Below are 56,101 nucleotides of genomic sequence, written 5' to 3'. Positions count from 1 at the left end.
TCGGGGTCGGGGCTCTGCTTCCCTACGTCATGCGGTTCAACTTGCCGGTGCGGGTCGCGGAATTCGCGGAGATCGGGCGGATCTTCGGCGTTGCCGACCCCTCGTCGCCAGAGCCGGAGCAGGCCCGGGCCGCCATACTGAGGGTCGAGGAGATCCTCTCGGCGCTGGGCGTACCGCTGAACATTGCCGCCCTCGGCTTCGATCCCCAGGACTTCCAGTACGTCGCCGAACAGGCCATGCTCGCCACCCGTCTCACTGCCAACAACCCGCGCCCGCTCAGCGTCGACGCGGTGGTCGCCATCCTCAAACACAGCCACGAAGACGACCGCACGTGGTGGGAAGCCTGAGGGGCGGGACATCATGGACCGAACCGTCACTGTCGTCGGTGCAGGCTCGATCGGCGTCGCCTTCTCCGTACTGTTCGCCAAGGCCGGATTCAATGTCCGGCTGTGGGATGCGTTCCCTGATGCCCTACCCCGGGCACGCCGGGAGCTTACCGAGCGGCTGAATGTCTTGGAGGACAACGGGCTGCTTGATGAGCAAATCGCCACCATCACCGAACGGGTCAGCTGCCACACAATCCTCCTGGAGGCCCTGCGCGGGGCCGAGCTAGCGCAGGAATGCGCTCCTGAGAGGCTCGAGGTCAAGAAGGAGCTCTTCCAGCAGCTAGGCGCCTACAGCGATCCCGGCACTGTCCTCGCGAGCTCCTCCTCGGCGATCGTCTCCAGCCGATTCGCCCGGTCCACACCTGCCAGCGACCGGGTCCTGATCGCCCATCCCGGCAACCCGCCCTACCTGCTTCCGGTCATCGAACTTGTACCCTCCGAGTTCACGTCCGAGGCCACACTTGAGCAGGCCCACCGTATCTACAGCGAGGTCGGCCTCAAGCCGGTCACCGTGCAGAAGGAGGTGGAGGGCTTCATCTTCAACCGTCTGCAGGGCGCACTGCTGAGGGAAGCCTATTGCCTGCTCCGCGACGGCGTTGGATCCGTCGAGGCAATCGACGGAGTCGTCCGGGACGGCCTCGGACGCCGATGGGCCTTCATGGGACCGTTCGAGACCGTGGACCTTAACACGCGGGGCGGCATCGCTTCCCATGCAGAGAAGATGGGGCCCGCCTACGCGCGCATGGGCGCCGAACGGGGGCAGCACGATCCTTGGACTGCCGACCTCGTCGCAAGTGCGGACGCCCAGCTACGCGGCCGGCTCCCCTTGGATGAGTGGGCGGAACGCGTGCAATGGCGAGACGAGCAGCTCATGCGGCTGTCTCAGCTGCTCGACCGGACCGACGAACGCACGGCGAGTCCGATGGTGCCGCCGGCCGCCACCTCTCGCAACCTGGCAGGAGGAACTGCGTCGCGCTGAACGTCCCGAGGGCGTCCCATCGCGGCTGGGACAACGCCGGGGCGATCCTGCACGCGTGGGGACGGGCACTACGCCTGAACCTGATCGAGCACCCGAGCCTACCGATGATCTTCCTCTCCCGGGCGGTAATCGGGTCCGGCATCCTCCACGGGCTCGAGGCTCTCCTCGGACCCCTGGCCAGGGCCGGGATGCCCCCGGCTCAGGGCGTCCACGCGGTCTACGCCGTCCTCACCTACGCCACAGGATTCGCGGCCTGGGAAATACCGCGCACACACCGGCAGCCACCAGCGACCTACGCGGCGAGTTGGCGGCGGGAAGTTGCCAAACTGCCTCCAGCCGAGGTTCCATTTCTCGCCGGCATCCCCGACGAGCTGCCAGAGGTCGCCGGCGAGAAGCAGTTCGAGCTCGGGCTGGCCGCCCTGACCGCCGGCCTGGCCATCACCCCCGGCAAGTGACCCCGGCCGCGCCACCCGCGATCTTTGCATCGGGCCGGTCGCGGCGGCCATGGCCATTTCACCGGATTCCCTCGATTGTCGGAGGCTCCTTCGTACCCGTCTTCACCCGCATCGGGGCCCTGGACCGGGCCTCCGTGAGGTCCTTCTCCAGGCGCCCGCTGTCCGCTTCCGGAACCAGGACCATCCGGTGGTGTGAGCTCCGAGCCCGCACGTGCATCGAGGGCACATACGTCGAAGACTCAGGGGCGGACCGCCATAGGCACCTCCATAAAGCAGACGTAAGTGTGGACACTGTCCACACCCCCATTGGCAGGACAAACGGACAGGCACAGCTCCCCCATATGACCAGGAGCAGCTTTCCGAAGAAACCTCCGCGCCAGAGCCGGTTTCATCATGTCGTCCCCCGGACCCTGAACCATGGAATGGTGTTGGCCATCCACGACAAACCAACAGAACCGGAACGAGGAACCGCATAACCCCAACCCAGAGCAGGCAGAAGGCCCACCAGCCAGGACCCTGAACCCGCCACCCACACACCTGAATAGGCCACCGCGGCGGCCAGGCACCAGCCCGCGCCCCTAGCGTCAGAGGGACGCCACCACGCTTTGTACACACGTTAAAGCAAAAACCCCCTCTGACGAGGAGGAATGCTGTGCCCGAGGTGGGACTCGAACCCACACACCTTTCGATACCGCATTTTGAGTGCGGCGCGTCTGCCAATTCCGCCACTCGGGCGCGGAAACACCGAAACAAGACTAACCGACGTCGAGCTCTTCACAGAACTCAACGCTCCCTGTTGCAGTGCGCGAAACTACTCTACATGCAGATAGGCTAATTTCCAGAACCGGCTCGGCCGAGCAATAAATCATACGCAGGGACCGGGTGCAACTAAGATGGTTGAGAACCCGCCGTACGTCTTGAAGGAGATCCCGTGTCAGAACAGACGGAGTCCAAGCCCGCATCCCAGCCGGCACGCCGAGTAGTTGTCGCAGAGGATGAGACCCTCATCCGCCTGGACATCATCGAGATCTTGAAGGGCGAAGGCTACGACGTTGTCGGCGAGGCCGACAACGGTGAGAAGGCCGTTCAGCTGGCCGAGGAACTGAAGCCGGATCTGGTCCTCATGGACGTCAAGATGCCTGTCATGGACGGCATCTCAGCAGCCGAGAAGATCGTCAAGGCGAGGATCGCCCCCGTGGTCCTGCTGACGGCGTTCAGCCAGAAGGAGCTCGTGGAGCGCGCCCGCGACGCCGGGGCCATGGCCTACGTCGTCAAGCCTTTCACTCCGGCAGACTTGATCCCGGCTATCGAAATCGCGCTTTCCCGCCATGAAGAGATCAGGGCGCTCGAAAACGAGGTGACCGACCTTCAGGAGCAGTTCGCCACGCGCAAGCTTGTAGAGCGCGCCAAGAGCCTCCTGACCACGAAGATGGGCCTCACGGAGCCGGAAGCATTCCGTTGGATCCAGAAGACCTCCATGGACCGTCGCCTCAGCATGCGCGAGGTCGCCGAGACCATCATCAACCAGGTCAACTAGCACTCCCCCCGCGAAGGGCGCCGCTTCCACGGGAAGCGGCGCCCTTCGTCGTCCCCGGAAATGATACGACCCAAAACAAGACAAAGGAGGCCCCGCCAAACGGCGGGGCCTCCCCTAAACGAGCGAAGAAAGATCAGGCCTTGGACTTGGCCTTCTTCTTCTTTTCCGGCCACGGTCCGAGCTTTTCCTTGCGGGCTGCGGCTTCTTCCACGTGGGAAGTATCCGCGAGGTCGCCCACCTTGTGGACCTTGAGCGAGTTCGTGGAACCAGCTTGTCCGGGAGGCGAACCGGCAGCGATGACCACGAGGTCGCCGTTCTCCACGATCTTCATCTCGAGCAGGCTGCGGTCAACCTGGGCCGTCATGGCGTCAGTGTGGCCCACCATGGGGACCAGGACGGGCTGGATGCCCCAGGTCAGCGCCAGCTGGTTCCAGACGTGCTCCACGGGGGTGAAGGCGAACACCGGCTTGACGGGCCGCAGGCGGGACAGGCGGCGCGCCGAGTCACCGGACTGGGTGAACGTACAGATGTACTTTGCGTCCAGCTGGTCGGCGATTTCGACGGCGGCACGGGTGATGGCGCCACCGCGGGTCTTGGGCTTGGTACCCAGCGGAGGAACGCGCTCAAGACCGTGCTCTTCGGTGGACTCGATGATCCGGGCCATGACCTTGACCGTCTCGATCGGGAACTTGCCCACGCTGGTCTCGCCTGAGAGCATGACTGCGTCGGCGCCGTCGAGCACGGCGTTGGCGCAGTCCGAAGCCTCAGCACGGGTCGGGCGCGGGTTGTCGATCATGGATTCAAGAACCTGGGTGGCCACGATGACCGGCTTTGCCCAGCGGCGTGCCAGTTCGATGGCGCGCTTCTGGACGATCGGCACTTCCTCGAGCGGGAGTTCCACGCCGAGGTCGCCACGGGCAACCATGATGGCGTCGAAGGCGTCGATGATTTCGTGGAGCTGCTCCACTGCCTGCGGCTTCTCGATCTTGGCGATCACCGGCACGCGGCGGCCTTCTTCGTCCATGATTTCGTGGACGCGGGTGATGTCGGAGGCATCACGGACGAAGGACAGCGCCACAAGGTCAACACCACGCTTCATGGCCCAGCGGAGATCGTCCTCGTCCTTTTCGCTCAGTGCGGGGACGTTGACTGCAACGCCGGGCAGGTTGATGCCCTTGTTGTTGGAGACCCAGCCGCCGACGGTCACCGTGGCGACCACCTTGACGTCGTCAACTTCGATGGCGCGCAGTGCAACCTTGCCGTCGTCGATCAGCAGTGCGTCGCCGACGTTGACGTCTTCGGTAAGGCTCTTGAGGGTGGTGGAGCAAATGTCCTTGGTGCCCGGGACGTCCTCGGTGGTGATGGTGAAAGTGTCACCGACGGCGAGTTCGTGGGGGCCGTCGACAAATCGACCCAGGCGGATCTTGGGGCCCTGCAGGTCAGCCATGATGGCAACCGGCTTGTGGAGCTGGGCGGCGGCTTTGCGGACGTTCTCGTACGTGATGTCGTGTACCGAGTAGTCGCCATGGCTCATGTTCATGCGGGCGACGTCGACGCCGGCTTCCAGCACCGCGAGGGTGTTGTCAAAACTGGAAATTGCCGGTCCGAACGTTGCCACGATTTTTGCGCGTCTCATATACCTACCCTAGTAGTGTGCTGCGGTTGGAGTTGGGAAAGCGTCGTGCGCCGGTCCTTAGAGGACCGATATAGCCCGGTCGGTGGGAGCCACCGGCGCGGGAAGAATAGTGCTGCCCATGAGGTACTTGTCGACGGCGGCAGCGCAGGCGCGGCCTTCGGCGATAGCCCAGACAATCAAGGACTGCCCGCGGCCGGCATCGCCTGCCACGAAGACGCCCTCGGTGTTGGTCATGTAGTACCCATCCCGGGCCACGTTGCCGCGGCCGTCGAATTCTGCGCTGACCTGTTCGGTAATACCGGCAGGTTCCGCACCCGTGAAGCCGAGCGAGAGGAGTACCAGATCGGCCGGAATGATGCGTTCCGTGCCGGCCTTCGGGAGCCGCTTGCCGTCCACGAACTCGGTCTCGGCAACCTTGACTCCGGTGAGCTTGCCGTTTTCGCCGACAAACTCAACGGTCGAGGCAAGGTAGGTGCGTTCGCCGCCCTCTTCGTGTGCGCTGGCAACCTCGAAGAGGGTGGGGAACGTCGGCCACGGCTGGTGCGAGGCGCGCTCAAGCGGTGGCTGCTTGCCGATCGCGAGGGTGGTGACGGACGCGGCACCATGCCGGTGGGATGTGCCGATGCAGTCTGCACCGGTATCGCCACCGCCAAGGATGACAACGTGCTTGCCGCGGGCGTCAATGTGGTTCTCAGGGGTTTCACCGGCAACCACGCGGTTGGCGGGCACCAGGTAATCCATGGCGAAATGGATGCCTTCGAGTTCGCGGCCCGGGATGGGAAGGTCGCGCGGAACGGTAGCGCCAGTGGCGATCACCACGGAGTCGTAACGGCGGCGCAACTGCTCCCACGTCACGTCGCTTCCGACCGCCACACCCGTGCGGAAGCGGGTGCCCTCGGCCTTCATCTGCTCGACGCGGCGGTCGACCTGTTCCTTCTCCATCTTGAAGTCGGGGATGCCGTAGCGCAGCAATCCCCCGATTTTGTCGTCGCGTTCGTAGACGGCCACTGTGTGTCCAACGCGCGTCAGCTGCTGTGCGACCGCAAGCCCTGCGGGGCCCGAGCCGACGACGGCGACTGTCTTACCGGAGAGACGCGTCGGCGGAAGCGGTTGTACCCAGCCGTTTTCGAAGGCGTCGTCGATGATCGAAACTTCAACCTGCTTGATTGTCACAGCGGGCTGGTTGATGCCCAGGACACAGGATGCTTCACACGGCGCGGGACACAAGCGGCCCGTGAACTCCGGGAAGTTGTTAGTGGCGTGCAAGCGTTCAATCGCTTCCTCGCCCTTTCCGCGCCAGGTAAGGTCGTTCCACTCGGGGATGAGGTTCCCCAGCGGGCAGCCCTGGTGGCAGAACGGAACGCCGCAGTCCATGCAGCGGCCCGCCTGGCTCTTGAGCACGCCCTTGTCCTGGGCTTCGTAGACTTCCTTCCAGTCCATGATGCGGACCGGAACAGGACGGCGTGGCTGCGTCTCGCGCTGCCGGACTTTCAGAAATCCGCGTGGATCAGCCACCGGTTACCTCCAGGATTCGAGACCATACTTCTTCACCATCGGGATCAAGGCCCTCTTCAATGGCGTCGAGACGGGTTTGCAGGACTGCGGCGTAGTCGCGCGGCAGCACTTTGGTGATGCGGGCGGCTGTGTCATCGAAGTTTTCGAGCAAGCGGCCTGCGAGGACGGATTCGGTTTCTTCCAGGTGCTTGACCAGGAGGCCCTGGACGATGGTGCGGTCCTCGTCGTCAAGCTCAAGTAGCTGCAGCTCGCCGGAATCCAAGGCCTGCTTGTTGACCCGGGCATGCTGGAGGTCCAGCACGTAGGCGGTACCACCGGACATGCCGGCACCGAAGTTGCGGCCGGTACGGCCGATGATCAGCGTCTGGCCGCCGGTCATGTACTCGCAACCATGGTCACCGATGCCTTCGACGACGGCGGTGGCACCCGAGTTGCGTACCAGGAAGCGTTCGCCCACCTGGCCACGCAGGAACATTTCGCCGCTCGTGGCGCCGTAGCCGATCACGTTGCCGGCGATGACGTTGCGTTCCGCCTGGAAAACGTTGGTGCGGTCCGGGCGGACGATGATGCGTCCACCAGAGAGGCCCTTGCCGACGTAGTCGTTGGAGTCGCCGAACATGCGAAGGGTGATGCCGGCCGGAAGGAAGGCGCCCAGCGACTGCCCGGCGGTCCCCTTCAGCGTGATGTCGATCGTGTCGGTGGCGAGCACGTCGATGCCGAACGTCTTGGTCACGACGTGCCCCAGCATGGTGCCCACGGAACGGTCCGTGTTGATGACGTCGACGGCGATCTTCACCGGCGTGCGGTCGCTCAAAGCCTCGGCGGCCATGCCGATGAGGCGCTGGTCGAAGTGCTTGTCGAGCTCGTGGTTCTGGCCGGTGAGGTTCCGCAGGGGAACGTCGTCGTCGAACTCGAGGCCGTGCAGGATCGGGTCGAGGTCGAGTCCCTCGGCCTTCCAGTGGTCGATCGCTTCGCGGGTGTCAAGGGCCTCAGAGTGGCCGATGGCCTCTTCGAGGCTGCGGAAACCAAGCTCGGCAAGCAGTTCACGGACTTCCTCGGCAAGGAATTCGAAGAAGTTGACCACGAATTCGGGCTTGCCGTTGAAGCGCGAACGAAGCTCCGGGTTCTGGGTTGCGACGCCCACCGGGCAGGTATCGAGGTGGCAGACGCGCATCATGATGCAGCCGGAAACCACGAGGGGCGCGGTTGCGAAGCCGTACTCCTCGGCACCCAGCAGCGCAGCGATGACGACGTCGCGGCCCGTCTTGAGCTGGCCGTCCACCTGGACCACGACGCGGTCGCGGAGCCCGTTGAGCATGAGCGTCTGCTGGGTCTCGGCGAGGCCGAGCTCCCACGGGACACCCGCATGCTTGAGCGAGTTCAGCGGCGAGGCGCCGGTTCCGCCGTCGTGCCCTGAGACGAGCACGACGTCGGCCTTCGCCTTAGTGACGCCGGACGCCACCGTGCCGATCCCGACTTCGGAAACAAGCTTCACGTGCACGCGTGCCGAGGGGTTGGCCCGCTTGGCGTCGTAGATGAGCTGCGCGAGGTCCTCGATCGAGTAGATGTCGTGGTGCGGGGGCGGGGAAATGAGCCCTACGCCGGGGGTTGAGTGCCGGGTCCGGGCTACCCAGGGGTAGACCTTCTGCGCCATCAACTGGCCGCCTTCACCGGGCTTGGCGCCCTGGGCCATCTTGATCTGGATGTCTTCGGCGTTGGTCAGGTAGAGGCTGGTCACGCCGAAACGACCGGAGGCAATCTGCTTGATGGCGGAGCGGCGCTCCGGGTCCAGCAGGCGGTCCACGTCTTCGCCGCCTTCACCGGTGTTGGACTTGGCGCCCAGCCGGTTCATGGCGATTGCGAGCGTTTCGTGGGCTTCCTTGGAGATGGAGCCGTAGCTCATCGCTCCGGTGGAGAAGCGCTTCACGATGCTGGAAACCGGTTCGACTTCTTCAAGCGCCACTGCCGGGCGCAGGCTGTCCTTGAACTTCAAGAGCCCGCGGAGGGTCATGAGGTTCTCGGACTGGTCGTCAATTCCCTTGGTGTAGGACTTGAAGATGTCATAGCGGCGTTCCCGCGTGGCGTGCTGCAGGCGGAAGACAGTCTCCGGGTTGAACAAGTGCGGTTCACCGTCGCGGCGCCACTGGTATTCGCCGCCACCGAGCAGCGGACGGTGCGGCAGCTCGATGCCGCCTTCCGGGTACGCCATCTGGTGGCGTGCGGAAACTTCGGCGGCGATGACGTCCAGGCCGACGCCACCCAACTGGGAGTGGGTACCGGAGAAGAATTCGTCCACGAGGTCCTGGGACAGGCCCAGCGCTTCGAAAGTCTGGGCGCCGGTGTACGAGGCCACCGTGGAAATACCCATCTTGGACATGATCTTCAAGACACCCTTGCCGAGGCCCTTGATGAGGTTGTAGACGCCGTCTTCCGGAGTCACACCAACTACCTCGCCCGTGCTGATGAGCTGTTCCACGGATTCCATGGCCAGGTACGGGTTCACGGCGGAAGCGCCGAAGCCCACCAGGACTGCCACGTGGTGCGTTTCGCGGACGTCGCCGGCCTCGACCACCAGGGCGGTCTTGGTGCGGTTGGCGCTGCGGAGCAAGTGGTGGTGTACCGCGCTGACGAGCAGCAGCGACGGGATCGGGGCCCACTGCGCGTTGGAGTCGCGGTCGGACAGCACGATGTACTGCACACCGCGGTTGATCGCGCCGGAAACCTGCTCGCAGATTTCGGTCAGGCGGCTCCGAAGCGCCGCTTCGCCACCCTCCGGACGGTAGAGTCCGCGAACCTTCATGGCGACCTTGTCGCCGTCGGCGTTCTCGATGTTGGCGATCTTGGCGAGCTGATCGTTGTTGATCACCGGGAACGGCAGGGAGATCTGCGGCTGGCGGACCTGCCCGACGTCGAGAAGGTTGCCGTTGGGACCGATGGCGCACTTCAGCGAGGTGACCAGCTCTTCGCGGATCGCGTCCAGGGGCGGGTTGGTGACCTGGGCGAAAGACTGCACGAAGTAGTCGAACAGCAAGCGCGGGCGCTTGGACAGCACGGCAACCGGGGTGTCGGAGCCCATGGCGCCGAGCGGTTCGGCCCCGGTGCGGGCCATCGGCCCCAGGAGGATCTTCAATTCCTCGGTGGTGTAGCCGAAAGTCCGCTGGCGGATGTTCACGGACGCAGCCGTGTGCAGCACGTGCTCGCGCTCGGGAAGCTCATTGAGGTCGATCAGGTTGTCCTTGACCCATTCAGCCCAGGGGTTGGCTGCGGCCACCTCGGCCTTGACCTCGGCGTCGTCGATGATGCGGCCGGCTTCGGTGTCCACCAGGAACATCTTGCCCGGCGAAACACGGCCCTTCTTGACTACCTTGGCTGGCTCGACCTCGATCACACCGACTTCGGAGGCGAAGATGATCAGGCCGTCTTCGGTGATCCAGTAACGGCCAGGGCGCAGGCCATTGCGGTCAAGGGTCGCACCAACAAGGTTGCCGTCGGTGAAGGACACTGCCGCGGGACCGTCCCACGGCTCCATGAGCAGTGAGTGGTACTCGTAGAAGGCGCGGCGGGCCGGATCCATCGTGGCGTGGTTTTCCCACGCCTCGGGGATCATCATCATGATGGAGTGCGTGATGGGCCGCCCGGAAAGCCAGAGCAGCTCGGCAACCTCATCGAAGGACGCGGAGTCCGAGGCACCCGGCGTGCAGATGGGGTACAACTCCTCCGGGGAATCGCCCAGCAGCGGGTTCGCGAGCTGCGACTGGCGCGCCCGCATCCAGTTCCGGTTGCCCTTGACGGTGTTGATTTCACCGTTGTGGGCGATGGTGCGGAACGGCTGGGCGAGCGGCCACGACGGGAACGTGTTCGTGGAGAAGCGCGAGTGCACGATCGCCAGCTTGGTCTTGAAGCGCTTGTCCGAGAGATCCGGGTAGAACGGCTCCAGCTGGGCGGTGGTCAGCATGCCCTTGTACACGATGGTGCGCGAGGACAGAGACGGGAAGTACACGCCGAACTTGTTCTGGGCACGCTTGCGGACACGCCAGGCCCGGGAGTCCAGCTCGTTCCGGTCCAGCACCTCCCCCGTGGCGGACGCGAGGAAAGGCTGTGCGAAGTAAGGCATGCAGGCACGGGCCATGGCGCCGACCAGGTCCCCGACCACCGGCACTTCACGCCAGCCAAGAACCGTCAGGCCCTCATCTGTTGCAAGCGCCTCGATGCCGGCCTTTGCGGTCTCGGCTTCGCGGGTTTCGGCCGGCAGGAAGGCAGTACCCACCACGTACTGGCCGGGTGCGGGGAGTTCGAACTCAGTGACAGCCCGGAAGAACTCGTCCGGAACCTGCATGAGGAGCCCGGCGCCGTCGCCCGTGCCTTCGTCGGCGCCCACGGCGCCCCGGTGTTCAAGGTTGCGCAGGGCAGTCAGGGCCGCTTCCACGATGTCATAGCCGGGTTCACCACGCAGTGTGGCGATAATGGCCAGGCCGCAAGCGTCCTTCTCCTGCTCAGGGTTGTAGAGTCCCTGGGCTTCCGGGAGCGCAGCGAAACGCTTGAAGGGCGAGATGGCACCCTGCGGTTCGACTGTTTCGGACCAGCTTGGGTTATGAAGATGGGTCATTGAAGACGTCCTTCCTCGAGATCGTGCGAATGGAAGGGACAACGTTGGCCCCACCTTGCCTGCCGTGTGACGGGCATAACAAAGCGCTAGTTACTTGAAATTGTAGGTCAGCAGGCAACACGCAACGAACAGTTACGCATGTCCCTGACCCAAGCTTGACCGCGGAGCCTCTGTGTGCTGCCGGGCGACTGCCAAGTGTGCCACGACGCTGTGGCCGGGGGCCTCTGGGCGGTAGCCCGGTTCCCCTGTGCCGTAGCGCTGGCTACTTGGTGCTGCCAGCTTCCGGCCCGGATCCGGGGGCGCTGCTGGCGGAGGTTTCGGTGGACGCGGAGCCGGAATCCGACGTGACGCCGGCATGTGACTCCTCGGCCGTTTCCGTTGGCTCAGCAGTATGGCCCAGATCGCTTTGGTTATTCCGGAGATTACCACGAGCACCGGTATCTGAGACAGATCCGTCCGTATCTTGGCCCTTCGTATCGGTCACAATTGTGCTGTTCGTCTCATCAGCAGCAGCCGTCTCATCGTCCCCGGCACTTGGGTCAACGGCGGCGGGCTCATCCGTTTCGGCGGTCACCGCAGCGGGTTCCCTGCCAGGAAGGTACGCCGTGTCCGGCTCCGGCCTGCCGCGCAGGCTCAGGGCGATGAAGATGATGAGGGCCGCGACGAAGACGAAGATGCTGGTCCATACGTTGAGCCGTGTGGTGATGCCGAAGAGGTTGATCTGTTCCGCGTCGTCAATCCGCAACGCTTCGATCCAGACGCGACCAAGCGTGTAGTAGATGGCGTACAGCCAGAAGAGCCTGCCGCGGCGGAAATGGAAGCGGCGGTCCAGCACAATGAGGACCACGACGCCGATGATGTTCCAGAGGGATTCGTAAAGGAACGTCGGGTGGAACAGCGTGTCACTAGGCATTCCGGCCGGAAAATTGGGGCTGTTGGGGTCAATTTGGAGGCCCCACGGCAACGTGGTGGGTCCGCCGAAGAGTTCCTGGTTGAACCAGTTTCCCCAACGTCCGATCGCTTGTGCCAGCAGCAGCCCGGGGGCTGCAGCGTCGAGGAAGGCTGTGAGCTTGACGCCGGAGCGGCGGCAGCCAAGCCAAGCACCGACAACGCCGAGAACCACGGCACCCCAGATGCCCAGGCCACCCCGCCAGATCTGCGGGATCAGGGAGAGGTCGCCGGTGCCGTTGAAGCCCGGGCCGAAGTACGCGTCCGGTGAGGAGATCACGTGGTAAAGGCGGCCGCCCACAATGCCGAAGGGGATCGCCCAGATGGCGATGTCCCACAGGCTGCCTTCGGGGGTGCCGCGACGCTTCCAGCGCACGGCGGTGAGCCACAGGCCCACGATGATGCCCAGGAGAATGCACAGGGCGTACGCGTGAATGCGGAGAGTCCCCCACGGCAGCGGAATATCAAATCCGGACCATGAGGGGCTCGGAATGCTCATGGGAGCCATTGCCGCAACGTGGAGGAGACTCTGCATTGTCTACGCTTTTCCTTTTCTAGGCCTGCGCTGTGTTTTGGGCTGGTGCCGTGTTTTGGGCTGGCGCTGCTGCGCGGCCGAGGCCCGCACTGAGGTTCTTGGTGAGTTGAGCGACGGCGTCAACGCCGCCGTCGCGGATGGCTGCAACCAACGCGGTACCGACGATCACACCGTCGGCGTATGCCGCAATCTCGCGGACATGGTCCGCGGTGGAGACTCCGAGCCCGACGCACACTCGTTCGGCGCCGGCCGCATGGGTGTCGGCCACGACCTTCTCCGCGGCGCTGCTGACGGACTGCCGGGCGCCGGTGACGCCCATGATGGAGACGGCGTAGACGAAGCCGCGGCTCGCCTCCACTGTCATGGCCAGGCGTTCCGGCGTGGACGAGGGTGCCACGAGGAAGACCCGGTCGAGCCCGTACTTGTCGGATGCCGCAAACCATTCGGCGGCCTCGTCAGGAATGAGGTCCGGCGTAATGAGTCCGGCTCCCCCGGCCTCGGCCAGCCTGCGTGAGAACTCGTCGACGCCCATACGCATGACAGGGTTCCAGTAGGTCATGACCAGCACGGCGGCGTCGGTGGCCGCGGTGATGCCCGCTACTACGTCGAAGACGCTGGCGACGCGGAAACCGTTGGCGATTGCCTCCGTGGTCGCAGCCTGGATGACAGCGCCGTCCATGACGGGGTCCGAATACGGGATGCCGATTTCAATGAGGTCCGCGCCATTGCGGGCCATGGCGATACCGGCGTCGATGCTCGACTGAACGTCGGGGTAGCCTGCCGGCAGGTATCCGATCAACGCGGCCCGGCCTTGGGCCTTCGCACGGTCGATCGCGGCCGCGGACTTGCTGGTCATCTGCTCAGTCATCAGTTCTGGTCCTCGCTTGCGTCTTCAGTGCTGATCTCAAGGTTGCTGCGTTCGGACGGGCCCTTGGGCTTGCGCGTGGAGAGCGTGGTGCCCTTGACGTTGCCGTCTTCATCCAACATGTCGAACCATGCCGCGGCCGTTTCCACGTCCTTGTCACCGCGCCCGGACAGGTTCACGATGATGATCGTGTCGGCCGGGTTTTCCTTGCCCGCGGTGAGCTGCTTGCCCACCTTGATGGCACCGGCGAGGGCGTGCGAGGACTCGATGGCCGGGATGATGCCCTCCGTCCGGCAAAGCAAGCGGAACGCGTCCATGGCCTCGGTGTCCGTGATCGGCTCATACGTGACGCGGCCGATGTCCGCGAGGTAGGAGTGCTCCGGACCGACGCTCGGGTAGTCCAAGCCTGCGGAAATCGAGTGTGACTCGATGGTCTGGCCGTCTTCGTCCTGCATGAGGTAGGACCGGGCACCATGAAGCACTCCGGGACGTCCGAGCGTGATGGCAGCCGCGTGACGCCCGGTTTCGACGCCGTCGCCGCCGGCTTCAAAGCCGTAGATCTTCACGGACGCATCGTCCAGGAAGCTGTGGAAAAGGCCGATGGCATTGGAACCGCCGCCGATGCAGGCACAGATAGCGTCCGGAAGTTTGCCGGTCTGCTCCAGGATCTGGGCGCGGGCTTCCTCACCGATAACCTCGTGGAAGAAGCGCACCATCGCCGGGAACGGGTGTGCCCCAGCCGCGGTGCCCAACAGGTAGTGGGTGTTGTCCACGTTGGAAACCCAGTCGCGGAGGGCGTCGTTGATAGCGTCCTTGAGCGTCTGTGATCCGTTGGTCACGGGAACTACGGTGGCACCCAGGAGCTGCATGCGGGCCACGTTGAGTGCTTGGCGGCGGCAATCCTCGGCGCCCATGTAGACGACGCACTCGAGTCCAAGCAGGGCTGCGGCGGTGGCGCTGGCAACGCCGTGCTGGCCGGCGCCGGTTTCGGCGATGACACGGGTCTTGCCCATGCGCTTCGCGAGCAAAGCCTGGCCGAGGACGTTGTTGATCTTGTGGGATCCGGTGTGGTTCAGGTCTTCGCGCTTGAGGAAGATGCGCGCCCCGCCGGCGTGCTCAGAGAAACGCTTGGCCTCCGTGAGCAGCGACGGACGGCCCGAGTAGTTCTTGTTGAGGTCCTTCAGTTGGGCAAGGAACCCGGGATCGGCTTTGGCTTTCTCGAACGTGTCCTCGACTTCATCCAGGGCGGCGATGAGGGACTCAGGCATCCAGCGTCCACCGTATGAGCCGAAGTACGGTCCTGCGGCGTTGCGGAGCGAGGCTCCACCTTGTAGGAATGCGTCGGCCACATTCTCTTGCGAGTTGGCTGTTGATGCGTCCACCATCAGTCTCACCGTCCTGTTCAGTTGGTAGTTGAGTTTTTCCAGGAGTCACATGACAGCAAGCAGCCGCGTTGTCTGCCGCCGTCCGGGTCCACGCCGCGAATCAGGCCCGTCTCAGGTCCTGACGGCGATGGCGGCAGCTCCGGCCGCCTTGAATTCACTGATCCGCTCGCGCGGGGTGGAGTCGCTCACAAGGGCTTCGCCCACAAGGATTGCGTGGGCACCGTTACCGGCGTAGTGCGCGACGTCGTCGGCGTTCCGCACACCGGACTCGGCCACCACAACCGCTCCCGCTGGAATGCTTCCGGCGAGCGAGGCAAACAGAGAGCGGTCGACGTCGAGCGTCTTGAGGTTGCGCACGTTTACCCCGATGATCCGTGCCTGTGCTGCGGCCGCACGCTCGATTTCCTCGGGCGTGTGGGTTTCCACCAAGACGTTCATGCCAAGCTCGTGGCTCAACGCACTGAATTCGCGCAGCTGTGCATCCGAAAGCGCCGCGACGATCAGCAGGATGAGGTCCGCACCATGGGCACGGGCTTCCCAGATCTGGTATTCGTCAACCGTGAAGTCCTTGCGCAGCAACGGAATGTCGACGGCGGCACGGACCGCGTCGAGGTCCGCCAGGGACCCGTTGAAGCGCCTCTGTTCGGTAAGGACGCTGATCACGGAGGCGCCGCCGTCGGCGTATTGCACTGCAAGTGCCGCGGGATCGACGATGCTCGCGAGATCGCCTTTGGAGGGGCTGCGGCGCTTGATTTCCGCGATGACCTTCAGTTCGTCGCGGCTGGCTGACGGACCGCCCAAGGCAGCCCACGCGTCCAGCGCAGGCGCCGTGGCCGCGGCGCGCTCTTTCAGCTCGTCAAGGCCAACAAGGCGGCGACGGGCCTCCATGTCCTCCCTGACACCGACGATGATGTCATCAAGAACGGTCACAGTCAGTGGCCGGCGTTCTTCAGCTTGCTGCCGTCGACGCCGTAGCCGGCCTTGCGCATGGCCCAGCCGGCGATCAGGCCGGCGAACATGACAACGATGCCCGCGATGAAAATGGGGGTGCTGGCAATAACAAAGGCGATAGAGGACACCAGGGCCCCTACCAGCATGACAATCACGCAGGTCCACGCGGCCGGGCTGTTGCCGTGGCCGATGGCGTCGCTGTGGCTCGCAGCGGTCACAGGGGCGTTGCTCGCGGACACAGTGGTTTTGCTCATGTGAAAATCTCCTCAGGATGAATACTGCTTACATTCTGCCATTTATTGACCGCACCCGGGACATCGTTCGACGTCCGGACAGTCGAGTCTTACGTGGGGTCTTCTCCGCGCGAGAGGCTGTCCCAGCTATCGATCTCGTCGACGGGTCCGGAACCCGCGCGGGCTGCCCGGCTGGCGACGTCGTACTTGGTGCGCGCCTTCCAGCGCCGGCCCGCGAGCGGCAGCAGGCCACCGCACAAAGCCAGCAGGCCGGCAGCCACGACGGCGAGTACCGGGAACATTGTGGACGATGCCGCCGCCTGCCCGCCCGAAATGCCGGTGGTCGCCGCAATGGTTCCTTGCGCCGCACCAAGGGGGTCAGCCAGGACCGTCACCGCGGCAATAATGATGCCTGCCGAGGCAAGCACAATGATGGTTGCAATGATCCAGCGCGAAACCTTGCCCGCAATGGACGATGCCAGTCCTCCGGCAAGGGCGACGATCGCGAGTGCGGTAACCGCGGTTGCCGCCTTGCTCCCCTGAACGTGGAGATCGGCATTCGCTGCGGCAGCGGGATCGAGCCGGACATTGATCCAGGTCTGCGTGGTAGTCCCGAACACGGCGAGGGCGAGAATTGCCATGGCGAGCACGACGTTGCCCTTCCGTGCCCACACGGGAGGCTTTGTGGTGGCCGACTGAGGGCGGGCAGCGCTCACGGTGCGGTGTTCCCGTCGACGACTGTTTCCGCGGAAACGGCGTCCGGGGAAATGTGGTGGAGCGATCCGGCGGTGTGCACGGCACGCAGAGGGGCAGCCGCCTTGTTCACGGTCTCCAGCGCTTCGGAAGGCTTGTGGGAATCGGCCACGATGCCGCCGCCCGCCTGGACATAGGCCCGGCCCTCACGCAACAGTGCCGAACGGATGGCGATCGCCATGTCCATGTCGCCCGCGAAGTCCAGGTAACCCACCACGCCGCCGTAGATGCCACGCCGGTGCGGTTCGAGTTCGTCCAGAAGGCGCAGTGCGCGCGGCTTCGGGGCACCCGAAAGCGTGCCGGCGGGGAAGGTCGCCTTGAGCACGTCGTAGGCCTTCGCCCCGGGCGCCAACTCTCCGACCACCGTGGACACCAGGTGCATGATGTGGCTGAACCGTTCGACCTCCATGAACTGCGTGACGTCCACGGTTCCCGCCACGCAGACCTTGGAGAGGTCGTTCCGGGACAAGTCCACGAGCATCAGGTGTTCGGCGCGTTCCTTCTGGTCCGCGAGCAACTCGGTGGCCAGCGCCTTGTCGGCTTCAACGGTCTTGCCGCGGGGCCGCGAACCGGCAATCGGGTGGGTGATGACTTCATTGCCCGTCACGGTCACCAGGGCCTCGGGAGAGGATCCGACAATCGTGTATTCACGGCCGTCGGGATCTTCGAGGCTGAAGAGATACATGTACGGACTCGGGTTGGTGTTGCGCAGCACGCGGTAAACATCCAGCGGGTCCGCGGCACACTCCATTTCAAAGCGTCGCGAAATGACCACCTGGAAGACCTCGCCGTCGACGATCGCTTCCTTGCCGCGATCGATCGCGTTCAGGTACTCCTGCTCATCCCAGCGTTCCTGGACGCTGGACGCGAAGTCGAGGGCTTCGGACTGCAACACCGATACGGGCTGCTTCACGGGTGTGCTGATCTGATCCAGCAGTCGCTTCACCCGGGCGACGGCGTCGTGCCAGGCTTCGTCGACGCGTTCGGAACTGTTGTCGAAATTGATCGCGTTGGCAATCAACAGCACGGTGCCGTCCATGTTGTCGTGGACAGCCATGTCCGTAACAAGGTTCAGGGCCAGTTCCGGCAGGTGGAGGTCATCCTCCGGGGGGCTGGTGAGCTTCTCCCAGTGCCGGACGGTTTCCCATCCGAGGAAGCCGACAAGGCCGGAAGTGAACGGAGGAAGGTCCGGGAAGCGGTCGGTCTGCAAGGCCGCAATGGTGTCGCGGACGGCGTCGACGGGGCTGCCGTCTACGGGCACGCCGACGGGAGGCTCGCCGATCCAGTGCGCCTGGCCGTCCTTGCTGGTCAAGGTGGCACGTGAACGGGAACCGATGAAGGAATAGCGTGACCATGCTCCGCCGACGGCTGCCGACTCCAGGAGGAAGGTGCCGGGCTGGCCTTGGGCCAGCTTGCGGTAGAGCCCGATGGGAGTCTCGGCGTCGGCTAGTACCCTGAGCCGGACCGGGATGACCCGGCTGTGTGCGGCGAGTTCGCGGAACTCCTCCAGGCCCGGGCTGATGATTCCAAGGTCCTGCATGGTTTGTGTTCTCCGACTCTTCTTGTGTGCTTGCCTCAGTGGATGGTGTGTGGTGGGCTAGTCCCGCTCGCCGGTCACGGCGGCGAGGCTCCGGTCATCGAAGCATGTGCGCGTACCGGTGTGGCAGGCCGCGCCGACTTGGTCGACGCGGACCAGGAGGGCGTCGCCGTCGCAGTCCAAGGCCACCGATTTGACGAACTGCACGTGCCCGGAAGTGTCTCCCTTGCGCCAATATTCCTGGCGGGAGCGGGAGAAGAACGTCACGCGTCCGCTGGTCAGGGTCCGGTGCAAAGCTTCATCGTCCATCCAGCCAAGCATCAGCACTTCGTCGGTGTCGAACTGCTGGATGATCGCTGCCACAAGGCCGGCAGAATCGCGCTTCAGCGCGGCGGCCAGCTCTTGCGGGAGTGGACTTACGGGCGCGACGACGGCCTCCGCGGCGAACGCGGCAGCGGGCGTGGCTGGGGGTGTTGACTGCTCAGACATCAGATCAAGTCTAGTGCCTCATGTGGAGCCGAAATTCAGCGGCGGTTCCACTGCGCAACAGAGCGCGTCTCGTGCTAGTTTCACAAGTGATGCATTTCGTCGATCCCTCCCGCGAAGTACTGGCCGAAACCCTCCTGGCGGCCGGACCTGACTCCCCCACGCTCTGCGAAGGGTGGCTGACCAGGGACCTCGCCGCCCACCTGTACTTGCGTGAGCGTAAAGCGGCAGTCGGCATCGGATTGCTCGTCAAGAGCCTCGCCCGGGCCTCGGACAAAGCCACGGCCAAACTGGCCTCCAAGCTCAAGACCACGGAAGATTACGCCGAACTGGTGAACACCTTCCGCTCAGGGCCGCCTGCCTTGTCTCCCCTGAAGATCAAGGCGCTCGACGAGTCCTCCAACCTCATTGAATATTTCGTGCACACGGAAGACATCCGCCGGGCCGGAGACCGTTGGGCTCCGCGGGCCCTGGACGAGGAATACTCGGACGCCCTGTGGGATGAATTGATCAAGCGCGCTGCCATTCTCTACCGCGGCGTGGACCTCGGGATCGTGTTGGTTCGCCCCACCGGTCCCCGCCATGTTGCCAAGCGGGCTCCCGTATCCGTCGCCATCGTTGGCGAGCCCGGTGAACTCCTGATGCACGCCCACGGCCGCACGCATCACGCGCTGGTCACCTTCGAAGGCCAGCCGGACGCCGTCGCCCTGCTCCAGTCAGCCGAAGTCGGCCTCTGACCTCCCCGTTAAACCCAAGGCCGCCCGTTAAACCCCAACTAGCTCGCAGTTGTTGTCGTTATGAGGGCTCAAAACGACAACAACTGCGAGTCAGTTGGGTCGAACTGCTAGCGGACCAGGAAACCCGCTTCGCGAATCGCTGCCTTGACCTGGGCGATCATGTCATCCGGACCGAAGTGGAAAACCGAAGCTGCCAGAACGGCGTCGGCTCCTGCTTCCACTGCGGGCGGGAAATGCGCCGGTTCCCCAGCGCCGCCGGAGGCGATGATCGGGATGTGCACGGCTGCACGGACCAAGCGGATGAGTTCGAGGTCGAAGCCGTCCTTGGTGCCGTCAGCGTCAATGGAATTCAGGAGGATCTCCCCCACACCGCGGTCCGCGGCTTCCTTGGCCCACGCAATGGCGTCGATTCCGGTTCCCTGGCGTCCGCCGTGGGTGGTCACCTCGAAGCCGGAAGCCGTGGGCTCGGAACCGGGCCTCGTCCGCCGCGCGTCCACCGACAGGACCAGCACCTGCGATCCGAAGTGGCGGGTGATCTCGTCAATGACGTCCGGGCGCGCGACGGCGGCCGTGTTGATGGAGGCCTTGTCCGCGCCGAAACGCAGGAGCTTGTCCACCTCAGCCACCCCACGGACACCACCACCGACGGTCAACGGGATGAAGACTTCCTCGGCGGTGCGGCGAACGACGTCGAACGTGGTTTCCCGGTTGCCGGAGGACGCCGTGACATCAAGGAACGTGAGCTCGTCCGCCCCGGCATTGTCGTAGCGGTGCGCCAGCTCCACGGGGTCTCCGGCGTCGCGAAGACCCTCGAAGTTGACGCCCTTCACCACACGGCCGGCGTCGACATCTAGGCAAGGGATGACACGTACTGCTACAGCCATTGCTACTCCTGGATTGTCTCGTGTCAGATGCGGCAGGCGTGGATGCTGCTGACCAGGATGGCGCGGGCGCCGAGGTCGTACAGCTCATCCATGATCCGGTTGGTTTCCTTTTTCGGAACCATGGAGCGGACGGCAACCCAATCCGAGTCGCGCAACGGCGATACGGTGGGCGATTCGAGACCCGGGGTGAGGGTAGCGGCTGCTTCCACGAGATCCTTGCGGATGTCGTAGTCCATGAGGACGTACTGACGGGCGACGAGCACGCCTTGCAGGCGCCGGATCAGGACCTCGATCTCCTTCGCGGTACCGTTTGCGGCACCACCCTCGCCGGTGCGGCGGATCAGGACGGCTTCGGACTTGAGGATGGGCTCGCCGAAGATCTCCATTCCGGCAGCTTTGAGCGTGTTGCCGGTTTCGACGACGTCGGCGATCGCGTCAGCGACGCCGAGACGCACGGAAGACTCCACGGCGCCGTCGAGGCGGACCACCTTGGCCTTGACGCCGCGCTCGGCGAGGTAATCGCGTAGGAGGCCGTCGTAGCTCGTGGCGAGGCGCTTGCCTTCAAGCTGCTCGACGCCGGAGAAGTCACCGACCGGACCGGCGAAACGGAAGGTGGACGCGGCGAAACCAAGGGGAAGCAGCTCTTCGGCTTCGACCTGCGCGTCCAGCAGGAGGTCGCGGCCGGTGATGCCGACGTCGAGCGTTCCTTGGCCGACATACACGGCGATGTCGCGGGGGCGGAGGAAGAAGAACTCAATGTCGTTGTCGGGATCGACCATGACCAGTTCGCGGGTATCGCGGCGCTGGCGGTATCCCGCCTCGGACAGCATCGCGGAGGCGGCTTCGGACAGGGATCCCTTGTTGGGGACGGCTACTCGCAGCATTGGAGACTTTCTTGGGGAGTGGAAGGGGATGTTTCAGGCATTGTGCTCACGGCACTGTGCTCACACAAGCACGGGGCTTTCACAAGCACTGTGCTCACACAAGCACGGGGGCCACGCTGGGGCTCCGGTGGGACCTTGTCAGGTCCTGACGGAGCGGACGTGGCTAGAGATGCTTGTAAACGTCTTCCAGGCTCAGACCCTTGGCGAGCATCAAGACCTGCAGGTGGTAGAGCAACTGGGAGATTTCCTCGGCCGCGGCTTCATCGGATTCATACTCTGCAGCCATCCAGACTTCGGCGGCTTCCTCCACGACCTTCTTGCCGATGCCGTGGATTCCGGAGTCCAATTCGGCGACGGTACGGGAGCCTGCCGGACGGGTCGCTGCCTTTTCGCTCAGTTCTGCGAACAGCGTCTCGAAATTCTTCACGCCCTACAGCCTACTTGCTCGGGGCCGGTGACCGCCTGTCGGGTCATTGCATGACGGAAGGGATGTGAGCGAACGCACAATGTGCACTGGTACGCCCGCATCCCTTTTCGTCGATGAGGCCAAGCACGTAGCCCCGGATCCTGGTTCCCAGCATAGCGGGGCCGCTCCGTCCGAGCTGTATCAGGAGGTCGTCGTTAGCCCGCCGTCGTCGAGATCGCCGGAATGCGACCCGCTCGCCGGAAAGCTCGGGCGAGTTGGCACCGTTCCGGCGAGCTCGCGCCGAAAGACCCACCAGGGGCGGCCGCCGTCGTCGGGATCGCCGGAACGCGCCCCGCTCGCCGGAAAGCTCGGGCGAGTTGGCACCGTTCCGGCGAGCTCGCACCAAGTGACCCCTCATGGGCAGTCGGCCGTCGTCACGCCGATAACCAGGAGCACCACATTGAGCACGACGGCGGGCGTTACCAAAAGCTCCGGGGCGTTGAACAGAATGCCCAAAGCCAAAGGTGCTAGGTGTATTGCTTGAGGGTCAGTGCAGTGGCGAGCGCGGCGGTCACGGCTTCGTGCCCTTTGTCCTCGGACGAGCCTTCCAGTCCGGCGCGGTCCAGGCCCTGCTGCTCGGTGTCGCACGTGAGCACGCCGAAGCCCACCGGCACGCCGGTGCGGACGCTGACTTCAGTAAGTCCCGACGTCGCCGCCTGGCACACGTAGTCAAAGTGCGGCGTACCTCCGCGGATGACGACGCCAAGGGCAACGACGGCGTCAAAATGCGGCGCGAGCCGTGCGGCCGCAACGGGAAGCTCAAACGCCCCCGGCACGCGCAACACAGTGGGCTCGGCGATACCGGCTTCCTTCGCCGCGCGCAGCGCTCCGTCGAGGAGCCCGTCCATTATCTGGGTATGCCAGCTGGCAGCCACGATGGCGAGCTTCAGCCGCTGGGTTTCCTCCGGGTTGAGGGTGGTGAGGTCGATGGTGGGGGCGCCGTGTCCGCTCATGGGTGTGTGGTAATCCGTTCAGTCTTGTTAGTACGGTTCAGTCTTGTTCGAGGTCAAAAGTGCTGCCAGAAGCATGGGTACCCGCTGGCTCGGTGTCACCGAGGGTCAGGCGGTGGTCCATGCGGTCCTTCTTGGTCTGAAGGTACCGAAGGTTTTCTTCACGGGACGGGACCTCGGTGGGCACCATCTCGACCACCTTCACGCCAGCCGCGGCAAGCCGGTTCTGCTTGTCCGGGTTGTTGCTCAGGAGACGGATCTCGTGAAGGCCCATTTCGGCAAGGATCTGGGCGGCCGCCTTGTAGCAGCGGGCGTCAACCGGGAGCCCCAACTGCTCGTTGGCCTCGACCGTGTCGAATCCGGCCTCCTGCAGCGCGTAGGCCTTGATCTTGTTTGCCAGGCCGATGCCGCGGCCTTCCTGTCCGCGCAGGTAGAGCAGGGTACCGCCCTCTTCGCGGATCAGCTCGAGGGCGTAGGCCAGCTGTTCGCCGCAATCGCAGCGGTACGAACCGAAAACGTCGCCCGTGAGGCACTCCGAGTGGAGGCGCACCAGCGGGGCCTTGCCTGTCCGGGGTGTGTTGGGCGAGCTCACCGCGAGGTGCTCCGCCCCGGTTTCAAGGTCGATCCACGCCTGTGCCACGAACTCACCGAAGGCGGTGGGTAGCTGGACAATCGGGCCGCCGCTCACCGGATGCGGTGCGCGCGCGGCCGTGCCGCCGTCGTGGGTTGTCGCTGTGGTCATCGCTGCTCCTCGTTTCCTGCCGGAATTGCAACCTGGTGCTCAGCCTCCGACGCTGCAACATAAGCCACGAGGTCCTCGATCGAAATCAAAGGACATCCATGCTCGGCAGCGAACTCCTGGAGGCTGTCCAGGCGCATCATTTCACCATCGTCATGTACCAACTCGGCGATCACGCCCACCGGGGCGAGTCCCGCAAGCCGGCAAAGATCGACTGCGGCTTCCGTGTGTCCCGGACGTTCACGCACTCCCCCCTTAACGGCCCGGAGCGGAAAAATATGCCCGGGCCGGGTGATCGAGGATGGCGTGCTGCTGGAATCAGCCAGAATCCGGGCCGTCAGGGCCCTGTCCGTGGCGGAAATACCGGTGCTCACGCCCAAAGCAGCATCGCAGGACACCGTGTAGGCCGTGCCCTTGGCGTCTTCATTGACCAGGACCATCGGCGGCAGCGCCAGGGCATCAGCCCGCGACCCCTCGAGGGGAACGCAAATGACTCCCGAACTGTAGCGGATGGTCCAGCCCATGAGGGCAGGCGTAGCGTGTTCGGCGGCGAAGATGATGTCGCCTTCGTTTTCGCGGTCTTCATTGTCCACGACAATGACGGGACGGCCGGCTGCCATGGCCTGCACAGCCTTCTCAACGGGATCTAGCCCCTGGCGCACCACGGTGGTACCGCCGTTGTGTACGGTGCTCACAGGGCAGCCCCACCGGAAGTTGCTGAAGCCCGGAAGGACAACAGGCGCTCGGTGTATTTCGCGAGAACGTCCACCTCAAGGTTCACGCGCCCGCCTATGGCCTTGGCCCCGAGCCCGGTTTCGTCCAGCGTGGTGGGAATGAGTCCAACTTCAAACCAGGGGTTCTCTTCTTCGGCCGGGCTAACGGCAGTGACGGTGAGTGAAACGCCGTCGACGGCGATCGACCCCTTTTCGGCGATGTAACGTGCCAGCGGAGCTGGCACGCCGAAGCGGAGGCGGTCCCAGTTGCCCAGCGACTCGCGCTCCAGAAGCTGCCCGACGCCGTCGACGTGGCCCTGCACGACGTGACCGTCCAAGCGGCCGCCCGCCTGGACACAACGCTCGAGGTTCACAGTGTCGCCCGCGGCCAGTTCGCCGATGGTGGTCCGGACGAGGGTTTCGCCCATGACGTCTACACTGAACTCCCTGCCGTCGATATCCGTTGCGGTGAGGCACACGCCGTTGACGGCGATGGAGCCGCCCAAGCCAAGCCCTTCAGTGGTGCTCGGGGCCATCAGGCGCAGCGTCGCGCTGGCCTCGCCGTCGTGCTCGACGGACAGGACCGTGCCCTGTTCGGCAACGATTCCGGTAAACATCAGTGTCCTCCTGTGGTGGTGTCCGAGGCGTCCTTGCCCGGAAATGGTTCATGGTGTTCGGTCTGCGACTTAGTCCACGCCGGCTTGTTTCCGTCCGATGGTCCCGACCTCAAATGCAGCCGGAGGTCGCGACCCAGTGCGTGGACCGCACCGCCACCGGCGTCGTCCCAGTTCCAGTGCTGGGCGTCGGCGAGGGTGGAGATGCCGAGATCCATCAGGGCAGGTGTACCGGCGCCCAACAGGGTGGGCGCGAGATAGACGATCAATTCATCCACAAGACCCGCGGCAAGGAAGGCGCTCAGGATGCGGGAGCCGCCCTCCACCATGACGTGCCGGACGCCGTCGGCGAACAGCAACTCCAAAGCCTCGGAAGGGTCGCGGGTTGGCAGTTGGATGAACTTGCCGTCAGTCCCCCGCACCGCGGCATCCGCAGGGACCTCCCGCAGCCCCATGACGGCCCGGAGTGGCTGGCTTTGCGATTCCTCGCCATCCGCTTCTCGCGCCGTCAGCCGCGGGTTGTCCACGAGGACGGTTTCGGTGCCCACCAGAATGGCGTCAATCAGGCGGCGCAGTCCGTGGTTGTCTGCCAGCGATTCCGGACTGGAGATCCATTGGCTGGTCCCGTCCGCGGCCGCGATCCTGCTGTCCAGTGTCTGGGCAATGTGAAGCGTGACGAACGGGCGCCTTGCCTCTACCGCATTGAACCACTCGCGGTTCAGCTTCAAGGCCTCGTCGGCGGCGAGCCCGGACCGCACGTCCACACCGGCAGCACGCAGCCTGGCGGCGCCTCCTGCGGCGGGATCGTGGGGATCATCGACGGCGTAGACCACGCGCGATATACCGGCGTCAATGATCGCCTGGGTGCACGGTCCCGTGCGCCCGATGTGGTTGCAAGGCTCCAAGGTCACCACCATGGTTGTCCCTGCCAGGTCGAGGCCTTTTGCCCGCGCCTTGGCGATCGCATCCGCCTCGGCGTGTGGCGTGCCCGCGCCGCGGTGGTAGCCGGTGATGAGTTGCTCTCCGTTGGGCCCGAGCACAACCGCTCCCACCAAAGGATTGGCGCCACGGTGTCCCCGGAGGGCCACGTGCAGTGCGGTCTCCATGGCTGCGGACTCAGCGTCAGGGAAATTCAGGTTCAAGACGTCGCTCATGACAGGGCTCCTACAGTTTCCGGCTCGGCCGTTGGCCTGAGCGGCCGGCTTTCACGTCGGTCCGCGCGCCACCAGACAAAGAATCCGGCAAGTGTGAAGAACCCGTAAAAGAGGTACATAAAGGCGCTGGCAAAGTAACCGGCGCTGAATAGCAGCGGAACTCCCACGATGTCCACGGCAACCCAGATCAGCCAGAATTCGGTCCAGCCGCGTGCCATTCCATACGTTGCCAGGAGGGAACCCATGAAAGTCCAGGCGTCTGCCCACACAGGCGGGTAGGAACCCATGGAATCGAAGACGGGAGTCAGGGCGGCTGTTCCCACAATCATGGCGGCCACCATTCCGATCCGCACTTTGGGGCTTGCCCAGCCGGGCACAATGGCGCGGCCGTGAGTGCCTGATTGGAGGCCCTGGCGCCAGCGGTACCAGCCGTAGGCGGCGACGCTGATGAACATGATCTGGCGTCCGGCCTGGCCCCAAAGGGTTGCCGGCGAGGCGGCACCGAAGACGTTGCCAAGAAAGACCGTCAGCAGGAGCAGGTTGCCTGCGATCCCGATGGGCCATGCCCAGACTTTGCGGCGCATGCCGCCCAGGGCGCTGGCGAGCCCGAAAATATTGCCTAGCACTTCGCGAAGAACAAGGACAGATCCGCCTACGGGAATCTGTGCTTCGAAGAGCCATCGCAGAAAGTCCATGTCGTTCCTTCCCTCGAATGCCGCGATGGCTCCGGGGGTGTACGACAGCGCAATGCCGGGCGCACGGAACGCCCAAGCATGACTGTACGTGCTTCTCCCATCCAGACTTTAACTGTCGGTACCGGAATTCCACCAGTTCAACCGTCCGCCGTCGTGATTCCCGTCAAGGAAACGCGATGGCTCGCGGGTCGCGGACTATAACCGCCGGTTCGGAATTACACCGACCCCGGAGCACGTATGTGTGTTGCTATTCTGACACAACTGGAGCCATGGCCGATGTATTCCCGGACCAATATGCAGGCAATTGCGTCATTGTTGTCACATTGCCGCGAGGCCGGCGGCGCGCAGCCGCTCAATAGCCGCTGCGGGGTCCGCATGGCCGTAGACGGCGGAGCCGGCCACGAACACATTTGCGCCGGCCTCGGCTGCCCGGACAATGGTCTCCTCCGTGACACCGCCATCCACCTGGATTGCGACGCCGATACCGGAACCTTCGATCGCGGCACGCGCCCGCCGGATCTTGGGCAGCGTCACGTCCAGGAAGGACTGCCCGCCGAAGCCCGGTTCCACGGTCATGATGAGGAGCATGTCCAGTTCGCTGAGCATGTCCAGGTATGGTTCCACCGGAGTGGCCGGTCGAAGGGCCATCCCCGCCTTCGAACCGCGGGCACGGAGCTCACGGGCAAGCTTGATGGGAGCCATCGCCGCTTCCGCATGGAAGGTCACGGAAGCCACACCGGCGTCGGCGTAGGCCGGCGCCCAGCGGTCGGCGTCGGCGATCATCAGGTGTGCGTCCAGCGGGACCGGGCTCACAGCCTGGATCCGCGCCACAACCGGCAGGCCGAGCGTCAGGTTCGGGACGAAATGGTTGTCCATCACATCGACGTGGACGGCGTCGGCGTTGCTGATTCTTTTCAGCTCGGCTTCCAGGTTCACGAAGTCCGCGGACAGGATGCTCGGGTTGATACAGCACTCAGTCAAGGCAGTTCCCTCAGTGTTGGTGGCGGTCTGGTGGTTTTGGCAATTCTCCAGCTTAGGCACGCGGGACTTTCAGCCGGGGAAAGGCGCCGAAGGTTACGGCTTCTTCCGGATAAGCGCCAGGAACATCGCATCAGTTTGATGCACGTGCGGCCACAGTTGGGCGGTCAATTCGTGCCCGGCGCCCAGATTCCCGGTCAGGCTGACCGCGTCCAAGGCTGCGCCGGCGTCGATCTGCTCCAAGTCGTCACGCTTGCGCAGGACATCGCTGACGACGGCGGTGGTTTCGGCCGGGTGCGGGGAGCAAGTCACGTACGCCACCACTCCGCCCGGCTTGACGGCGTCGATGGCCGAGTTGAGCAATTCACGCTGCAACGGACCTAGATCGGCAAGGTCCTTGGGGGTCCGGCGCCAGCGTGACTCGGGGCGGCGGCGTAGCGCGCCAAGGCCGCTGCAGGGAACGTCCACCAACACGCGGTCGAAAGTCTCCGGTTGTTCCTTGCCGACGTCGCGGCCGTCGCCTACCCGCACGGTCCAGGCATCCGCCGGAACCGCCGAGAGGGCTTGGCTGACCAGCTTTGCCCGGTGTTCTGCGGGTTCATTGGCCAAGAGGGTCGCACCTTCTTGACGGGCGAGGGCGGCCAGCAGCGCGGCCTTCCCTCCGGGACCGGCGCAAAGGTCAAGCCACTTCTCGCCGTCCTTGGCGTCCTGTCCGAGGTCCACGGCCGCGACGGCGCGGGCCACCAACTGGGATCCGACGTCCTGGACGCGCGTGGTGCCTTCGCGGATGGAGGACATGCGCCCGAGGTCGCCACCGCTGGACAGCGCCGAGTCGATCACGAGTACGCCGGGAGTGGCCCCGTTCTCCACGGCTTCATCAAGATTGCCGATGCCGGGCAGTGCCACCAGGTTCACCACGGGGGCCGCGTTGTCGGCCTCGAGCAGGTCGGTGATTTCGCTCGCGGGACGGCCATGCATGACGAGCGACTGGCGCAGCGCCCTGACAATCCATTCCGGGTGCGCATGGCGCACGGAGGCGATCCTGGTCTCGTCGGTCTCGTTTTCCAGCAGGTGGTCGAGCCACTCGGGCAGGGTCCTTGCGGTGACTTTTCGGAGCACCGCGTTGATGAGCGACGACGGGCCGGCTCCGATGACCGCGCGGGCCAACCCGACAGTCTGGTCGAGCGCGGCGTGGGCAGGAACACGCATGGCGAGCAATTGGTGGGCACCAAGTCGCAACGCATCAAGGACTGCCGGATCGAGTTGGTCGAGCGGCCGGTCGACACACTTGGCCAGGACGGCGTCGTACATCCCCTGACCGCGCAGTGCCCCGTAGCTCAGCTCGGTGGCGAATCCGGCGTCGCGCTTGTCGAGGTGGTGGTGGCGGATCCGCGACGGCAGCACGAGGTTTGCATACGCGTCTTCCGAAGCGACTGCGCGCAGGACTTCGAACGCCACCAATCGTGCAGGATCCGCGCGCCGGGTCCGTTGGGACGGTGCGTTGGTAGTGAAACCGCGCTGCGGGCCCCTGTTGCGTTCGCGGCCCTGGGCGTTGCGGTTGCTTTCGCCGCGGGGGCCGCGGTTGCCGTGGCCCCCGCCATCCCTGTTCCCGCTGTTATTGGGGCCGCGCCGGCCGGACTCATTCATTCGAATTCCACGCTTTCTGGTGTTGCCAAACCACGGGCCCAATCGGCCGACGGCATCATCTTCTTGCCCGCAGGCTGGATCTTCCCGAGCTGTACTGCGTGGGATCCGGTCCCGACCAGGACGTTCTTTCCGTCAACCCGGACCCGGCCGGGTGCAAGGTCCCGGGTGTCCGGGCGCAAACCGACGGGTTCGAGCTTGACGCGCTGCCCGTCGAGCATGGTCCACGCTCCCGGTTCGGGCGTGACGCCGCGGGACCTGCGGTTGATGGCGAGGGCCGGTTGCGTCCAGTCGAGGCGGCCGTCGTCGAGCGTCAGTTTGGGAGCGAGTGAGACGTCGCCTTGCTGGGGCAGGGGGGCCGCTTTGCCGGACTCGACGGCGGATAGTGTCTGGGTGAGCAAGACCGCGCCGCTGAGCGAAAGCCGCTCCAGCAGCTCGCCCGCCGTGTCTTCGGGGCGTACGGTTTCCGTCAAAGTCCCGAAAACCGGCCCGGTGTCGAGGCCTTCTTCCAGGAGGAAGGTGGCCGCCCCGGTGATGTCGTCACCGGCGATGACTGAACGTTGGACCGGTGCGGCGCCGCGCCAGGCCGGGAGGAGGGAAAAGTGGAGGTTGATCCAACCGTGTCGCGGTACTCCGAGCGCGGCCTTGGGGACAAGGCCCCCGTAGGCAACGATCGCGGCAACGTCCGGCTCATAAGAAGCGATCCGCTCAGTAGTCCCGGCATCCACCTTGGAGGCATGGATGATATCGATACCGAGTTCAGCCGCACGTGCTGCCACCGGCGACGGCGTCAGGATCCGTTTGCGACCGGTAGGGGCATCCGGCCTGGTCAGCACCGCCACGATCTCGAAACCCGCCTCGATCAGCGCATCAAGGGAAGGGACTGCGACAGCCGGGGTGCCGGCGAAAAGCACCCTCATTCGGCAGCCCCGAAACTGCCGAAGCTGGAGCCCACAGTGTTGGCCCTCTTGGCGGTGGTCCGTTCAGTCACGGAGTGGTAGTTCGCCGCGCGGATGGCTCGGAGGGCGGTTTTCCGGTCCTCACCCTCCAGGCGGTCCGTGAAAAGGATCCCGTCCAGATGGTCGGTCTCGTGCTGGAAACAGCGGGCGAGCATGCCCTCCGCCTCGACGGACACGGGATTGCCGTTCATGTCCACGCCGGTGGCGCGGGTGGTCCTGCGGCGGCGAACCGGGAACGCGAGTCCGGGAATGGAGAGGCAGCCTTCTACCTCGTCAGGCTGGAAGTCATCGCTGTTTTCGAGCACAGGGTTGATGATGTGGCCTTCCACGCCGCCGATCCGATAAGTGAAAACCCGCTGGCTGACACCAATCTGCGGGGCAGCGAGCCCTGCACCGTCCACATCTTCCATGGTCTCGGTCATGTCCGACACAAGTTTGGCGAGCTCAGGCCCGAAATCCGTGACTGGATCAGCAACCGTGCGGAGCACGGGATCGCCGATGATACGGATACTCAATATGGCCATGTGCTGTCTTTCCTCACGATCGGCGAAGCTTCGGTCCCCGCAGAAGGGGGCCTAAGCTAGTTTAGTTGAGCCTGCGGGCGCCGCGGCGGCAGGGTACGACGGCGGAGCTACGGCAAGCAGCGCCGTTCCGGCTGCGGCCACATCGGCAGACATCTCCCACACCCGCTTCAAGGCGCAGAACTTCCACCAGTGGTGCTTGAGAACGTCCGGGTTCGCCCGCTGGGGACGCACTTCGGTCTCGCCGATAGCCACCGCAAGCAGAACGGGGTTCTCCCCGTATCTCCACGGCTCCCACTCCCCCGCCACAGGATCCACGAGGCTTTCCTCGGCCTTCATGCCCGCAACCAGTTGCATCACCACTTTGTCGTCGAGGGGTTTCACTGTTCCATCGCGGGTGGTGCCCTTGCTCTTGTAGTCGATCAGGCAGACCCTGCCGTTGATTTTGGCCACGAGGTCCAGGGTTCCTGCGTAGCCAACGCTGGAGTTCCACACAGTGATCTCGGGCGCAATGGGCTCCACCTGGTACAACTCCCACCACTCATCGAAGCGGGCCGCGAAGGCTTCTTCGCCATTTGAAGCGAGCTCTTCGCGCGTTTCCTTCACGCGGTCCGCGCGTCCGAGGGCGCGGAGGGCCACTTGCTCGCAGTAGTTATGCACGCGGTCGCCACGGCGTGCAGCGTCGTCCCGGTAAACTTCCGCAGCCTTGGCTGCCTTGTTGACGGCCTGCCTCATCTTGGCAGGGCTGGAAAGATGTTGCGGGAGTTCCGGGTCTTTCGCCAAGCTGCTGGCACCCATGTAGCCGAACCAGCCGTCCAGGGAGTGGGCCTGCTGGCCGATCACGGTGGTGATGGAAGGGACCGAGAAGGTCTCGGACGTGGACCGGGCATACATCCGGCCGTATTCGGTGGCATGGGCAAGCAGTGGATCTGTCATAGGAAAACTCTTTCACACACCACTGACAGGAAGATGCAGAGCCTTGGTGGCTGCCGACAGGACTTCACCGCCCCGCCCCGTAATTAATAGGGCCCTCGTGCATGGCGCACAGGGTTCTTTGATTCCCGGTGCCATAATTGGTCACGTCCTCGGCTACGGGAGCAAAACTTGGTCCTCGATATAACAACACTGCGAGTGGCCCTTGGCGTGGTCGCTCTTACCCTGCTCCTCCTGTTCTATGCATCCTTCAGGCGCACGCGGTCGTCCTACAACGGGTGGTGGTGCATCGCCCTCTTGTTCTTCCTTGCTGGAAACCTGGCCTTCCTTCTCAACGGGACGCCACATCAAGTCTGGGCAAATCCCTCGGGCAACGTCCTCTTGGTGGGCGGAGCGCTGAGTGTGTGGACCGGCGCCCGGTCTTTGAGGATGTTGCCGCCGCCGAAATGGCAGTTTGCCACGGCGTGTGGAATCACGGCCCTCGCGTCCGTATTGGAAAGCCCTGGTTACAACACCTGGTCCGGGGGCTTGGTATATCTAGGATTCATGACGCTGGGCATCGCGTTGGCGTCCCGCGATCTGTGGCTGCTGGATTCCAGATACTCCCATGTGCACAAGTCGATGGCCTTGGCCGCGGGATTCCTGGCCGCTTACTATTTCTGCCGCCTGTCCGTGTACCTCGTCGAAGGACCAAACGGCCCGGATTTCCGCATGTATTTTGGCCCATCGATGGCAAGCTTGGTCACGCTGATACTTCTGGTTGCCGTCTCTTTCAGCATGACCGCCCTCAGCAACGATCAGTTGATCAACCGGCTCAGCGAACGCGCCGCGCGCGACAACCTGACCGGGCTCCTGAACCGTGGCACTTTCATGGACCTGGCTACGAAGGAACTCCAGCGCCTGCAGGCCACAAGCTCCGTCGCTTCCTTGATCTTGGCCGACTTGGACCACTTCAAAGCGATCAACGATGAGTACGGTCATGCCGCCGGGGACGCCGCGCTTCAGGCGTTCGCGGCTGCGTGCACCGAGTCGGTACGATCCACCGATTTAGTTGGGCGATATGGGGGCGAAGAGTTCATCTTGCTCCTGCCGGGCGCCAGCCAAGAGCGGGCCGAAAGCATCGCGGCCGACATCAATCGCTCTTTGGCGGCAAGCAAAGACCTCGACGACATCCACATTCCAACGGTGAGTTACGGAGTCACCTCAACCGAGTTCGACGCCGTCGACCTCACCGCGATGATTGCCGCCGCCGATGCGGCCCTCTACGAAGCCAAGTCACTCGGAAGGAACCGGGTGGTCAGGGCAGCGCCTCACGCATGAATCGGGCAACGAATCCCTGAGCAACGACAAGAGGTCCTGTGCGGAACATGAACAATGTTCCGCACAGGACCTCTTCTTGGTGGGCGATACTGGGTTCGAACCAGTGACCTCTTCGGTGTGAACGAAGCGCGCTACCACTGCGCCAATCGCCCGTGCACAAGAAGACTAACCGACCCCGGCCGGAATTCAAAAACCGGGAGAACGTCGGGAAAAGTCCCTCGGGAACTCACCGAGCGCTGAGCAGCGTTCCGAGTCGAAACCCAGGCGCGTCACGGCCCAACGAGCAAGGCAACTACCGAGAAAAGACACTCGAATCACATCGGTGTAACTCGCAAAATCCGCGCCAATTCAAGGATCTAGCGCCCATTGCCTACGATTCGGACAGATCGATTTGGAGTTTCCCGGAACCTCCTATAGAGTTTTTACTCGTCGGAAAGCGACGGAATGCCCTCTGCGGGCAGGCCGTCGAAGAAGACTATGCGGACGTAGCTCAGCTGGTAGAGCACCACCTTGCCAAGGTGGATGTCGCGAGTTCGAATCTCGTCGTCCGCTCGCAGGACACTGTCACGGCATTGACTTCTTGGAACCCCAGGAATCGTGCTTACACGGTGGGTTGGCCGAGAGGCGAGGCAGCGGCCTGCAAAGCCGTATACACGGGTTCGAATCCCGTACCCACCTCGGTGAAAACCTTGGTTTCCGGTCCCAGCCGGATTGCATTTGGGCGATTGGCGCAGCGGTAGCGCGCTTCCCTGACACGGAAGAGGTCACTGGTTCGATCCCAGTATCGCCCACCAAGGCAAGGCAACTTGCTTGTTGATGAAAGTCTGGCCCCGCCGGAGTTCATCATGTGCGGACGTAGCTCAGCTGGTAGAGCACCACCTTGCCAAGGTGGATGTCGCGAGTTCGAATCTCGTCGTCCGCTCTCGTATTTTAAGGTCCCGGCAACGGGCCGGTCGGCTTATGCCGATCCGGGCGATTGGCGCAGCGGTAGCGCGCTTCCCTGACACGGAAGAGGTCACTGGTTCGATCCCAGTATCGCCCACCAAGGCAAGGCAACTTGCTTGTTGATGAAAGTCCGGCCCCGCCGGAGTCCATCATGTGCGGACGTAGCTCAGCTGGTAGAGCACCACCTTGCCAAGGTGGATGTCGCGAGTTCGAATCTCGTCGTCCGCTCCAATTCCTCGAAACCCGGCCAGTATCGCTGGTCAAAAGCAGTAAGACGTTCCAAGCAGCTCCGCCGGAGCTGCTTTTTTTGTGCCCGCAGACGCCCCACTGCTGCGATATGCGTCTAGGAGTCGTTTGACATTCCAGTCAAATTTTCCCTTGGCACCTCCAAAGTCTCGGGTTAGGATCGAAAACGGAGGAGCGATCTGGCTCCGTGATTGAAGGGAGGTGCCCGTGGGATTATTTGACGATCTGAAGGGCAAAGTTCAGGACCTCGTTGGTGGCAATGAAGAAGCCATCAAGGACGGCATCGAATAGGCCGCCGATTTTTATCGACGACTAGATGCGGTTCCAAGAGCCGCTTCCGAGTTCGTGGGTAACCTCGACGGTTTGCTGAAAGGGTTACGGCCTGGACAGCTCCCTCCGCCAACGAGGCTCCGTAGCCGGTTCCACCGGCCAGAGCTCCCGAATACAGTTACGTCAACGGGGCACCGGTCCCGCCGCGAGGCGCCGCCGGTGCCCTTGGCGTTTAACCGCCATCGCCTCGGCAGGCGAGCCGCGGCTCCGGTAACGTGAGGGACTATGCCAGCGTCACCTCTCCACACCGGACAGTCACGTCCAGTTTCCGCTTCCCTGCAGCTCTCCCGCACGCTTGTGGCTGGAATTGTGACCGCGCTGGTCGGTTTCACTTCATCCTTCGCAGTGGTGCTCGCAGGCCTCAGGGCGGTCGGGGCCACACCGGAACAGGCCGCCAGCGGGCTCCTGGCCCTCACCCTCACCTTCGGGCTCGGAGTGCTCTGGCTTTCCTGGCGCTCGCGCGTGCCCGTCACGCTTGCGTGGTCGACGCCCGGTGCGGCTTTGCTCGCTGGAACCGGAGTGCCCGACGGCGGGTGGCCGGCCGCCGTCGGGGCCTTCCTCATCGCTGGTGTGCTGATCGCCCTAACGGGGCTCATTCCGGCCCTCGGAAAGTTCATGGCGAAGATTCCGACGGCCCTCGCCCAGGCGATGCTCGCCGGGGTGCTTCTGTCCCTCTGCCTCGCCCCGTTCAAAGCCTTGGGCACCGCTCCCCTGCTGGTGGCTCCCGTGATCCTCTGCTGGCTCGTCATGATGAAGCTGGCGCCCCGCTGGTCGGTCCCTGCCGCACTGTTGGTGGCTCTCGCCGTCATCGGAATCTACATCGTGGTCAACGGCGTGAGCATCCCCACGAACCACCTGTTGCCTGAGTTGCATTGGACCACGCCGGCTTTCACGCTCAGTACGGTGGCCGGCATCGCCTTGCCCTTGTTCATTGTCACCATGGCTTCCCAGAACATTCCGGGGGTGGCCGTCCTGAAGTCCTTCGGCTACACCGTCCCGTGGCGCCAGTCCATGCTGGTGACCGGGGCAGGGACTGCGCTGGGGGCTCCCTTTGGCGGACATGCGATCAACCTGGCCGCGTTGAGCGCTGCGCTGGCGGCAGGCGAAGAAGCGGGCGAGGACAGGGGCCGGCGCTGGATCGCGGCCTTCACTTCAGGCCTGGCCTACCTCGTGTTGGCAGCCTTCTCCGCCGCGTTGGTGACGGTCGTGGCGGCGGCACCGGCAGGGCTCCTGGAAGCCGTCGCGGGCCTGGCCCTGCTGGGCACTATGGCCTCCGCCATCGCCTCGGCGCTGGCCATTGCCGAAGAACGCATCGGAGCCTCCGTGACGTTCCTGATCGCAGCCTCGGGCCTCAGTTTCGCAGGGATCGGCGCCGCGTTCTGGGCACTTACCGCCGGAATCCTCGTGCGCTGGGTCCTCAAAGACAGGGAACCCCGGGAACCCCAAAAGTAGAGTGGGCCCTGCTGCCCTAGAGTGGGGCAGCAGGGTCCCTAGGAGGGCTCGTGGATCTGGCCCTCACGCGCCAGGGCGGTCAGACGGGACACGGCGCGGAAGTACTTCTTCATGTACCCGCCGGTCATCATTTCCTCGCTGAAGAGCTTGTCGAAGGGCACGCCGCTGGCAAGGATCGGGACGTCCTTGTCGTACAAACGGTCGGCCAGCACCACGAAGCGAAGGGCGACGGCCTGCTCCGTAATGGTTTCGACGTCACGCCAGACAACCGCATCGATTCCTGCGATCAGCTTGCGGTAGCGGCTGGGATGGACACCGGCGAGGTGGTCGATCAGGCCGCGGAAGTCGTCCATGGCCACGGTCTGGCCATCGAACTCGGCGTGCATCTGCCGCTTGAGGTCTTCGGTCTTCAAAGGTGCAGGAGCGGCGGGCAGGCCGCGGTGCCTGAAGTCTTCCCCGTCGATCCTGACAACATCGAATTGGTCCGCAAGGACCTGGATTTCCCGCTGGAAGTCGACGGCGGCGAAGCGGCCCTCCCCCAGTGAACCGGGCAAAGTGTTGGACGTGGCAGCAAGCTTCACGCCGGCGTCGGCCAGTTCACGCATGAGGCGGGACATCAGCACTGTGTCGCCCGGATCGTCGAGCTCAAATTCGTCAATGCAGACAAGCTTGTAGCTGCTCAAAGCTTCCACGGTCTTCCGGAATGACAGGGCACCTACCAGGTTGGTGTACTCCACGAAGGTTCCGAAGGCTTTCGGCCCCGGAGCCGAGTGCCACAGGGAAGCCAGCAGGTGGGTCTTTCCGACGCCGAATCCGCCATCGAGGTAGATGCCGGCCCTGCCGTTGACCTTCTTGCTGAAGAGGCGTTTGAACAGACCGTCTCCGTCACCGGCTCCCACCGTCGCCCCAAACGCCTCCAGTGCCTTGACCGCTGCTGCTTGGCTCGGCTGGTTCGGATCAGGCCGGTAGCTGTTGAAGGACACCTCTCCGAACCGTGGCGAAGGGTAGAAACCCTTGAGAATCTCATCCACTGAGACCGCCGGCGTGCGCGCGGCGAGCTGTTCGATCTGTACCAATGCGGTCCGTTCTTCGTGTCGTAAGTCCCCAGCAAGAATACCGGCAATGCCACGCCCCGGGCGGACACGTGATGAAGGCCATATTTCACCATATGAACGGGGAGGAGCTTTAGTCCCCGGCCCTCGATAATGTGGGATTAATGCCGGGCACGTCCTATCGCCCGGCGCCGCCCGGTGTCAGTGAAAGTGTCAGTGAAAGGCCATACCAATGTCCTACCCCGTTGAACAGAACGAAAAGTTCGCCGCGTACTCCCACCCGGAGCGTCTGGTGTCCACCGAGTGGCTTGCCGCAGCCATTGAAGGCGGCGCGCTCGGTAACGGCAAGCTGGTTGTCGTCGAATCCGACGAAGACGTCCTCCTGTACGAGACCGGCCACATTCCAGGCTCAGTCAAGATCGACTGGCACACAGACCTGAACGATGAAGTCACCCGGGATTACGTCGACGGTGAAGCGTTCGCAGTCCTGGCAGCCGCCAAAGGCATCTCGCGGGACACCACCGTGGTGATCTACGGCGACAAGTCCAACTGGTGGGCCGCTTACGCCCTCTGGGTTTTCACGCTCTTCGGCCACGAAGACGTCCGGCTCCTGGACGGCGGCCGCGACAAGTGGATCGCCGAAGGCCGCGACATCACCACCGACGTCCCCCAGCCCGCCCCGGGCGAGTACCCCGTGATCGACCGGAACGACGCCCCGATCCGCGCATTCAAGGATGACGTCCTGGCCCACTTTGGCAAGCCGCTGATCGACGTCCGCTCCCCCGAGGAATACACCGGCCAGCGCACCCACATGCCGGCCTACCCCGAAGAGGGCGCCCTGCGCGGGGGCCACATCCCCACCGCAGCCTCCATCCCGTGGGCACGCGCCGCTGCCGAAGACGGCACGTACCGCAACCGAACCGAACTTGAGGCCCTCTATCTCGGGGAAGCCGGCCTCGCGGAAGGCGACGACGTCGTGGCGTACTGCCGCATCGGCGAGCGTTCCAGCCACACCTGGTTCGCGCTGAAGTACCTGCTTGGTTTCGAAACGGTCCGCAACTACGACGGTTCCTGGACGGAGTGGGGCAACGCCGTGCGCGTCCCGATCGTCAAGGGCGCTGAGCGAGGCTCGATCCCCGCACTCGTCGGAAAGTAGTCCGGAATCTCTGTGCTTTGCCACATTGGCGCCTTGCCGAATTGGCCCGGCCATATTGAGGCAATGGGAGCCAGACCGGTCCGGACTTGCGTAAGCTGGGAGTGATGAGTACCAATACTTTGCCCGCCGCATTGGCGGAAATTGTCGATGACTTCCAGGCGCTGACCGAGCCCGATCGCCTGCAGCTGTTGCTTGATTTCTCGCGCGGGCTCCCGGCCTTGCCGGAACGGCTGCTGGACCACCCTGAACTCCTGGAGCAAGTAGTGGAGTGCCAGTCACCCCTGTTCCTGACGATTGAACAGGAAAAGAAGCCCGACGGCGTCGCCTACCGTTTGTTCTTCAAGGCACCGCCGGAGGCGCCCACCACGCGCGGCTTCGCGGGCGTTCTGCACGAAGGCCTGGATGGGCTGACTGCCGCGGAGATCCTGGCTGTTCCGGACGACATGCCGGAACTGCTGGGCCTTACCCGGGCAATCACACCGCTGCGCATGCGTGGCATGACGGCCATGCTAGGGCGGATCAAGCGCAAAGTCGCCGCCGCGGACCGCTTGTTGTCCTGATCCGGATACCCGGGAATGGTCAAAAAACAGGCTTCACAGGGAACGCCGGCCACAGCCGTACTGGCTGCGGCCGGCGTTCCCTTCACCCTGCACCCCTATACGCATGATCCTTCGGCGGCCAGCTACGGGCTTGAGGCGGCCGAGGTCCTGGGCATCGATCCCGAGAGGGTCTTCAAGACCTTGATGGTGGACGTTGAAGGCAAGCTTGCGGTGGGCATCGTTCCGGTGAGTGGCACCCTGGACCTCAAAGCAATCGCCGCAGCTCTCGGATCGAAGAAGGCCAACCTGGCCGATCCCAAAACGGCCGAGCGACGCACCGGCTATGTCCTGGGTGGAATTTCCCCGCTGGGCCAACGCCAACCATCGCCCACGGTGCTTGACGAATCGGCGTTGACCTTCGGCACGGTCCTTGTTTCCGGTGGACGCCGTGGCTTGGACATTGAGGTGGATCCTGCAGACCTTATCCGGCTGACCGGAGCCCGGACTGCCCCGATCGGCAGCCCCTAGCAAGCGCCGGGAGCAGCGGCTCTCAAGCCGACGCCGGCCCACCACGGGGCGCAAGCCGTGGCGCCAACCATGAGCGCACCAGCCGCTCCCACTTCTTCGGATCTACGTTCCACTCTTTGGTGTGGCGCGCGCCTTCGAAGGGTTCAAAGGTGACCATGTCCGGATTCTTTTCGGCGAGGCTGGCCGAGGGTTCGTAGGGAACGTACTCATCATCCACGCTGTGGATCACCAGCGTCGGAGTCCGCAATTCGACTGCGCGGGCATCCCAGTCCATCGCCTTCAAGTCGACGGGCGCGGCCAGGCCGGTGAGGCGCCGTCCCAACGGGTGCCCCAACATCAGCTGCCCGTAGCGGCCCACGGCGTAGGGAATCCTGTTGATCTGTGCGTGGTGTGCCAGGACGTTGACCCAGTTGATCACCGGCGCGTCCAGGACCATGGCCCTGATCACATGGCGGTGGTGTGAAAGATCGGCCGTCTGCAGGCAGATCGCCCCGCCCATCGACCAGCCGAACAGGACCACTTCGTGGGCGCCATGGGCGAGTGCGTATTCAATGGCGGCATCGACGTCGTGCCATTCCGTGGACCCCAGCCCGTAACGCCCGTCCGGGGCAGACGGCGCCAGTCCGTCGTTCCGGTAGGAAACCAGCAGGCTGTCGAGCCCTAGTTCGCGCGCGGTGCGCACTGCGCGCAAGCCTTCGAGGCGCGTAGCGCCGCGGCCGTGGACCATGATCGCCCACACCTTTGCTGGCTTCCCTGCGCCTGACGGAATCAGCCATGCAGGCGCATTGCCACCCTCGACGTCAATCTGTATATCTTTCGAATCCAGGCCAAGCGCTGCCGGCGAGTCGTAAACGGCACCGCTCCACCAGCCGCGCCGGGCTGTTGCCAGATCACCGCTGTAGATTTCCTCGACTTCCCGCTGCACCGTCCGTTCCGCGGGCGAATAGGACACGATCCGTCCGATCCGCGCGAACCCTGTCCCGCCCGCGAAGTAGAGGCTGAACACCCCGTCGACGGTGGTATCCGGGGTAGCTGCGAGGATGACCTGGAGCCCATCGTCACCGCGCACCACCGCCAGCACTTCCTGGTCGGCCTCGCGCGCTGAGGGGGTAATGACGCGACGGGCGAAATAGGCTGCGAGCGCCGAAGACCCTGCGCCCAGCAAGCCGGCAATACCGCTTCCAGCAACGATCCCCGCAACGGCCCATTTGGCGCGGGCGGACATTTTCGCACCGTTCTCAACGGTTGGCGCAGCTCGGGTCTTGGATGCCATATGACCATTCTCCCGGTTGCGGGGCCGTGTTCCGGACAGCACCCCCTGCCGGTGTTTCTTCTCGGGAGGCAACGCCACGGCAAGAACAGAATTGCCGCGCCAAACCATGCCACCCGGCGCGGCTCAGGTCTACGCTGTAGCCATGAGTGATCCAATCGTCATCCTTACCGAAGAGCCTCTCGGCCCGGACGACCGCGTCAATATTGCCAAACTGCTCGACGGCGGAGACTCGCCCCTGGTGGTGTTGGTGCCCGCGAACACCGAACGGCACTTGCTGGTGGACTTCCTCGAAAGCCTTTCGATGCTTGAAGTAGCCAAGGCATTCCGGGACTTGGTCGCAGAGGCACCGGATCCCCAGTCGGAGCGGGCTCAAGCTGCGGAGGCCTTGTCGGCATCCCTCACGGCCTTGGATGGGCTGGGTGGCGGGGTCACAGGTGAAATCGTCGACGGCGGTGCCGTGGCCGGCTTGGTGTCCAAGGTCAAGGCACTCAATGCGGCACAGGCCGTGGTGGTCACCCGCCCGCATGCGATTGCCGATACCTTCCATACAGACTGGGCGAACAAGGCCCAGGACCAGCTGGGGCTGCCCGTACTGCATCTGTATGCGGGCTCGGGATTTATCGGCGACTCGTGAGCGTTGAGAGAGCATGAGCACTGCAGAAAACAGGAAGTACTTCCAGGCCGCAGACCCCTTGGCCGGGGTTCCCCTCCAGGAGGTCCCGAAGGACGGGCAATGCGTGGAGAAAACGGACGCGGAGTGGCGCGAGGAACTTACCCCGGAGGAGTTCAAGGTTCTTCGCCAGGCCGGAACGGAACGCCCGTACACGGGTGAGTATTGGGACACCCATACAGCAGGCGTGTACCAGTGCCGGGCGTGCGGCGCAGAGCTTTTCACCAGCAACGAGAAATTCGATTCCCATTGCGGCTGGCCGTCTTTCTGGGCACCGCTCGCGGAAGGCACCGTCCGATACATTCATGACCGCACTTTGGGAATGGAACGGGTGGAGGTCCGCTGCGCCAATTGCGATTCACACTTGGGACACGTTTTCGAGGGCGAGGGCTACGGCACGCCTACTGACCAGCGGTATTGCATCAACTCCGTTTCGCTCAAGCTTGTCGAGTCCCCGGCCGGGCAGTAGTCCTGGGCAGTAATCCCGGGCGGTAAGTCCGGGCCCTAGGTGCCAGCCAAGGCCAAGCTACAGGCAGTCCCCCACGGCCAGCCCTCCCCGGGCTGGATCTTCCGGGGGCTGCCGGAACCAGTTGCACAAGAGTTTCTTACGCTTGAGCCACTTTTGAATTAGTGACTCTGACTGCTTGCTACGCTCGCCTCAGAACAATAATTCTTGAGGAAAGGCACCGTCGACGATGACCACCACCGCTACCACCACCCGTCCGCGCATCACGTCGGACAACCGGGACTGGATCTCCCTGAAGGCCGCAACCACCGCCCTCCAGGCGTTCCAGGGCCAGGACGGTTCCATCCAGGATTCGCTCCACCACGAGGCTGCCAGGGAATACACAGCCACCATCATGGAGGCCATCAAGAGCCTGGCTCCTGCGTTCCCGCACGACGCTGCATACCTTGAACTCCTGGTCGAGGATTTCGGACGTTGGGCCGACGCCGGCTTCGGAGTCCCGGACTTCCTCGACTCGCTGCTGGCCTTCCAGCCGCAGGAACACCGCGAAGACGGGCTCCAGCACCTCGTGGTGTTCCCCATGTACACCCAGAACGGCAGCACGAGCCGTCTTGTGGAAGCTGTCCTGATCGAGGTGATCTGGCCCGAGTTCATCGGCGCATTGGAGGCCGGCGACTACTCCAACAAGCTGTTCGTACCCATCCGTTTCCTGGACTTCACCCCCGGGTACGACACCAATTCGGCCGTGCTCTTTCCCGAGACCGTAGCAGTGCGGGAAACACCTGCCTTCACGTGGGGCGCCATCTTCGCCGACCGCGAGGCCGCGCGCTTCCGCCGCGTCCTCAAAGCGGCCGCCGCAACGACATCCCTGCAGCTGCCCGCAGATGCCGCCGAGCTGTTGGATGACCAGGAACTCACGCAGCGGACGTTCGTCATGTGGGACCTGATCCATGACCGCACCCACATGCGCGGCGACCTTCCCTTCGATCCGTTCATGATCAAGCAGCGGATGCCGTTCTTCCTCTATTCGCTCGAAGAGCTCCGCTGTGACCTGACGGCCTTCCGCGAATCCGTCCGGATCGAGAAGGACGAGGACGCTTCCCCCGACGCCCGGCGCCACGCGAAGCTCGTCCAGTACGCCGTCATCTTCGACCGGATCTTCCGCTTTGCCATCACGGGCAACCGGGTCCGCAACTACGACGGCCTGGGCGGCCAGCTCCTCTTCGCCTGGATGCACCAGCACCACGTCCTGCACTGGACCGACAGCAAGCTCAGCATCGACTGGGACGAGGCAGCCGACGTCGTGATCGAGCTCGGCGCCCGGATCGAAGAACTGTACTGGCGCTCCATCGACCGCCCCAAGGCCGCCCACTGGCTCGCAGCGTATAAGCTCATTTCCGGTACGGTCACTCCCCACCCGGCCTCGGTCTGGGCGAAGGGCCCAGAGGCACTGCCGCTCGACGGGCCGCCCCGCGGCCTCACCGACCAGGTCCTCGACGACGAATTCCCCCTGTCCATGTTCTACGAAGCACTGGAGAAGAAAATGCGTCCCATCATCGAATCAACCACCGGTATCACCGGAACTACCGGACAGACCCCAGCCTCATGACCGGCGGCCCGCTGACTGTCGTCGTCACCGGTGGCAGCAACTCGTCGGGCATTGCTGTCGCCCGCGCCTTCGCTCTGGCCGGGCACCGGGTCTTCACGATCGGCTCGAATGAGGCCCGCATCAAGGCCGCCGCGGCCGAAGCGGGCGACGACGTCACTCCCCTGGTGTGCGATCTTTCCCGGTTGGAGTCCGTGCGCGAACTCGCGTCGGAAATCCACGGGAACACGGAAACGGTCGACGGCGTCATCCACCTGGTGGGAGGGTGGCGCGGCGCCAAGGGAATCGAAGACCAGCCGGACGAAGACTGGACCGCCCTCGAGCAAAGCGCTGTCACCACACTGAGAAACGTCTCCCGGGTCTTCTACAAGGACCTCGCGTCCTCTCCCAATGGGCGTTTCGCGATGGTGAGCTCGACGGCGGTCGCCGCACCGACCGCAGGAGCCGCCACCTACGCGGCGGCCAAGGCTGCCGCCGAGACTTGGACGCTGGCCGTGGCCGACGGGTTCCGCCGTGATCAATCTGGAAACAAGGACGAACCCACGGAGCAACACAGCGCAGCCGTCGTCTTCGTGGTCAAGTCGCTCCTGGACGCGGCGATGCGGAAGGAACATCCCGAGCGGAAATTCCCCGGATACACGGACGTTGAAGACTTGGCGGCGGCCGCCGTCGGGCTCTTCGACCAACCTGCAGCGGAACTGAACGGACAGCGCCTCCTCCTGGCCAAATAGACTGAAAGCGTGAATGAACAAGTGACGAGCACTACAGAAGAATTCCCGGCTGCCCTCGATACGGAAGCCAGTGGGCGCCTCCACGATCCCTCCGTCCGCGGTTTCGCCTCGGACAACTACTCAGGCGTCCACCCTGAAATCCTGGCGGCCCTCGCCGCAGCCAATGGCGGCCACCAGGTGTCCTACGGCGAGGACCAGTACACCGAACGGCTCCAGGAAATCATGGAGCAACACTTCGGCGCAGGCATCGAGTGCTTCCCCGTCTTCAACGGCACCGGGGCGAATGTGTTGTCCCTACAGTCACTGCTCCCGCGCTGGGGTGCCGTCATCTGCGCCTCGACCGCCCACATCAACATGGACGAGAACGGCGCGCCGGAGCGGATCGGCGGCATCAAGCTCCTCCAGGTCCCGACGTCGGATGGCAAGCTGACTCCGGAACTGATCGACCGCGAAGCCTGGGGCTGGGGCGACGAGCACCGTGCGCAGCCCCTGGCCGTCTCCATCACGCAGACCACGGAACTCGGCACGTGCTACACGCCGGAAGAAATCCGGGCGATCGCCGACCACATCCATGCCAAGGGCATGAAACTGCACATGGACGGCGCCCGGCTCGCCAATGCTGCCGCCCACCTTGGCGTGCCCTTGCGGACGTTCACCCGCGACGCCGGCGTGGACATTTTGTCCTTCGGCGGCACCAAGAACGGGCTGCTGTTCGGCGAAGTAGTGGTTGCACTGAACCCGCAGGCCGCCCATGGGCTGAAGTTCCTACGCAAGATGAACATGCAGCTGGCCTCCAAGATGCGCTTCATTTCGGTCCAGTTCATCGCGCTTCTGGAGTCCGGGCTGTGGCTTCGCTCGGCGGAACACGCAAATGCCATGGCCGCACGGCTGCGTGCGGCCGTCGACTCCATCGAGGGTGTGGAGCCTACGCAGGCCACGGAGTCCAACGGAGTCTTCGCTGTGCTGCCCGCCGGCGTTGCGGATCGCCTCCGCTCCTCCTTCAAGTTCTACGACTGGAACGAAGCGAACCGTGAGGTGCGCTGGATGTGCTCCTTTGACACCACGGAAGAGGACATCGATTCCTTCGTTGCCGCAATAAAGCGCGAGCTGGCCTCGGCATAGCCCATTGGACGGGGCGGCGTGGCTTCAAGGTTTCGCCGCCCCGGACACATAATCTGCGAAGGTGAACGCACTCGCACAGGTTCCCGCGGATTTCTTGCATGCGTTGGGAACGCTACGAAAAGCAAAGTGCCGGAGCGAGCTGCGGCTCGCGGAAATCCCGGCTCCCTCCCGTCTGGCCCCTTATGCCGTGGCCATGGGAGCAGAGGTATTCAGCCGGTCGACGCGTCCCGGCCGGACCCCTGTCCATGGCCCCGCGGCCATGGCATTTTCCAACGAGAACACCCCGGGCTCCCCCGGCACGGCAGACGATGAAGACGATGAGCTCGCAACAGGCAGGTTCATCTTGCTCCATGATCCGGACGGCTCAGCCGTATGGGACGGGGAATTCCGGATCGTCACATACATCCGGGCCCAGCTGGACGCCGACATGGGCAACGATGCCATGCTCGGTTCCGTTGCCTGGACATGGCTCGTGGACGCCCTCGAGAACCATTCAGCCGATTATCGCGCGGCGGGCGGAACGGCCACACGCATCCTGTCCGAGAGTTTCGGCACCTTGGCCGAAAGGCCGGAAACCATCGACATCGAACTCCGTGCATCATGGACACCTGCTTCTTCCGATGCCCAGGCCCATCTGGAGGCATGGTGCGACATGGTCTGCACGTTCGCGGGGCTCCCTCCGCTGCCTCCCGGCGTCACGCCCCTGCCTAATCGGCGGCTCACATGAAAGCCGTGGAAGTCCGCTGGAATCCCTGGCCGGACCGGCCGAGCACAGAGTCGGTAAACTGAAGGCACCATGACCCCTGAAAATCTGGAACCCACCACAGCCGGCGCTCCGGCTGCTGATCCCACACCACACATCACGGTAGACGGCTTTGAGGGCCGGATACCCGAGATTATCGACCTGGATGCCCCGCGCGAGGGAGTGCCCCTTGTCATCGACACCATGTCCGGCCTGGAGCGGTGCGCCGCTGCCATCGCCGCGGGATCCGGCCCCGCCGGGGTCGACGCCGAGCGCGCCTCCGGCTTCCGCTACGGGCAGCGCGCCTTCCTGGTGCAGATCAGGCGCGACGGCGCGGGCACCTGGCTGATCGACCCCGAACCCTTCGATGACCTGAAAATCATCAACGAGGCGCTGCGCGGCGTCGAATGGATCCTGCACGCCGCGACGCAGGACCTTCCGTGCCTGGCCGAGCTTGGCATGTGGCCCGACAAGCTCTTCGACACGGAGCTCGCCGCACGCCTTGCCGGGCTGCCCCGCGTGGGCCTGGCAGCCGTCATCGAGCAGCTCCTGGGCTTCGGCCTCGCCAAGGAACACTCGGCCGCCGACTGGTCCACCCGCCCCCTCCCCGAACCCTGGCTCCGGTACGCGGCCCTCGACGTCGAGGTCCTCGCCGAACTGCGGGAGGAACTCATCGAACTCCTGGAAGCCGATGGAAAGCTTGAATTTGCCGAGCAGGAATTCGCCGGCATCCTCGGAGCGGGCCTTCCCGCCCCGCGGGTGGACCCGTGGCGAAAGACCTCCGGACTGCATCAGATCCGTGACCGCCGTCAGTTGGCTGCCGTGCGCGAGCTTTGGTACGAACGGGATCAGCTTGCGCGCAAACGGGATGTTGCTCCCAGCCGCCTCATTCCCGATTCCGCCCTGGTTGCCGCGGCCAAGGCCATGCCCACGACCGTTCCGCAGCTCCTGGCCACCAAGGGCTTCCACGGGCGGGCCGCACAGCGCGAAGCACCACGCTGGCTGCGCTGCATTGCCGGCGCGAGGAACACCGAAGACCTACCTCCGTTGCATCTTCCAACTAATGCTCCCCCGCCACCACGCGTCTGGACAGACCGCGATCCCGAAGCCGCGGCGCGCCTGGGGACTGCCCGGCCGCGGCTTCAAGAGGCGGCCGATGGGCTCAAACTTCCCGTCGAGAACCTGCTCACCCCGGATTACATGAGGCGCGTGCTGTGGCGGCCGCCGTCGGAGATCACTGTGGAGTCCGTGTCGGAAGAGCTGCGCGCGCTCGGCGCCCGCGACTGGCAAATCGCCATCACGGCGCCGATCCTCACCGAGGCGTCCCTGAATCCGCAACCGCTACCGCCCAAGGAACCCAAAGAGCCACGGAACCCGGCTACCAAGGAACCGACCCCGGCCCCCTAGCCTGAGGTTCCTGCCTCCCCTTGTGACGCTCGCTCACATACAAGCCCTCCAGACACGACCCTCGCTCACATACAAGCCCTCCTGGCACGACCCTCGCTCACATACAAGCCCTTTTGGCACGACCCTCGCTCACATACAAGCCCTTCTGGCACGACCCTCGCTCACATCTAGACCCTTTTCCAAGTGCGTTCCTTGGGTGATGTGAGCGAGCGTCCGCCGGAAACCCTCCATACGTGAGCGAGCGTCCGCCGGAAACCCTCCATACGTGAGCGAGCGTCCGCCGGAAACCCTCCATACGTGAGCGAGGGTCTCCTTGCGCGCTAAGTTACCGGCGAGTAACATGGCCGTAAATGACACCGGCTTCCCCTGTGCGGGCTGTCCGGCATCCATGTCTCAACGAGGAGCCACACATGAGCCAAACCGGGAACAGCGCCAAGCCGCGGACAGTCCGCGACGTCGTCTTCGTGGACGGTGTCCGGACGCCGTTCGGCAAAGCTGGCGAAAAGGGCATCTATGCGGGCACCCGCGCCGACGACCTCGTGGTCAAGTGCATCCGCGAGCTGATGCGCCGTAACCCGGGCCTGCCCGCCGAACGCGTTGACGAAGTCGCCATCGCCGCCACGACGCAGACCGGCGACCAGGGCTTGACCATCGGCCGCACCGCAGCCCTCCTGGCGGGGCTCCCTCGGAGCGTGCCCGGCTTTGCGATCGACCGCATGTGTGCGGGAGCAATGACCGCAGTCACGACGACGGCGAGCGGCATCGGCTTCGGCGCGTACGACGTCGTGATTGCCGGCGGCGTGGAGCACATGGGCAACCACCCCATGGGCGCCGGCGCGGATCCCAACCCGAGGTTCATGTCCGAGCGGATCGTGGATCCGGCCGCCCTGAACATGGGCAACACCGCCGAGAACCTGCACGACCGTTTCCCGTCGATCACCAAAGAGCGGACGGACACCTACGCCGCGGCGTCGCAGGCAAAACTTGCCGCCGCCTACGGCAAGGGCCAGATCCAGCCCGACTTGGTTCCGGTCGCCACGATGAAGCCCGGACAGGGCTGGACGGTGAACACCATCGACGAGCCGCCGCGCCCCGGGACCACGGTGGACGACCTCGCGGAACTGCGCACCCCCTTCAGGGCCCACGGCCGGGTCACCGCGGGCAACGCCGCCGGTTTGAACGACGGTGCGACGGCGGCAGTCCTGGCCTCCGCGGAGGCTGCCGAGGAGCTCGGCCTGTCCGTGAAAATGCGCCTGGTCTCCTATGCCTTCGCCGGCGTCGAACCCGAAGTCATGGGCATCGGACCGGTCCCGGCCACTGAGAAAGCCCTCAAGAACGCCGGACTCGGCATCGAGGACATCGGCCTCTTCGAGATCAACGAGGCCTTCGCCGTTCAGGTGCTGAGCTTCCTGGACCACTTCGGAATCGCCGACGACGATCCGCGCGTCAACCGCTACGGCGGGGCGATCGCCGTCGGGCACCCCCTCGCATCGTCCGGCGTGCGGCTCATGAACCAACTGGCCCGCCAATTCGAGGAAGACCCGTCAGTCCGTTTTGGCATCACCACCATGTGCATAGGCTTGGGAATGGGCGCTACGGTCATCTGGGAGAACCCGCGTCACGTGGACTACAACCGCTACAACAGCTACAACAGCGAGATAGAGACCTCCGCCGACACCGAGAGCAAGGGAGCCGCAGCATGAGCGCCGCCGAATTCCAGAAACTGGCCGGACTGTTCCCGGACGAGACAGTGACCCACTCCTATGTCCAAGACATCGAACTCCCCGGCAACGCCGGAACGTTTGCCCTGATCACCCTGGACAACGGCCTGGACCACACCAAGCCCACCACCCTTGGACCCAATACCCTCGTCGAGCTCGGGAGGGTACTTGAAGGGCTCAAGGATCGCGCTGCGCGCGGCGAGATCGTCGGCGTCGGTGTCACGGGCAAGCCGTACTTCCTGGTAGCCGGAGCGGACCTCTCGGCGGTCAAGCGGCTCGAGGAGCGCGATCACGGCCTGTGGATGGCCCAGCTTGGCCACGACGTCTACGCGACGCTCGCGGACTTAGGTGTTCCCAGCTTCGCCTTCATCAATGGCCTCGCGCTCGGTGGTGGCCTCGAAATCGCCCTCCAGTCCACGTACCGCACGGTCTCGACGGGCGCCGGCGCTCTCGCTTTGCCCGAAGCTTTCATCGGGCTCGTCCCTGGCTGGGGCGGCGTCTACATCCTGCCGCGACTCATCGGCCCAGAAAACGCCGTCAAGGTCATGATCGAGAACCCGCTGAGCAACAACCGCACGCTCACCGGCCCCCAGGCTTTTCAGCTAGGCATTGCTGACGCGATCTTCGAACCAGCGGATTTCGTAGAGCAGTCCATTGCCTGGGCCGCGAAAGTGATCGCGGGCGAGGCCGCCCCGGAACGGAGCAACTCCGTGGATCCGGCCGATCCCGCAGTAGCCGAACGCTGGGCCGGCGCCGTGGCAGCGGGCCGGGCGTTCGTGGAAGCCAAGACCTCAAACGCCTCACCGGCTCCGGCCAAGGTGCTGGATATCCTTGAGGCCAACCGGACCATGGGCAAGGCGGAATCCGCAACCCTGGAATGCGAGACGCTCGCCGAGTTGATGCAGACGGACGAGTTCCGTTCCACCGTCTACGCCTTCCTTGACCTCGTGCAGAAACGGTCCAAGCGGCCTGCCGGCGCCCCCGACCGCAAGCTCGCACGTCCGGTGACGAAGATCGGCGTCGTGGGTGCCGGCCTGATGGCGAGCCAGCTCGCCCTGTTGTTCGCACGCCAACTCAAAGTGCCCGTCGTGCTGACGGACATCGACCAGGAGCGCGTGGACAAGGGCGTCGCCTACGTCCATGCGGAGGTGGACAAGCTGCTCGGCAAGAAGCGGATCAGCTCCGACGCGGCCAACCGGACCAAGGCCCTGGTCAGCGGCTCCGTCGCCAAAGAGTCATTCGCCGATGCCGACTTCGTCATTGAAGCCGTCTTCGAAGAACTCAACGTGAAGAAGCAGGTCTTCGCCGAGGTGGAGGCCATCGTCTCCCCCGAATGCATCCTCGCTACCAACACCTCTTCCCTGTCCGTGACAGCGATGGCTGAAGACCTGCAGCACCCGGAGCGTTTGGTCGGTTTCCACTTCTTCAACCCGGTTGCGGTCATGCCGCTCCTGGAGATCGTGCGTGCTCCGAAGACCGACGACGCCGTGCTGGCCACCGCGTTCGAGCTCGCCAAGGGCTTGAAGAAGACAGCCGTGCTGGTCAAGGATGCTGCCGCTTTCGTCGTCAACCGGATCCTGTTGCGGCTCATGGGCGAAGTCATTGCCGCGTTCGACGAAGGGACGCCGGCGGAAGTCGCCGATTCGGCGCTGCGCCCCATGGGCCTGCCGATGAGTCCGTTCACCCTCAGCGCGATAGTGGGCCTTCCGGTCGCCCAGCACGTCCAGGAATCTCTGCACGCGGCCTTCGGCGAGCGTTTTGCGGTATCCCAGAACCTGCAGAAGTTGGTTGACAACGGCGTGAAGTCACTCTGGGCGCCCGGTCCCGACGGAAACCCGGTGATCCCGGCCGACACCTTGGCGCTCATGTCCTTCGGCACCGCGCCGTCCACGGCCGAGGAAGTCCTGCGCCGCACGCAGGACGCCCTGGCCGAGGAAATCGGACTCATGCTGTCCGAAGGCGTGGTGGCTGGCCCTGAGGACATTGACCTCTGTGTCATCCTCGGTGCCGGCTGGCCGATGTTCCTGGGCGGGATCACCCCCTACTTGGACCGGGTGGGCGCCTCCGAGCGTGTCAACGGCAAACGCTTCCTGGCACCCGGGATCGCTTCGAAACCGGCTGCCGGGTAGCTTTCTGGCTGCGTCTGCCGCGGGACGAGTTCCCGACTGCCAGTGAATTCGGCTATGCTGCCTGCCGCGCACGGCGCCAGGCGGCATAGCCGATGATCAGCGAAATCAGGCAGCCAATGGTGGTGTCGATCAGTCGCTCGCCCAGGAGCGACGGGGACAGCTGGTGCCCCAGGCCGCTGAGCACTGCGACTAGCGGGGTCATGACCAAGGCATAGGCCGTGTAGTTGGCGGCCTTGAGGTATTGCCGGGCTGCCCCGACGACGCAGATGATGCCGACCGTCGCCCAGATCGGGAGTGCACCGAGGAGCAGCCCACCCACAAGGACGCCCATCGCCGTACCCAGGCCTCGCTGGAAGGTTCGCGATAGTCCGGCCCGGTGGTCGCGTTGGACCACGAGGACAACCGTCAGCAGGATCCATTGGGAGTGTGGACCTCGCACGAGATTGGCCACAACTTGGGCGACGATCATGCAACTCGCCAAGCGCAGGGTGTACTGCCATCCAGGCAGGGTTGCCAAGCGGCGTCGCCATGCGGCGAGGTCCGTGTGCCAGGAACGGCGGGCCGGAGCCACCTCCGCGGCGGTTTTGCCCAGAAGGTGGTATTCGACGCCGAACACCAACAGCGTCAACAAGCTTCCCCCGAGCGCACCGGCCGCGAAGAACCACAGCAGGGTTTCAATCGGCACCGCACTTGAGGCGAGGGAAGCACCGATAATCATGAAGACGATGGCTTGCGTGCTTGCCTTGGCTGCGCTCGGCCGAAGACCGCCAAAAACGGTTGCGAGGGCAGCGAGAGCGACAATGACGATGCTGCCCCACGGTTGCAAGCCAGTGCTCAGCATGCCGGCTGCAGCTCCGCCGGCTCCGGCGAGGGAGGTATTGAGCAGGTCCACGGATCTGGATTTCAGGCCGCCGACGTGACCGCTGCCGGAGACGAGCAACGCGCCCAGCGCGGCAACCATTCCCGCCCCGATGTCGCCAAGGACGAGGCCCAAGACGATAGGGACTCCGAGTGAGAGTCCCGCTGTCAGGACGTGGACCACGCTGATCTCGACACGTTTCCAGCGGGTCGCGTCGACAATCACGTCGCGTCCTGCGCTGGAAGCTCGTTTGAGGTGGTGACGCCAGCGCGGTGGGGCCGCCAACGGATCCGTCATGTTCCGCCTCGTTTCAGGGACGTTCCCGCCCGGCCGCGTCCGACAGCCTCCGGGCAAGGCCGCCCAATGAGCTCACCAATTCGGCAAAGGCCTCCCTGGGGTGGTTCTCCGAGACGATGCGCGCGTTGGGCGGTTCGCCCCACAGTCCGCGGAAGTCCGCCACGGTGGTTCCGATGAGCCTCGGGGCGGCCGTCTCAACGTGCACTGTTGCCGTGCGGGTGCTGTATCTGGCGGTTCCGGCGGCGACGGACGCGGCGAAGTAGTCGTGGATGTGCGCCACGTATCCCTGGTTATGGTGGCGATGGAATTCGAAATAGAAGCGCAGCATGTCGCTGACGTGCCGCACGAGTTCGTTGGAAGCGGTGCTGCGCCGCCCCTCTAGCTGTTCCGGAAGGACAAGTTCCGGCTCCGCGCAGCCTGCCTCAGCAGCCAGGGCGGCCACGTGTTCGGGTGCCAGTTCGATCCGTTCCGTGGTCTCCAGGGCGCACACCACCGGCAGGCGTTCCTCAGGTAGCTTGGAGAACGCCGCAAACACCTCGGCTGCTGCGTGCGGATCGACGTGCGTGTTCCACTCGGCGGTGGGCGTCGTGTTGCCCTGGTAGAAGTAACTGCCACCCATGATCACGACGCCGCGCAGCAGCTCCGGTAGCCGCGGCTCGGCCCGCAGGGCGAGGGCGAAGTTGGTGAGGGGGGCCGTCAGCAGGGCGGTCAACTCCCCCGGCCGTGACCGGGCCGCTTCGACCCAGAGCTCGACGGCGTCGACCTCGTGCACTTCTCCGCGCGGTTCCGGCAGCTCGGCGTAGCCCACGCCTTGGGGCCCGTGGGTTTCCGGCGTGGTGGTCAACGGGATCCGCAGCGGCGACCGGGCACCGATGGCAACAGGCACGTGGGGGCGGCCACACAATTCGAGCAGGGACAGGTTGTTGCATGCTACCTGCTCCGCCGCGACGTTGCCCGGAGTGCTGCTCACGGCTACGAGTTCCACCTGCGGCTGGCTGCACAAATAGGCAAGGGCGAGGGCATCGTCGATTCCTGTGTCGCAGTCCACCAGCAAGCTCACTGACTCGCGCTGGGCTGCAGCCGGTGCCTGCTTCTCGTTTATGGAACGCTCCCCGCTCATGGAACGCTCCTTAGAAAAGGGCAACCTTGGGCGTCCGCGGGAAGATGTCATCCATTTCGGCGCGTTCTTCCGCCGTGGGCACCCAGCGCACCGCCGTCGCATTTTCGGCGATTTGCCCGGGGCGGGTGGCTCCGGCAATAACGCTGCTGACCGCGGGCTGGGCCGCCAGCCAGGAGAAGGCCAGCTGCAATTCGTTCAGGTCCCGCTCCTTGGCAAATTGGCTGAACCGGCCCAGCTGGACCCAGTCGGCGTCGTTGACCATGTTGGTCCGCGTGTGGCTGAGGCGCGATCCTTCCGGGGCGCTGCCTGGAGCATACTTGCCAGTCAGGAGGCCGTTCGCCAAGGGGAAATACGGGAGGACGCCGAGCCCGAAGGCCTGGGCGGCAGGCAACACTTCGAGTTCCGCGCGACGGTCCAGCAGGTTGTAGTGGTTCTGCGTCGAAATGAACCGCGCACCGCCCTGCATCCGGGCGACGTATTCGGCTTCGGCGATCTGCCAGCCCGCACGGTTGGAATGGCCGAGGTACCGGACCTTGCCGCTTGTCACGAGGTCATCGAGGGCGGCGAGGGTCTCGTCAACAGGGGTGAGAGGGTCCGGGGTGTGGTACTGGTACAGGTCAATCCAGTCTGTGCCGAGGCGGCGCAGCGATGCCTCGACGGACTGGATGATGTAGCGGCGCGATCCCCGGGCTCCAAAATCGTTGCCGTTGGCGCCGTGCATGTCCATGCCGAATTTCGTGGCCACGACGGCATCGTCCCTGCGACCCTTAAGGGCGACGCCCAGCATGGTCTCACTCAGGCCGGGCTCCCGGCCGTAGACGTCTGCAACATCGAATAGGGTCACGCCGGCATCCAAAGCGGCATGCACTACCGCGTTGGTACCCTCCTGTGATTCCGTGGCCGTATTGGGCCGGCCGAGATTGTTGCACCCCAAACCGACTACTGAGACGGTCAATCCGGAGTTTCCAAGACGGCGATATTCAGTCATGGTTTCACCCTACAACGCCAGCGGTGGCCAATCCGCCCGATCAGGATCCGAAGGCGATTCCTGCCTCTTCCATCGCGTCGTGCAACTGGGCCATGACCTTGGGGCCCATGCCGTGCAGGGCCGCCACCCGCCCCTCACCGAACTCGGCGAGCTGTTCCAAGGTCTCCAGCCCCTCATGGGCGAGTGCCCTTCGTGCCGGAGCGGACAAGCCCTTGGGCAGCGGAGTGTGTCCGGGCCAGTTGCTCTTGGGCGCCATGTTTGTCCCTTCGAAAGCGGAGATATGGTCCTTAGAGAGTAAAGCCCGCGCCGGTTTTCGGCGAGTGTTTCACTTTGAATGCGGTGGGTTCAGCATGGGGTGCGGCCGCGATGCTCAGCTTGGTGAAGTCCAGGTCTTCTCCCCGGATGCACACCTTGATGGCGTTGACGGCCTTGTTGACGTCCGGGCACAGGCAGAAAATGTTGAGCTTCGAGTCGCCGATTTCGGATCGATCCACGGTACCCAGGCCCCGCCATGCCAGTTCGCTCGTCAGCGCGGCCTTGGCCTTCCGTTCAAGGTAGCGGTCGCGGTCGGTGCCGTCCTTCGTCTTCAGCGCTATCTGCGCGACCACCCAAAACTGCTCAGTCTCGGCAATCTCCGCGTAGCCGTCCTCTTCGCATTGCGCGGCAAAGGCCGTCATGAGTCCTTCGACGGCGGATTCGTCCTCGACGTCGGTTTCATCAGTGCTGCTCTGGTGTCCTACGACCCCGTGGTTGATGACGAACTGCTTGAATTCGTCGTCATACCAAGCTTCCCGGAAATGCAGGACCGCTTCGTCGTCGCGTTTGTAGGTGCGGATGATGCCGCTCATGCCCGTCCTTTTCTGAACCACTCCGCACAGGTACTGTTTGGACCTGTGCCGTCGAAGGGTGCCTGGTTGTTGGATACCGCCCGGAACAGCTCGTCGCATTCATGCCGCATGGACCCGACTACGCCGTCGGGATAAGCCATGGAGACGCGGTGCTCGTCGAATTCGTCCTCGTCGTCGATGAAAACGTCCCTATGCACGGAGCGGATGACATCGAGATCCATGTCAATCACGTGGAATTCGGACACCCCGGGCTCGATGGTCTTCCACTCGTGCGCCATGGCGAGATCGACGTAGATTCGAAAATCCCCCGGGCAGCTGTCGTCATAGAAGGTGGCAACATATTCGCCTGAACGCGGCACGAGGAGCACTGCGTCAGACGCGGTGTAGAAGGCCGCCCCCGGTCGGGAGCAGAACTCACCCTGCCCCTGGAAGATCCACCAGCCGTAGATGTCTTCGCCGAGATAACTCCCCGGGACAACCCAGTGTGCGGTGCCATCCCATTTCCGGTTCCGCGCAACCACCAGGTCACCTGGCTGGAGTCCGCCCGGCAATCGCGATGCGTCCCGACTCACAGCTTGGGGAGACTGCCTGTGCTGGGATGTTCCTGCCCTGGCAGGGGCCGCGCGAAAGGCACCTTTGTGCCCAGAACCTGCGCGACGACGTCGTGCGTTATCTGTTGGGCGGTAAGCCCCACCCGCTCAAGCACCTGGCTCCTGGTTCCGTGGTCGAGGAATTCGACCGGAAGTCCCACCTCGTTGAGGGCCGTGTCCACGCCGGCCGCGCGCATCTCCTGGCGGATCCGGGAGCCGACGCCGCCCGCGCGGACGCCGTCTTCGATGCAGATCACCAATCGGTGCCGGGCTGCGAGGGCAATGA

At 64.3% G+C, this 56,101-nt stretch carries 53 protein-coding genes, 8 tRNA genes and 1 riboswitch (2 of these 62 only partly in view); of the genes, 25 read left to right on the top strand and 36 right to left on the bottom strand.

Features of this window, described 5'->3' with window-relative positions; genetic code table 11:
• The 3 genes in view from NFJ07_RS07520 to NFJ07_RS07510 are tightly spaced (at most 13 nt apart) and all read left to right on the top strand, a layout consistent with a single transcriptional unit that may run on beyond the window.
• Positions 1-347, top strand: the end of a protein-coding gene (locus NFJ07_RS07520) for an iron-containing alcohol dehydrogenase (RefSeq protein ID WP_269993488.1). It extends 904 nt beyond the left edge of the window; only the last 347 of its 1,251 coding nucleotides appear in the window; its start codon lies beyond the left edge, outside the window; its stop codon occupies positions 345-347.
• Positions 348-360: 13 nt separating this feature from the next.
• Positions 361-1,365, top strand: coding sequence for a 3-hydroxyacyl-CoA dehydrogenase (locus NFJ07_RS07515; RefSeq protein ID WP_269993487.1), 1,005 nt, complete (start codon positions 361-363; stop codon positions 1,363-1,365).
• The gene (locus NFJ07_RS07510) at positions 1,362-1,820 is read left to right on the top strand and encodes a TetR/AcrR family transcriptional regulator C-terminal domain-containing protein (RefSeq protein WP_269993655.1); all 459 of its coding nucleotides are present in this window, start codon (positions 1,362-1,364) and stop codon (positions 1,818-1,820) included. Before NFJ07_RS07515 ends, NFJ07_RS07510 begins: the two co-directional genes overlap by 4 nt.
• A gap of 653 nt (positions 1,821-2,473) precedes the next feature.
• On the opposite strand, the gene NFJ07_RS07505 is transcribed toward NFJ07_RS07510, so the two are convergent.
• Positions 2,474-2,555: transfer RNA gene (locus NFJ07_RS07505), tRNA-Leu, on the bottom strand.
• A gap of 196 nt (positions 2,556-2,751) precedes the next feature.
• Between NFJ07_RS07505 and NFJ07_RS07500 the strand changes: the two genes are divergently transcribed.
• Positions 2,752-3,357, top strand: coding sequence for an ANTAR domain-containing response regulator (locus tag NFJ07_RS07500; RefSeq protein ID WP_269993486.1), 606 nt, complete (start codon positions 2,752-2,754; stop codon positions 3,355-3,357).
• A 133-nt stretch (positions 3,358-3,490) separates the two neighbouring features.
• On the opposite strand, the gene pyk is transcribed toward NFJ07_RS07500, so the two are convergent.
• The 11 genes from pyk to hisI all read right to left on the bottom strand — a co-directional run bounded on the left by pyk (position 3,491) and on the right by hisI (position 18,810).
• Positions 3,491-4,993 (bottom strand): pyruvate kinase, encoded by a 1,503-nt coding sequence (gene pyk / locus NFJ07_RS07495; RefSeq protein ID WP_269993485.1) that lies wholly within the window; start codon positions 4,991-4,993, stop codon positions 3,491-3,493.
• 57 nt (positions 4,994-5,050) lie between these two features.
• Positions 5,051-6,508, bottom strand: coding sequence for a glutamate synthase subunit beta (locus NFJ07_RS07490; RefSeq protein WP_269993484.1), 1,458 nt, complete (start codon positions 6,506-6,508; stop codon positions 5,051-5,053).
• Positions 6,501-11,114: a glutamate synthase large subunit gene (gltB, locus tag NFJ07_RS07485; protein WP_269993483.1), complete on the bottom strand. Its 4,614-nt coding sequence runs from the start codon at positions 11,112-11,114 to the stop codon at positions 6,501-6,503. Before gltB ends, NFJ07_RS07490 begins: the two co-directional genes overlap by 8 nt.
• A 262-nt stretch (positions 11,115-11,376) precedes the next feature.
• Entirely contained in the window at positions 11,377-12,597 is a 1,221-nt protein-coding gene (gene lgt, locus NFJ07_RS07480; RefSeq protein WP_269993482.1) for a prolipoprotein diacylglyceryl transferase, read from the bottom strand.
• A 19-nt stretch (positions 12,598-12,616) separates the two neighbouring features.
• Positions 12,617-13,465, bottom strand: coding sequence for a tryptophan synthase subunit alpha (trpA, locus tag NFJ07_RS07475; protein ID WP_269993481.1), 849 nt, complete (start codon positions 13,463-13,465; stop codon positions 12,617-12,619).
• Positions 13,465-14,847 (bottom strand): tryptophan synthase subunit beta, encoded by a 1,383-nt coding sequence (gene trpB, locus NFJ07_RS07470; RefSeq protein WP_269993480.1) that lies wholly within the window; start codon positions 14,845-14,847, stop codon positions 13,465-13,467. The genes trpA and trpB overlap by 1 nt, the downstream gene beginning before the upstream one ends.
• Before the next feature lie 111 nt (positions 14,848-14,958).
• A complete protein-coding gene (gene trpC, locus NFJ07_RS07465; RefSeq protein WP_269993479.1) occupies positions 14,959-15,777 on the bottom strand; it encodes an indole-3-glycerol phosphate synthase TrpC in 819 nt (272 codons plus the stop codon).
• 2 nt (positions 15,778-15,779) lie between these two features.
• Positions 15,780-16,052 carry an HGxxPAAW family protein gene (locus NFJ07_RS07460; RefSeq protein ID WP_269993478.1) on the bottom strand — a complete coding sequence of 91 codons (273 nt, stop codon included), beginning with the start codon at positions 16,050-16,052 and terminating at the stop codon, positions 15,780-15,782.
• 89 nt (positions 16,053-16,141) lie between these two features.
• Positions 16,142-16,672 (bottom strand): Trp biosynthesis-associated membrane protein, encoded by a 531-nt coding sequence (locus tag NFJ07_RS07455; protein ID WP_442865313.1) that lies wholly within the window; start codon positions 16,670-16,672, stop codon positions 16,142-16,144.
• A 71-nt stretch (positions 16,673-16,743) separates the two neighbouring features.
• Positions 16,744-18,324, bottom strand: coding sequence for an anthranilate synthase component I (locus NFJ07_RS07450; RefSeq protein WP_269993476.1), 1,581 nt, complete (start codon positions 18,322-18,324; stop codon positions 16,744-16,746).
• A gap of 57 nt (positions 18,325-18,381) precedes the next feature.
• Positions 18,382-18,810, bottom strand: a complete 429-nt coding sequence (hisI, locus tag NFJ07_RS07445; protein WP_269993475.1) for a phosphoribosyl-AMP cyclohydrolase — start codon at positions 18,808-18,810, stop codon at positions 18,382-18,384.
• An 89-nt stretch (positions 18,811-18,899) separates the two neighbouring features.
• Here hisI and NFJ07_RS07440 point away from each other — a divergent pair, with 89 nt between their 5' ends.
• The gene (locus NFJ07_RS07440) at positions 18,900-19,544 is read left to right on the top strand and encodes a TIGR03085 family metal-binding protein (RefSeq protein ID WP_269993474.1); all 645 of its coding nucleotides are present in this window, start codon (positions 18,900-18,902) and stop codon (positions 19,542-19,544) included.
• Positions 19,545-19,651: 107 nt separating this feature from the next.
• On the opposite strand, the gene hisF is transcribed toward NFJ07_RS07440, so the two are convergent.
• From hisF to NFJ07_RS07370, 14 genes are all read right to left on the bottom strand, one after another.
• Positions 19,652-20,428 carry an imidazole glycerol phosphate synthase subunit HisF gene (gene hisF, locus NFJ07_RS07435; RefSeq protein ID WP_234750232.1) on the bottom strand — a complete coding sequence of 259 codons (777 nt, stop codon included), beginning with the start codon at positions 20,426-20,428 and terminating at the stop codon, positions 19,652-19,654.
• Between the two features lie 23 nt (positions 20,429-20,451).
• The gene (gene hisG / locus NFJ07_RS07430; RefSeq protein ID WP_269993473.1) at positions 20,452-21,312 is read right to left on the bottom strand and encodes an ATP phosphoribosyltransferase; all 861 of its coding nucleotides are present in this window, start codon (positions 21,310-21,312) and stop codon (positions 20,452-20,454) included.
• A 163-nt stretch (positions 21,313-21,475) separates the two neighbouring features.
• Positions 21,476-21,739 (bottom strand): phosphoribosyl-ATP diphosphatase, encoded by a 264-nt coding sequence (locus NFJ07_RS07425; RefSeq protein WP_018778638.1) that lies wholly within the window; start codon positions 21,737-21,739, stop codon positions 21,476-21,478.
• Positions 21,740-22,245: 506 nt separating this feature from the next.
• Positions 22,246-22,731 carry a 6,7-dimethyl-8-ribityllumazine synthase gene (ribH, locus tag NFJ07_RS07420; RefSeq protein WP_269993472.1) on the bottom strand — a complete coding sequence of 162 codons (486 nt, stop codon included), beginning with the start codon at positions 22,729-22,731 and terminating at the stop codon, positions 22,246-22,248.
• A 37-nt stretch (positions 22,732-22,768) separates the two neighbouring features.
• Positions 22,769-23,470 carry a GTP cyclohydrolase II gene (ribA, locus tag NFJ07_RS07415; protein ID WP_269993471.1) on the bottom strand — a complete coding sequence of 234 codons (702 nt, stop codon included), beginning with the start codon at positions 23,468-23,470 and terminating at the stop codon, positions 22,769-22,771.
• Positions 23,467-24,087, bottom strand: a complete 621-nt coding sequence (gene ribB, locus NFJ07_RS07410; protein ID WP_269993654.1) for a 3,4-dihydroxy-2-butanone-4-phosphate synthase — start codon at positions 24,085-24,087, stop codon at positions 23,467-23,469. Before ribB ends, ribA begins: the two co-directional genes overlap by 4 nt.
• Before the next feature lie 71 nt (positions 24,088-24,158).
• Entirely contained in the window at positions 24,159-24,797 is a 639-nt protein-coding gene (locus NFJ07_RS07405) for a riboflavin synthase (protein ID WP_269993470.1), read from the bottom strand.
• Complete coding sequence (gene ribD, locus NFJ07_RS07400; RefSeq protein WP_269993469.1) at positions 24,797-25,948, bottom strand: bifunctional diaminohydroxyphosphoribosylaminopyrimidine deaminase/5-amino-6-(5-phosphoribosylamino)uracil reductase RibD; 1,152 nt, start codon at positions 25,946-25,948, stop codon at positions 24,797-24,799. Before ribD ends, NFJ07_RS07405 begins: the two co-directional genes overlap by 1 nt.
• Positions 25,945-26,643 (bottom strand): nicotinamide riboside transporter PnuC, encoded by a 699-nt coding sequence (gene pnuC / locus NFJ07_RS07395; protein ID WP_269993468.1) that lies wholly within the window; start codon positions 26,641-26,643, stop codon positions 25,945-25,947. The genes ribD and pnuC overlap by 4 nt, the downstream gene beginning before the upstream one ends.
• An 84-nt stretch (positions 26,644-26,727) precedes the next feature.
• Positions 26,728-26,882, bottom strand: a riboswitch (FMN riboswitch).
• Positions 26,883-26,961: 79 nt separating this feature from the next.
• Positions 26,962-27,624, bottom strand: coding sequence for a ribulose-phosphate 3-epimerase (gene rpe, locus NFJ07_RS07390; RefSeq protein WP_269993467.1), 663 nt, complete (start codon positions 27,622-27,624; stop codon positions 26,962-26,964).
• Between the two features lie 93 nt (positions 27,625-27,717).
• Positions 27,718-29,268: an RsmB/NOP family class I SAM-dependent RNA methyltransferase gene (locus NFJ07_RS07385; protein ID WP_269993466.1), complete on the bottom strand. Its 1,551-nt coding sequence runs from the start codon at positions 29,266-29,268 to the stop codon at positions 27,718-27,720.
• Positions 29,265-30,185 (bottom strand): methionyl-tRNA formyltransferase, encoded by a 921-nt coding sequence (gene fmt / locus NFJ07_RS07380; RefSeq protein ID WP_269993465.1) that lies wholly within the window; start codon positions 30,183-30,185, stop codon positions 29,265-29,267. Before fmt ends, NFJ07_RS07385 begins: the two co-directional genes overlap by 4 nt.
• A complete protein-coding gene (gene def / locus NFJ07_RS07375) occupies positions 30,182-30,748 on the bottom strand; it encodes a peptide deformylase (protein ID WP_269993464.1) in 567 nt (188 codons plus the stop codon). The genes fmt and def overlap by 4 nt, the downstream gene beginning before the upstream one ends.
• Before the next feature lie 51 nt (positions 30,749-30,799).
• Positions 30,800-31,681 (bottom strand): cytochrome, encoded by an 882-nt coding sequence (locus NFJ07_RS07370; protein ID WP_269993463.1) that lies wholly within the window; start codon positions 31,679-31,681, stop codon positions 30,800-30,802.
• A gap of 168 nt (positions 31,682-31,849) precedes the next feature.
• On the opposite strand from NFJ07_RS07370, the gene NFJ07_RS07365 reads away from it, so the two are divergent.
• Positions 31,850-32,998 carry a GGDEF domain-containing protein gene (locus tag NFJ07_RS07365; protein WP_269993462.1) on the top strand — a complete coding sequence of 383 codons (1,149 nt, stop codon included), beginning with the start codon at positions 31,850-31,852 and terminating at the stop codon, positions 32,996-32,998.
• A 77-nt stretch (positions 32,999-33,075) separates the two neighbouring features.
• On the opposite strand, the gene NFJ07_RS07360 is transcribed toward NFJ07_RS07365, so the two are convergent.
• A tRNA-Val gene (locus NFJ07_RS07360) sits at positions 33,076-33,150 on the bottom strand.
• A gap of 327 nt (positions 33,151-33,477) precedes the next feature.
• On the opposite strand from NFJ07_RS07360, the gene NFJ07_RS07355 reads away from it, so the two are divergent.
• From NFJ07_RS07355 to NFJ07_RS07320, 7 genes are all read left to right on the top strand, one after another.
• Positions 33,478-33,550 (top strand) — tRNA-Gly (locus NFJ07_RS07355).
• A 55-nt stretch (positions 33,551-33,605) separates the two neighbouring features.
• A tRNA-Cys gene (locus NFJ07_RS07350) sits at positions 33,606-33,676 on the top strand.
• 41 nt (positions 33,677-33,717) lie between these two features.
• A tRNA-Val gene (locus tag NFJ07_RS07345) sits at positions 33,718-33,792 on the top strand.
• Between the two features lie 55 nt (positions 33,793-33,847).
• Positions 33,848-33,920, top strand: a tRNA-Gly gene (locus NFJ07_RS07340).
• 48 nt (positions 33,921-33,968) lie between these two features.
• A tRNA-Val gene (locus NFJ07_RS07335) sits at positions 33,969-34,043 on the top strand.
• A gap of 55 nt (positions 34,044-34,098) precedes the next feature.
• Positions 34,099-34,174 (top strand) — tRNA-Gly (locus tag NFJ07_RS07330).
• A gap of 570 nt (positions 34,175-34,744) precedes the next feature.
• Positions 34,745-35,971: a benzoate/H(+) symporter BenE family transporter gene (locus NFJ07_RS07320; protein ID WP_269993461.1), complete on the top strand. Its 1,227-nt coding sequence runs from the start codon at positions 34,745-34,747 to the stop codon at positions 35,969-35,971.
• Positions 35,972-36,009: 38 nt separating this feature from the next.
• Here the strand turns inward: NFJ07_RS07320 and zapE are convergent, their stop codons facing one another.
• Positions 36,010-37,047, bottom strand: a complete 1,038-nt coding sequence (zapE, locus tag NFJ07_RS07315) for a cell division protein ZapE (RefSeq protein WP_269993460.1) — start codon at positions 37,045-37,047, stop codon at positions 36,010-36,012.
• A gap of 208 nt (positions 37,048-37,255) precedes the next feature.
• On the opposite strand from zapE, the gene NFJ07_RS07310 reads away from it, so the two are divergent.
• From NFJ07_RS07310 to ybaK, 3 genes are all read left to right on the top strand, one after another.
• Positions 37,256-38,179, top strand: a complete 924-nt coding sequence (locus NFJ07_RS07310; protein ID WP_269993459.1) for a sulfurtransferase — start codon at positions 37,256-37,258, stop codon at positions 38,177-38,179.
• A gap of 104 nt (positions 38,180-38,283) precedes the next feature.
• The gene (locus NFJ07_RS07305; RefSeq protein WP_234750185.1) at positions 38,284-38,739 is read left to right on the top strand and encodes a SufE family protein; all 456 of its coding nucleotides are present in this window, start codon (positions 38,284-38,286) and stop codon (positions 38,737-38,739) included.
• 15 nt (positions 38,740-38,754) lie between these two features.
• Positions 38,755-39,246: a Cys-tRNA(Pro) deacylase gene (gene ybaK, locus NFJ07_RS07300; protein ID WP_269993458.1), complete on the top strand. Its 492-nt coding sequence runs from the start codon at positions 38,755-38,757 to the stop codon at positions 39,244-39,246.
• 22 nt (positions 39,247-39,268) lie between these two features.
• Here the strand turns inward: ybaK and NFJ07_RS07295 are convergent, their stop codons facing one another.
• A complete protein-coding gene (locus NFJ07_RS07295) occupies positions 39,269-40,519 on the bottom strand; it encodes an alpha/beta hydrolase family protein (RefSeq protein ID WP_269993457.1) in 1,251 nt (416 codons plus the stop codon).
• A gap of 142 nt (positions 40,520-40,661) precedes the next feature.
• On the opposite strand from NFJ07_RS07295, the gene NFJ07_RS07290 reads away from it, so the two are divergent.
• The 9 genes from NFJ07_RS07290 to NFJ07_RS07250 all read left to right on the top strand — a co-directional run bounded on the left by NFJ07_RS07290 (position 40,662) and on the right by NFJ07_RS07250 (position 51,113).
• Positions 40,662-41,153: a hypothetical protein gene (locus NFJ07_RS07290; protein ID WP_269993456.1), complete on the top strand. Its 492-nt coding sequence runs from the start codon at positions 40,662-40,664 to the stop codon at positions 41,151-41,153.
• A 13-nt stretch (positions 41,154-41,166) separates the two neighbouring features.
• Positions 41,167-41,658 carry a peptide-methionine (R)-S-oxide reductase MsrB gene (msrB, locus tag NFJ07_RS07285; protein ID WP_269993455.1) on the top strand — a complete coding sequence of 164 codons (492 nt, stop codon included), beginning with the start codon at positions 41,167-41,169 and terminating at the stop codon, positions 41,656-41,658.
• A gap of 226 nt (positions 41,659-41,884) precedes the next feature.
• A complete protein-coding gene (locus NFJ07_RS07280; RefSeq protein WP_269993454.1) occupies positions 41,885-43,264 on the top strand; it encodes a DUF6421 family protein in 1,380 nt (459 codons plus the stop codon).
• Positions 43,261-43,992, top strand: coding sequence for an SDR family oxidoreductase (locus NFJ07_RS07275; protein WP_269993453.1), 732 nt, complete (start codon positions 43,261-43,263; stop codon positions 43,990-43,992). Before NFJ07_RS07280 ends, NFJ07_RS07275 begins: the two co-directional genes overlap by 4 nt.
• Positions 43,993-44,001: 9 nt before the next feature.
• Entirely contained in the window at positions 44,002-45,114 is a 1,113-nt protein-coding gene (locus tag NFJ07_RS07270; protein ID WP_269993452.1) for a threonine aldolase family protein, read from the top strand.
• A 61-nt stretch (positions 45,115-45,175) separates the two neighbouring features.
• Positions 45,176-45,841, top strand: a complete 666-nt coding sequence (locus tag NFJ07_RS07265) for a DUF3000 domain-containing protein (protein WP_269993451.1) — start codon at positions 45,176-45,178, stop codon at positions 45,839-45,841.
• Positions 45,842-45,910: 69 nt separating this feature from the next.
• Positions 45,911-47,263: an HRDC domain-containing protein gene (locus NFJ07_RS07260; RefSeq protein ID WP_269993450.1), complete on the top strand. Its 1,353-nt coding sequence runs from the start codon at positions 45,911-45,913 to the stop codon at positions 47,261-47,263.
• A 410-nt stretch (positions 47,264-47,673) separates the two neighbouring features.
• Complete coding sequence (locus tag NFJ07_RS07255; protein ID WP_269993449.1) at positions 47,674-48,966, top strand: thiolase family protein; 1,293 nt, start codon at positions 47,674-47,676, stop codon at positions 48,964-48,966.
• Positions 48,963-51,113, top strand: a complete 2,151-nt coding sequence (locus tag NFJ07_RS07250; protein ID WP_269993448.1) for a 3-hydroxyacyl-CoA dehydrogenase NAD-binding domain-containing protein — start codon at positions 48,963-48,965, stop codon at positions 51,111-51,113. The genes NFJ07_RS07255 and NFJ07_RS07250 overlap by 4 nt, the downstream gene beginning before the upstream one ends.
• 52 nt (positions 51,114-51,165) lie before the next feature.
• On the opposite strand, the gene NFJ07_RS07245 is transcribed toward NFJ07_RS07250, so the two are convergent.
• The 7 genes in view from NFJ07_RS07245 to dxs are tightly spaced (at most 40 nt apart) and all read right to left on the bottom strand, a layout consistent with a single transcriptional unit that may run on beyond the window.
• A complete protein-coding gene (locus NFJ07_RS07245) occupies positions 51,166-52,269 on the bottom strand; it encodes an FUSC family protein (RefSeq protein ID WP_269993447.1) in 1,104 nt (367 codons plus the stop codon).
• 13 nt (positions 52,270-52,282) lie between these two features.
• Positions 52,283-53,389, bottom strand: coding sequence for a nucleoside hydrolase (locus NFJ07_RS07240; protein WP_269993446.1), 1,107 nt, complete (start codon positions 53,387-53,389; stop codon positions 52,283-52,285).
• A gap of 10 nt (positions 53,390-53,399) precedes the next feature.
• Positions 53,400-54,377, bottom strand: a complete 978-nt coding sequence (locus NFJ07_RS07235) for an aldo/keto reductase (protein ID WP_269993445.1) — start codon at positions 54,375-54,377, stop codon at positions 53,400-53,402.
• 40 nt (positions 54,378-54,417) lie between these two features.
• Positions 54,418-54,633 (bottom strand): hypothetical protein, encoded by a 216-nt coding sequence (locus NFJ07_RS07230; RefSeq protein WP_028266791.1) that lies wholly within the window; start codon positions 54,631-54,633, stop codon positions 54,418-54,420.
• 31 nt (positions 54,634-54,664) lie between these two features.
• A complete protein-coding gene (locus NFJ07_RS07225) occupies positions 54,665-55,225 on the bottom strand; it encodes a hypothetical protein (protein ID WP_269993444.1) in 561 nt (186 codons plus the stop codon).
• A complete protein-coding gene (locus NFJ07_RS07220) occupies positions 55,222-55,797 on the bottom strand; it encodes a DUF402 domain-containing protein (protein WP_269993443.1) in 576 nt (191 codons plus the stop codon). The genes NFJ07_RS07225 and NFJ07_RS07220 overlap by 4 nt, the downstream gene beginning before the upstream one ends.
• Positions 55,794-56,101, bottom strand: partial view of a 1-deoxy-D-xylulose-5-phosphate synthase gene (gene dxs, locus NFJ07_RS07215; RefSeq protein WP_269993442.1) — the end only. It continues 1,666 nt past the right edge of the window; only the last 308 of its 1,974 coding nucleotides appear in the window; its start codon lies beyond the right edge, outside the window; it ends in the stop codon at positions 55,794-55,796. The genes NFJ07_RS07220 and dxs overlap by 4 nt, the downstream gene beginning before the upstream one ends.

This window comes from Arthrobacter sp. B2a2-09 (genome assembly GCF_027587375.1).
GTDB lineage: Bacteria > Actinomycetota > Actinomycetes > Actinomycetales > Micrococcaceae > Arthrobacter.
Note: the sequence above shows the minus strand (reverse complement) of the source record. Positions and strands in the feature narration are given on the sequence as shown.

Bases quoted from the DNA above. Each gene is read 5' to 3' on its own strand.
- NFJ07_RS07515 (WP_269993487.1), top strand. From the start codon at position 361: ATGGACCGAACCGTCACTGTCGTCGGTGCAGGCTCGATCGGCGTCGCC.
- pyk (WP_269993485.1), bottom strand. From the start codon at position 4,993: ATGAGACGCGCAAAAATCGTGGCAACGTTCGGACCGGCAATTTCCAGT.
- gltB (WP_269993483.1), bottom strand. From the start codon at position 11,114: ATGACCCATCTTCATAACCCAAGCTGGTCCGAAACAGTCGAACCGCAG.
- lgt (WP_269993482.1), bottom strand. From the start codon at position 12,597: ATGCAGAGTCTCCTCCACGTTGCGGCAATGGCTCCCATGAGCATTCCG.
- trpA (WP_269993481.1), bottom strand. From the start codon at position 13,465: ATGACTGAGCAGATGACCAGCAAGTCCGCGGCCGCGATCGACCGTGCG.
- trpB (WP_269993480.1), bottom strand. From the start codon at position 14,847: ATGGTGGACGCATCAACAGCCAACTCGCAAGAGAATGTGGCCGACGCA.
- NFJ07_RS07460 (WP_269993478.1), bottom strand. From the start codon at position 16,052: ATGAGCAAAACCACTGTGTCCGCGAGCAACGCCCCTGTGACCGCTGCG.
- NFJ07_RS07455 (WP_442865313.1), bottom strand. From the start codon at position 16,672: ATGGCAATTCTCGCCCTCGCCGTGTTCGGGACTACCACGCAGACCTGG.
- NFJ07_RS07450 (WP_269993476.1), bottom strand. From the start codon at position 18,324: ATGCAGGACCTTGGAATCATCAGCCCGGGCCTGGAGGAGTTCCGCGAA.
- hisI (WP_269993475.1), bottom strand. From the start codon at position 18,810: ATGTCTGAGCAGTCAACACCCCCAGCCACGCCCGCTGCCGCGTTCGCC.
- NFJ07_RS07440 (WP_269993474.1), top strand. From the start codon at position 18,900: ATGCATTTCGTCGATCCCTCCCGCGAAGTACTGGCCGAAACCCTCCTG.
- hisF (WP_234750232.1), bottom strand. From the start codon at position 20,428: ATGGCTGTAGCAGTACGTGTCATCCCTTGCCTAGATGTCGACGCCGGC.
- hisG (WP_269993473.1), bottom strand. From the start codon at position 21,312: ATGCTGCGAGTAGCCGTCCCCAACAAGGGATCCCTGTCCGAAGCCGCC.
- ribH (WP_269993472.1), bottom strand. From the start codon at position 22,731: ATGAGCGGACACGGCGCCCCCACCATCGACCTCACCACCCTCAACCCG.
- ribA (WP_269993471.1), bottom strand. From the start codon at position 23,470: ATGACCACAGCGACAACCCACGACGGCGGCACGGCCGCGCGCGCACCG.
- ribB (WP_269993654.1), bottom strand. From the start codon at position 24,087: ATGGCAGCCGGCCGTCCCGTCATTGTCGTGGACAATGAAGACCGCGAA.
- NFJ07_RS07405 (WP_269993470.1), bottom strand. From the start codon at position 24,797: ATGTTTACCGGAATCGTTGCCGAACAGGGCACGGTCCTGTCCGTCGAG.
- ribD (WP_269993469.1), bottom strand. From the start codon at position 25,948: ATGAGCGACGTCTTGAACCTGAATTTCCCTGACGCTGAGTCCGCAGCC.
- pnuC (WP_269993468.1), bottom strand. From the start codon at position 26,643: ATGGACTTTCTGCGATGGCTCTTCGAAGCACAGATTCCCGTAGGCGGA.
- NFJ07_RS07385 (WP_269993466.1), bottom strand. From the start codon at position 29,268: ATGAATGAGTCCGGCCGGCGCGGCCCCAATAACAGCGGGAACAGGGAT.
- fmt (WP_269993465.1), bottom strand. From the start codon at position 30,185: ATGAGGGTGCTTTTCGCCGGCACCCCGGCTGTCGCAGTCCCTTCCCTT.
- def (WP_269993464.1), bottom strand. From the start codon at position 30,748: ATGGCCATATTGAGTATCCGTATCATCGGCGATCCCGTGCTCCGCACG.
- NFJ07_RS07370 (WP_269993463.1), bottom strand. From the start codon at position 31,681: ATGACAGATCCACTGCTTGCCCATGCCACCGAATACGGCCGGATGTAT.
- NFJ07_RS07320 (WP_269993461.1), top strand. From the start codon at position 34,745: ATGCCAGCGTCACCTCTCCACACCGGACAGTCACGTCCAGTTTCCGCT.
- NFJ07_RS07310 (WP_269993459.1), top strand. From the start codon at position 37,256: ATGTCCTACCCCGTTGAACAGAACGAAAAGTTCGCCGCGTACTCCCAC.
- NFJ07_RS07305 (WP_234750185.1), top strand. From the start codon at position 38,284: ATGAGTACCAATACTTTGCCCGCCGCATTGGCGGAAATTGTCGATGAC.
- ybaK (WP_269993458.1), top strand. From the start codon at position 38,755: ATGGTCAAAAAACAGGCTTCACAGGGAACGCCGGCCACAGCCGTACTG.
- NFJ07_RS07295 (WP_269993457.1), bottom strand. From the start codon at position 40,519: ATGGCATCCAAGACCCGAGCTGCGCCAACCGTTGAGAACGGTGCGAAA.
- NFJ07_RS07290 (WP_269993456.1), top strand. From the start codon at position 40,662: ATGAGTGATCCAATCGTCATCCTTACCGAAGAGCCTCTCGGCCCGGAC.
- msrB (WP_269993455.1), top strand. From the start codon at position 41,167: ATGAGCACTGCAGAAAACAGGAAGTACTTCCAGGCCGCAGACCCCTTG.
- NFJ07_RS07280 (WP_269993454.1), top strand. From the start codon at position 41,885: ATGACCACCACCGCTACCACCACCCGTCCGCGCATCACGTCGGACAAC.
- NFJ07_RS07275 (WP_269993453.1), top strand. From the start codon at position 43,261: ATGACCGGCGGCCCGCTGACTGTCGTCGTCACCGGTGGCAGCAACTCG.
- NFJ07_RS07260 (WP_269993450.1), top strand. From the start codon at position 45,911: ATGACCCCTGAAAATCTGGAACCCACCACAGCCGGCGCTCCGGCTGCT.
- NFJ07_RS07255 (WP_269993449.1), top strand. From the start codon at position 47,674: ATGAGCCAAACCGGGAACAGCGCCAAGCCGCGGACAGTCCGCGACGTC.
- NFJ07_RS07250 (WP_269993448.1), top strand. From the start codon at position 48,963: ATGAGCGCCGCCGAATTCCAGAAACTGGCCGGACTGTTCCCGGACGAG.
- NFJ07_RS07245 (WP_269993447.1), bottom strand. From the start codon at position 52,269: ATGACGGATCCGTTGGCGGCCCCACCGCGCTGGCGTCACCACCTCAAA.
- NFJ07_RS07240 (WP_269993446.1), bottom strand. From the start codon at position 53,389: ATGAGCGGGGAGCGTTCCATAAACGAGAAGCAGGCACCGGCTGCAGCC.
- NFJ07_RS07235 (WP_269993445.1), bottom strand. From the start codon at position 54,377: ATGACTGAATATCGCCGTCTTGGAAACTCCGGATTGACCGTCTCAGTA.
- NFJ07_RS07230 (WP_028266791.1), bottom strand. From the start codon at position 54,633: ATGGCGCCCAAGAGCAACTGGCCCGGACACACTCCGCTGCCCAAGGGC.
- NFJ07_RS07225 (WP_269993444.1), bottom strand. From the start codon at position 55,225: ATGAGCGGCATCATCCGCACCTACAAACGCGACGACGAAGCGGTCCTG.